The 55,820-nt window shown below is 35.7% G+C and carries 73 protein-coding genes, 2 pseudogenes and 1 other annotated feature (2 of these 76 running past the window's edge); of the genes and pseudogenes, 11 read left to right on the top strand and 64 right to left on the bottom strand.

The genetic code is table 11. The features are described 5' to 3' along the window. The 4 genes from AAJG31_RS22390 to AAJG31_RS22375 form a co-directional block, all read right to left on the bottom strand. Positions 1 to 883: the 5' portion of an HNH endonuclease gene (locus AAJG31_RS22390; RefSeq protein WP_279495524.1), read on the bottom strand. It extends 89 nt beyond the left edge of the window; the window shows 883 of its 972 coding nt (coding positions 1-883); its start codon is at positions 881 to 883; its stop codon lies beyond the left edge, outside the window. An 87-nt stretch (positions 884 to 970) separates the two neighbouring features. Next, a complete protein-coding gene (locus tag AAJG31_RS22385; RefSeq protein ID WP_279495525.1) occupies positions 971 to 2,587 on the bottom strand; it encodes an excalibur calcium-binding domain-containing protein in 1,617 nt (538 codons plus the stop codon). Between the two features lie 195 nt (positions 2,588 to 2,782). Beyond that, complete coding sequence (locus AAJG31_RS22380; RefSeq protein ID WP_279495526.1) at positions 2,783 to 4,219, bottom strand: S-layer homology domain-containing protein; 1,437 nt, start codon at positions 4,217 to 4,219, stop codon at positions 2,783 to 2,785. A gap of 166 nt (positions 4,220 to 4,385) precedes the next feature. Then, positions 4,386 to 4,604, bottom strand: coding sequence for a hypothetical protein (locus AAJG31_RS22375; RefSeq protein ID WP_279495527.1), 219 nt, complete (start codon positions 4,602 to 4,604; stop codon positions 4,386 to 4,388). A gap of 151 nt (positions 4,605 to 4,755) precedes the next feature. On the opposite strand from AAJG31_RS22375, the gene AAJG31_RS22370 reads away from it, so the two are divergent. Further along, positions 4,756 to 5,151 carry a hypothetical protein gene (locus AAJG31_RS22370; protein ID WP_345803562.1) on the top strand — a complete coding sequence of 132 codons (396 nt, stop codon included), beginning with the start codon at positions 4,756 to 4,758 and terminating at the stop codon, positions 5,149 to 5,151. 299 nt (positions 5,152 to 5,450) lie between these two features. Here the strand turns inward: AAJG31_RS22370 and AAJG31_RS22365 are convergent. From AAJG31_RS22365 to AAJG31_RS22175, 39 genes and pseudogenes are all read right to left on the bottom strand, one after another. Continuing rightward, a pseudogene (locus AAJG31_RS22365) lies at positions 5,451 to 5,927 on the bottom strand (N-acetylmuramoyl-L-alanine amidase); the annotation flags it as partial. Further along, positions 5,927 to 6,187, bottom strand: a complete 261-nt coding sequence (locus AAJG31_RS22360) for a phage holin (protein WP_279495529.1) — start codon at positions 6,185 to 6,187, stop codon at positions 5,927 to 5,929. The pseudogene AAJG31_RS22365 and the gene AAJG31_RS22360, both read right to left, overlap by 1 nt. Further along, a complete protein-coding gene (locus AAJG31_RS22355) occupies positions 6,177 to 6,470 on the bottom strand; it encodes a hypothetical protein (RefSeq protein ID WP_279495530.1) in 294 nt (97 codons plus the stop codon). The genes AAJG31_RS22360 and AAJG31_RS22355 overlap by 11 nt, the downstream gene beginning before the upstream one ends. A gap of 78 nt (positions 6,471 to 6,548) precedes the next feature. Continuing rightward, positions 6,549 to 6,761 (bottom strand): hypothetical protein, encoded by a 213-nt coding sequence (locus AAJG31_RS22350; RefSeq protein WP_279495532.1) that lies wholly within the window; start codon positions 6,759 to 6,761, stop codon positions 6,549 to 6,551. Between the two features lie 66 nt (positions 6,762 to 6,827). Continuing rightward, entirely contained in the window at positions 6,828 to 7,082 is a 255-nt protein-coding gene (locus tag AAJG31_RS22345) for a hypothetical protein (protein ID WP_279495533.1), read from the bottom strand. 70 nt (positions 7,083 to 7,152) lie between these two features. Beyond that, entirely contained in the window at positions 7,153 to 7,542 is a 390-nt protein-coding gene (locus tag AAJG31_RS22340; RefSeq protein WP_279495534.1) for a hypothetical protein, read from the bottom strand. A gap of 14 nt (positions 7,543 to 7,556) precedes the next feature. After that, on the bottom strand, positions 7,557 to 9,437 hold the full coding sequence (locus AAJG31_RS22335) for a phage tail protein (RefSeq protein WP_279495535.1): 1,881 nt from the start codon (positions 9,435 to 9,437) through the stop codon (positions 7,557 to 7,559). 204 nt (positions 9,438 to 9,641) lie between these two features. After that, a complete protein-coding gene (locus AAJG31_RS22330; protein WP_279495536.1) occupies positions 9,642 to 9,800 on the bottom strand; it encodes a hypothetical protein in 159 nt (52 codons plus the stop codon). After that, entirely contained in the window at positions 9,800 to 10,114 is a 315-nt protein-coding gene (locus tag AAJG31_RS22325) for a hypothetical protein (protein ID WP_279495537.1), read from the bottom strand. Before AAJG31_RS22325 ends, AAJG31_RS22330 begins: the two co-directional genes overlap by 1 nt. A gap of 20 nt (positions 10,115 to 10,134) precedes the next feature. Next, positions 10,135 to 11,301, bottom strand: a complete 1,167-nt coding sequence (locus AAJG31_RS22320) for a hypothetical protein (RefSeq protein WP_279495538.1) — start codon at positions 11,299 to 11,301, stop codon at positions 10,135 to 10,137. A 539-nt stretch (positions 11,302 to 11,840) separates the two neighbouring features. Then, complete coding sequence (locus AAJG31_RS22315) at positions 11,841 to 12,032, bottom strand: hypothetical protein (RefSeq protein WP_279495539.1); 192 nt, start codon at positions 12,030 to 12,032, stop codon at positions 11,841 to 11,843. After that, entirely contained in the window at positions 12,029 to 12,391 is a 363-nt protein-coding gene (locus AAJG31_RS22310; protein WP_279495540.1) for a hypothetical protein, read from the bottom strand. The genes AAJG31_RS22315 and AAJG31_RS22310 overlap by 4 nt, the downstream gene beginning before the upstream one ends. Continuing rightward, complete coding sequence (locus AAJG31_RS22305) at positions 12,348 to 14,423, bottom strand: tail fiber protein (RefSeq protein WP_279495541.1); 2,076 nt, start codon at positions 14,421 to 14,423, stop codon at positions 12,348 to 12,350. The genes AAJG31_RS22310 and AAJG31_RS22305 overlap by 44 nt, the downstream gene beginning before the upstream one ends. Before the next feature lie 15 nt (positions 14,424 to 14,438). Beyond that, positions 14,439 to 15,335: a phage tail domain-containing protein gene (locus tag AAJG31_RS22300; protein WP_279495542.1), complete on the bottom strand. Its 897-nt coding sequence runs from the start codon at positions 15,333 to 15,335 to the stop codon at positions 14,439 to 14,441. Between the two features lie 7 nt (positions 15,336 to 15,342). Further along, positions 15,343 to 16,950 (bottom strand): hypothetical protein, encoded by a 1,608-nt coding sequence (locus AAJG31_RS22295; RefSeq protein ID WP_345803561.1) that lies wholly within the window; start codon positions 16,948 to 16,950, stop codon positions 15,343 to 15,345. A gap of 66 nt (positions 16,951 to 17,016) precedes the next feature. Further along, positions 17,017 to 19,416, bottom strand: coding sequence for a hypothetical protein (locus AAJG31_RS22290; RefSeq protein ID WP_279495544.1), 2,400 nt, complete (start codon positions 19,414 to 19,416; stop codon positions 17,017 to 17,019). A 15-nt stretch (positions 19,417 to 19,431) separates the two neighbouring features. Then, positions 19,432 to 19,734, bottom strand: coding sequence for a hypothetical protein (locus tag AAJG31_RS22285; RefSeq protein WP_279495545.1), 303 nt, complete (start codon positions 19,732 to 19,734; stop codon positions 19,432 to 19,434). A gap of 50 nt (positions 19,735 to 19,784) precedes the next feature. Further along, positions 19,785 to 20,291, bottom strand: coding sequence for a tail assembly chaperone (locus tag AAJG31_RS22280; RefSeq protein WP_279495546.1), 507 nt, complete (start codon positions 20,289 to 20,291; stop codon positions 19,785 to 19,787). Positions 20,292 to 20,353: 62 nt separating this feature from the next. Continuing rightward, the gene (locus AAJG31_RS22275; RefSeq protein ID WP_279495547.1) at positions 20,354 to 21,106 is read right to left on the bottom strand and encodes a phage major tail protein, TP901-1 family; all 753 of its coding nucleotides are present in this window, start codon (positions 21,104 to 21,106) and stop codon (positions 20,354 to 20,356) included. Between the two features lie 11 nt (positions 21,107 to 21,117). After that, a complete protein-coding gene (locus AAJG31_RS22270; RefSeq protein ID WP_279495548.1) occupies positions 21,118 to 21,537 on the bottom strand; it encodes a DUF3168 domain-containing protein in 420 nt (139 codons plus the stop codon). Between the two features lie 4 nt (positions 21,538 to 21,541). Continuing rightward, a complete protein-coding gene (locus AAJG31_RS22265) occupies positions 21,542 to 21,970 on the bottom strand; it encodes an HK97 gp10 family phage protein (RefSeq protein ID WP_279495549.1) in 429 nt (142 codons plus the stop codon). Continuing rightward, complete coding sequence (locus AAJG31_RS22260) at positions 21,970 to 22,263, bottom strand: phage head closure protein (RefSeq protein ID WP_345803560.1); 294 nt, start codon at positions 22,261 to 22,263, stop codon at positions 21,970 to 21,972. The genes AAJG31_RS22265 and AAJG31_RS22260 overlap by 1 nt, the downstream gene beginning before the upstream one ends. A 13-nt stretch (positions 22,264 to 22,276) precedes the next feature. After that, positions 22,277 to 22,612, bottom strand: a complete 336-nt coding sequence (locus AAJG31_RS22255) for a hypothetical protein (protein WP_279495551.1) — start codon at positions 22,610 to 22,612, stop codon at positions 22,277 to 22,279. A gap of 1 nt (position 22,613) precedes the next feature. Further along, complete coding sequence (locus AAJG31_RS22250; RefSeq protein ID WP_279495553.1) at positions 22,614 to 22,928, bottom strand: hypothetical protein; 315 nt, start codon at positions 22,926 to 22,928, stop codon at positions 22,614 to 22,616. Positions 22,929 to 22,984: 56 nt separating this feature from the next. Beyond that, positions 22,985 to 24,022, bottom strand: a complete 1,038-nt coding sequence (locus tag AAJG31_RS22245; RefSeq protein WP_279495554.1) for a major capsid protein — start codon at positions 24,020 to 24,022, stop codon at positions 22,985 to 22,987. Positions 24,023 to 24,036: 14 nt separating this feature from the next. After that, positions 24,037 to 24,393 (bottom strand): hypothetical protein, encoded by a 357-nt coding sequence (locus tag AAJG31_RS22240; protein WP_279495555.1) that lies wholly within the window; start codon positions 24,391 to 24,393, stop codon positions 24,037 to 24,039. Positions 24,394 to 24,408: 15 nt separating this feature from the next. Continuing rightward, positions 24,409 to 25,026, bottom strand: a complete 618-nt coding sequence (locus tag AAJG31_RS22235; protein ID WP_279495556.1) for a DUF4355 domain-containing protein — start codon at positions 25,024 to 25,026, stop codon at positions 24,409 to 24,411. Between the two features lie 104 nt (positions 25,027 to 25,130). Beyond that, the gene (locus tag AAJG31_RS22230; RefSeq protein ID WP_345803559.1) at positions 25,131 to 25,358 is read right to left on the bottom strand and encodes an ImmA/IrrE family metallo-endopeptidase; all 228 of its coding nucleotides are present in this window, start codon (positions 25,356 to 25,358) and stop codon (positions 25,131 to 25,133) included. Between the two features lie 69 nt (positions 25,359 to 25,427). Next, positions 25,428 to 26,489, bottom strand: coding sequence for a hypothetical protein (locus AAJG31_RS22225; protein WP_279495558.1), 1,062 nt, complete (start codon positions 26,487 to 26,489; stop codon positions 25,428 to 25,430). Between the two features lie 11 nt (positions 26,490 to 26,500). Next, positions 26,501 to 27,967, bottom strand: a complete 1,467-nt coding sequence (locus AAJG31_RS22220) for a phage portal protein (RefSeq protein WP_279495559.1) — start codon at positions 27,965 to 27,967, stop codon at positions 26,501 to 26,503. An 8-nt stretch (positions 27,968 to 27,975) separates the two neighbouring features. Beyond that, positions 27,976 to 29,256, bottom strand: coding sequence for a PBSX family phage terminase large subunit (locus AAJG31_RS22215; protein WP_279495560.1), 1,281 nt, complete (start codon positions 29,254 to 29,256; stop codon positions 27,976 to 27,978). A gap of 82 nt (positions 29,257 to 29,338) precedes the next feature. Further along, positions 29,339 to 29,815 carry a hypothetical protein gene (locus AAJG31_RS22210; protein ID WP_345803558.1) on the bottom strand — a complete coding sequence of 159 codons (477 nt, stop codon included), beginning with the start codon at positions 29,813 to 29,815 and terminating at the stop codon, positions 29,339 to 29,341. Positions 29,816 to 30,081: 266 nt separating this feature from the next. Then, on the bottom strand, positions 30,082 to 30,876 hold the full coding sequence (gene terS, locus AAJG31_RS22205) for a phage terminase small subunit (RefSeq protein ID WP_279495562.1): 795 nt from the start codon (positions 30,874 to 30,876) through the stop codon (positions 30,082 to 30,084). A gap of 57 nt (positions 30,877 to 30,933) precedes the next feature. Next, positions 30,934 to 31,362, bottom strand: coding sequence for a hypothetical protein (locus AAJG31_RS22200; RefSeq protein WP_279495563.1), 429 nt, complete (start codon positions 31,360 to 31,362; stop codon positions 30,934 to 30,936). A gap of 168 nt (positions 31,363 to 31,530) precedes the next feature. Further along, on the bottom strand, positions 31,531 to 32,337 hold the full coding sequence (locus AAJG31_RS22195; RefSeq protein WP_279495564.1) for a GIY-YIG nuclease family protein: 807 nt from the start codon (positions 32,335 to 32,337) through the stop codon (positions 31,531 to 31,533). A gap of 334 nt (positions 32,338 to 32,671) precedes the next feature. Then, entirely contained in the window at positions 32,672 to 32,908 is a 237-nt protein-coding gene (locus tag AAJG31_RS22190) for a DUF3953 domain-containing protein (protein ID WP_112118263.1), read from the bottom strand. 299 nt (positions 32,909 to 33,207) lie between these two features. Then, positions 33,208 to 33,600: a hypothetical protein gene (locus tag AAJG31_RS22185; protein WP_112118262.1), complete on the bottom strand. Its 393-nt coding sequence runs from the start codon at positions 33,598 to 33,600 to the stop codon at positions 33,208 to 33,210. Beyond that, positions 33,593 to 33,808 (bottom strand): helix-turn-helix transcriptional regulator, encoded by a 216-nt coding sequence (locus AAJG31_RS22180; protein ID WP_112118261.1) that lies wholly within the window; start codon positions 33,806 to 33,808, stop codon positions 33,593 to 33,595. Before AAJG31_RS22180 ends, AAJG31_RS22185 begins: the two co-directional genes overlap by 8 nt. A 154-nt stretch (positions 33,809 to 33,962) precedes the next feature. Continuing rightward, positions 33,963 to 34,397: a hypothetical protein gene (locus AAJG31_RS22175; protein ID WP_279495565.1), complete on the bottom strand. Its 435-nt coding sequence runs from the start codon at positions 34,395 to 34,397 to the stop codon at positions 33,963 to 33,965. 320 nt (positions 34,398 to 34,717) lie between these two features. On the opposite strand from AAJG31_RS22175, the gene AAJG31_RS22170 reads away from it, so the two are divergent. Beyond that, positions 34,718 to 35,428 carry a copper amine oxidase N-terminal domain-containing protein gene (locus AAJG31_RS22170; protein ID WP_279495566.1) on the top strand — a complete coding sequence of 237 codons (711 nt, stop codon included), beginning with the start codon at positions 34,718 to 34,720 and terminating at the stop codon, positions 35,426 to 35,428. A gap of 598 nt (positions 35,429 to 36,026) precedes the next feature. On the opposite strand, the gene AAJG31_RS22165 is transcribed toward AAJG31_RS22170, so the two are convergent. The 12 genes from AAJG31_RS22165 to AAJG31_RS22110 form a co-directional block, all read right to left on the bottom strand. Continuing rightward, a complete protein-coding gene (locus AAJG31_RS22165) occupies positions 36,027 to 37,190 on the bottom strand; it encodes an XRE family transcriptional regulator (protein ID WP_279495567.1) in 1,164 nt (387 codons plus the stop codon). 33 nt (positions 37,191 to 37,223) lie between these two features. Continuing rightward, a complete protein-coding gene (locus AAJG31_RS22160) occupies positions 37,224 to 37,973 on the bottom strand; it encodes a DUF5986 family protein (protein WP_279495568.1) in 750 nt (249 codons plus the stop codon). 189 nt (positions 37,974 to 38,162) lie between these two features. After that, a complete protein-coding gene (locus AAJG31_RS22155) occupies positions 38,163 to 38,348 on the bottom strand; it encodes a hypothetical protein (RefSeq protein WP_279495569.1) in 186 nt (61 codons plus the stop codon). Between the two features lie 180 nt (positions 38,349 to 38,528). Then, positions 38,529 to 39,482, bottom strand: a complete 954-nt coding sequence (locus AAJG31_RS22150) for a DnaD domain protein (RefSeq protein ID WP_279495570.1) — start codon at positions 39,480 to 39,482, stop codon at positions 38,529 to 38,531. Between the two features lie 24 nt (positions 39,483 to 39,506). Continuing rightward, complete coding sequence (locus AAJG31_RS22145) at positions 39,507 to 40,307, bottom strand: PD-(D/E)XK nuclease-like domain-containing protein (RefSeq protein ID WP_345803557.1); 801 nt, start codon at positions 40,305 to 40,307, stop codon at positions 39,507 to 39,509. Further along, entirely contained in the window at positions 40,261 to 41,160 is a 900-nt protein-coding gene (locus AAJG31_RS22140) for a hypothetical protein (RefSeq protein WP_279495572.1), read from the bottom strand. The genes AAJG31_RS22145 and AAJG31_RS22140 overlap by 47 nt, the downstream gene beginning before the upstream one ends. A 68-nt stretch (positions 41,161 to 41,228) precedes the next feature. Continuing rightward, entirely contained in the window at positions 41,229 to 41,513 is a 285-nt protein-coding gene (locus AAJG31_RS22135) for a hypothetical protein (protein WP_279495573.1), read from the bottom strand. Beyond that, positions 41,510 to 41,794, bottom strand: a complete 285-nt coding sequence (locus tag AAJG31_RS22130; protein ID WP_279495574.1) for a hypothetical protein — start codon at positions 41,792 to 41,794, stop codon at positions 41,510 to 41,512. Before AAJG31_RS22130 ends, AAJG31_RS22135 begins: the two co-directional genes overlap by 4 nt. Before the next feature lie 48 nt (positions 41,795 to 41,842). Then, entirely contained in the window at positions 41,843 to 42,109 is a 267-nt protein-coding gene (locus tag AAJG31_RS22125; protein ID WP_279495575.1) for a hypothetical protein, read from the bottom strand. Positions 42,110 to 42,123: 14 nt separating this feature from the next. After that, on the bottom strand, positions 42,124 to 42,372 hold the full coding sequence (locus AAJG31_RS22120; RefSeq protein WP_279495577.1) for a DNA-entry nuclease: 249 nt from the start codon (positions 42,370 to 42,372) through the stop codon (positions 42,124 to 42,126). After that, positions 42,353 to 42,556: a hypothetical protein gene (locus AAJG31_RS22115; RefSeq protein ID WP_066036413.1), complete on the bottom strand. Its 204-nt coding sequence runs from the start codon at positions 42,554 to 42,556 to the stop codon at positions 42,353 to 42,355. Before AAJG31_RS22115 ends, AAJG31_RS22120 begins: the two co-directional genes overlap by 20 nt. Further along, positions 42,553 to 42,753 (bottom strand): helix-turn-helix transcriptional regulator, encoded by a 201-nt coding sequence (locus AAJG31_RS22110; protein ID WP_279495579.1) that lies wholly within the window; start codon positions 42,751 to 42,753, stop codon positions 42,553 to 42,555. Before AAJG31_RS22110 ends, AAJG31_RS22115 begins: the two co-directional genes overlap by 4 nt. Before the next feature lie 99 nt (positions 42,754 to 42,852). On the opposite strand from AAJG31_RS22110, the gene AAJG31_RS22105 reads away from it, so the two are divergent. Continuing rightward, positions 42,853 to 42,981, top strand: coding sequence for a hypothetical protein (locus tag AAJG31_RS22105; RefSeq protein WP_256389903.1), 129 nt, complete (start codon positions 42,853 to 42,855; stop codon positions 42,979 to 42,981). Here the strand turns inward: AAJG31_RS22105 and AAJG31_RS22100 are convergent. Then, positions 42,968 to 43,168, bottom strand: coding sequence for a hypothetical protein (locus tag AAJG31_RS22100; protein ID WP_112118250.1), 201 nt, complete (start codon positions 43,166 to 43,168; stop codon positions 42,968 to 42,970). The genes AAJG31_RS22105 and AAJG31_RS22100 overlap by 14 nt on opposite strands. Positions 43,169 to 43,310: 142 nt before the next feature. Between AAJG31_RS22100 and AAJG31_RS22095 the strand changes: the two genes are divergently transcribed. Then, entirely contained in the window at positions 43,311 to 44,072 is a 762-nt protein-coding gene (locus tag AAJG31_RS22095; protein ID WP_345803556.1) for a hypothetical protein, read from the top strand. On the opposite strand, the gene AAJG31_RS22090 is transcribed toward AAJG31_RS22095, so the two are convergent. Then, complete coding sequence (locus tag AAJG31_RS22090) at positions 44,041 to 44,340, bottom strand: hypothetical protein (protein ID WP_279495581.1); 300 nt, start codon at positions 44,338 to 44,340, stop codon at positions 44,041 to 44,043. The two genes, AAJG31_RS22095 and AAJG31_RS22090, sit on opposite strands and share 32 nt — an antisense overlap. 43 nt (positions 44,341 to 44,383) lie before the next feature. Continuing rightward, entirely contained in the window at positions 44,384 to 44,650 is a 267-nt protein-coding gene (locus AAJG31_RS22085) for a hypothetical protein (RefSeq protein WP_279495582.1), read from the bottom strand. A 121-nt stretch (positions 44,651 to 44,771) separates the two neighbouring features. On the opposite strand from AAJG31_RS22085, the gene AAJG31_RS22080 reads away from it, so the two are divergent. The 4 genes from AAJG31_RS22080 (at position 44,772) to AAJG31_RS22065 (ending at position 48,735) form a co-directional block, all read left to right on the top strand. Then, a complete protein-coding gene (locus tag AAJG31_RS22080) occupies positions 44,772 to 45,458 on the top strand; it encodes a LexA family transcriptional regulator (protein WP_181574697.1) in 687 nt (228 codons plus the stop codon). Between the two features lie 104 nt (positions 45,459 to 45,562). Next, positions 45,563 to 46,048 (top strand): hypothetical protein, encoded by a 486-nt coding sequence (locus AAJG31_RS22075; protein ID WP_279495583.1) that lies wholly within the window; start codon positions 45,563 to 45,565, stop codon positions 46,046 to 46,048. Next, the gene (locus AAJG31_RS22070; protein WP_279495584.1) at positions 46,045 to 46,767 is read left to right on the top strand and encodes a hypothetical protein; all 723 of its coding nucleotides are present in this window, start codon (positions 46,045 to 46,047) and stop codon (positions 46,765 to 46,767) included. Before AAJG31_RS22075 ends, AAJG31_RS22070 begins: the two co-directional genes overlap by 4 nt. Positions 46,768 to 46,836: 69 nt before the next feature. Then, positions 46,837 to 48,735, top strand: a complete 1,899-nt coding sequence (locus AAJG31_RS22065; RefSeq protein WP_279495585.1) for a recombinase family protein — start codon at positions 46,837 to 46,839, stop codon at positions 48,733 to 48,735. A gap of 40 nt (positions 48,736 to 48,775) precedes the next feature. Here the strand turns inward: AAJG31_RS22065 and AAJG31_RS22060 are convergent. The 3 genes and pseudogenes from AAJG31_RS22060 to comGA all read right to left on the bottom strand — a co-directional run. Beyond that, positions 48,776 to 48,868: pseudogene (locus AAJG31_RS22060) on the bottom strand (prepilin-type N-terminal cleavage/methylation domain-containing protein); the annotation flags it as partial. Between the two features lie 10 nt (positions 48,869 to 48,878). Then, positions 48,879 to 49,952 (bottom strand): competence type IV pilus assembly protein ComGB, encoded by a 1,074-nt coding sequence (comGB, locus tag AAJG31_RS22055; protein ID WP_257960691.1) that lies wholly within the window; start codon positions 49,950 to 49,952, stop codon positions 48,879 to 48,881. After that, entirely contained in the window at positions 49,927 to 50,946 is a 1,020-nt protein-coding gene (gene comGA, locus AAJG31_RS22050) for a competence type IV pilus ATPase ComGA (RefSeq protein WP_279495586.1), read from the bottom strand. Before comGA ends, comGB begins: the two co-directional genes overlap by 26 nt. A gap of 327 nt (positions 50,947 to 51,273) precedes the next feature. On the opposite strand from comGA, the gene AAJG31_RS22045 reads away from it, so the two are divergent. After that, a complete protein-coding gene (locus AAJG31_RS22045; protein WP_048392257.1) occupies positions 51,274 to 51,984 on the top strand; it encodes a helix-turn-helix domain-containing protein in 711 nt (236 codons plus the stop codon). 117 nt (positions 51,985 to 52,101) lie between these two features. Then, complete coding sequence (locus AAJG31_RS22040) at positions 52,102 to 52,344, top strand: DUF2626 family protein (RefSeq protein WP_004231035.1); 243 nt, start codon at positions 52,102 to 52,104, stop codon at positions 52,342 to 52,344. A 75-nt stretch (positions 52,345 to 52,419) separates the two neighbouring features. On the opposite strand, the gene AAJG31_RS22035 is transcribed toward AAJG31_RS22040, so the two are convergent. Next, entirely contained in the window at positions 52,420 to 53,064 is a 645-nt protein-coding gene (locus tag AAJG31_RS22035; protein WP_048392256.1) for an MBL fold metallo-hydrolase, read from the bottom strand. Between the two features lie 169 nt (positions 53,065 to 53,233). On the opposite strand from AAJG31_RS22035, the gene AAJG31_RS22030 reads away from it, so the two are divergent. Continuing rightward, complete coding sequence (locus AAJG31_RS22030; RefSeq protein ID WP_004231029.1) at positions 53,234 to 53,413, top strand: DUF2759 domain-containing protein; 180 nt, start codon at positions 53,234 to 53,236, stop codon at positions 53,411 to 53,413. Positions 53,414 to 53,467: 54 nt separating this feature from the next. Here AAJG31_RS22030 and tyrS read toward each other — a convergent pair whose 3' ends face one another. Next, complete coding sequence (gene tyrS / locus AAJG31_RS22025; RefSeq protein ID WP_279495587.1) at positions 53,468 to 54,682, bottom strand: tyrosine--tRNA ligase; 1,215 nt, start codon at positions 54,680 to 54,682, stop codon at positions 53,468 to 53,470. Positions 54,683 to 54,823: 141 nt separating this feature from the next. Continuing rightward, positions 54,824 to 55,065: a binding site (T-box leader), on the bottom strand. Positions 55,066 to 55,321: 256 nt separating this feature from the next. Further along, positions 55,322 to 55,820 carry the 3' portion of an LTA synthase family protein gene (locus AAJG31_RS22020; RefSeq protein WP_048392681.1) on the bottom strand. The gene runs 1,397 nt beyond the window's last position, so the window shows 499 of its 1,896 coding nt (coding positions 1,398-1,896); its start codon lies off the right edge, out of view — the gene reads right to left on this strand; it ends in the stop codon at positions 55,322 to 55,324.

Below are 55,820 nucleotides of genomic sequence, written 5' to 3'. Positions count from 1 at the left end.
CTAATTTCTTATTAAAACTATTAGTATTACCTCTGCGATTAATAATAACCTCTCCGTTATTAACAACAATGTAACCTTTTTCAAAAAGATCGTCACAACCAAACTTACAAATTGGCATAACTATATTTTTAACATCTAGTCTTTCATTATCATCACAAAATTGTCTTTTCTTTATATGTGCAGTATGTAAAAATTCAACAGGATATTCTTCATTACATATTTGACACTTACATTTATATTTACCTTCAAACAAGTACTCGCTTAATAAGCGTTGCTCTTTTCGAGCCTTTATATTTCTCTCAGAATCAGTTCCTGTTACTAATAATTTTTCCAGCTTTTCTTCAATATTGGTTTTATTAGTTGGAGAGTAATGTTTATCTGAATACAAATCATATGATTCTATTATTAATCTACTTTTATGTTCATCTAAAACGGTGAATCCTTGGACAACATAATTATCCTTATACCCAATAAGCTCATTTATCACTTCAATGGATATATCATGATTTTTAATGTTGTCTAGAAAGTATATATATTGCCAAGTATCATTTTCTTTGTTTTTCCCCCATAGGTGTAATGCCAGTGATTTATTATTTATGGTTAAAGCTACAGTACCACTTGTAAATAAAACTTTATTTGCTGAAAAGAATGCTATATCTCCCTTATTAATTTTCCCCCACTTGTTCACATTGACATTATTTTTACCAGGAGTTACTCCCCAAATATGTGCATAACCATTAGGATAAATTTCAAATAAATCTTTATAGATTTTCTTATCCAAGAATTCTTCAATAGATTTTAACTCAACAGGATTATGTATCGTATCATTGTAATGCATTCTAGATTCTTTACTACCAGTTGGTTGTAAAATTACTCTTTCCATTAGAAACCTCCTATTTAATGTAGAAAAGCTGTCTCTAATATAAACAACTTTTCTACAACATTTTATTATTACTACTCTTTATTTAACTTATTTTTCACAAGCCAAACCGTCTCCGTCGCGGTCATGCTTCTTTTCATAAGCTGGATGCGAAGAGTCTACGCCATTAGGATAAACTTTTCTTAGCTCTGTACAATTTTTAAAACTCTCTCTTGAAGGTTCACTTGGTGTTGTTATAGGAGTTGTAGTTGGTTTTTCTGTGTAACTATCCTCCACTGGTTCACATGCCCATCCATCATTATCTGCATCATGTTGTAATTCATAAGCTGGGTGACCACTCATTACGCCTCCCGGATAAACAGCTCGCAATTCTGAACAGTTTTTAAAGGATTCTTTGACTGGTTCTGTAGGTTTTGTTTCGGGCTTCTGCTGAGAAGGTTTTGACTCTGGTACGTTAAACTCCTTAGCAGCAACATTATAAGTCTTACCATTAGTTTTAATTACGATTGTACCGTCTTGAGCTGTTGAATACACTTTACTTCCCGCGCTCTTTAGATTATTTAAAACCTCATTATTTGGATGACCATAGCTATTATCCTTACCATAGCTTAATATTGTTACTTCAGGTTTAACTGCATTTAAAAATTTTGATGATGTACTTGTATTAGAACCGTGATGCCCAGCTTTCAAAATCTGTACATTTAAAGAATCAAAAGAATTGGTAAGTAATTCTTCCAAGTCTTTACTTGCATCTGCCATTAGCAAAAATTCAACGTTTTTATATCCTGTTTTTAATACAATTGAAGCATCATTTGTATCTACTGCTTTGGCATCAGAATATAACGATTGTAAGTAAAAATCAGAAGTCCAATCACCTATTAAAATTTCACCTATTTTAGGTTCTATATACTTAATATTTTTTTGTTCTACAAGTTTTAAAAGTTGAGTGTATGTTTCTGTAGTATGAGATTTACCACTATTCACAAACTTACCAACAGAAATTGAGTTTAATACTGCAATTAGTCCCCCAACATGATCAGCATCTGGATGTGTTGCTACTACATAGTCTAGCTTTTTAACACCTTTTGATTTTAGGTAATTGACAACAGTCTTTCCTGCTGATTTTGGTCCTCCATCTACTAAAATATTCTTTCCATCGTGAGATTGAATAAGTATAGAATCGCCCTGCCCTACATCAATAAAATGAACCTTCATTTCACCTTTTTTAGTTGGTGCTGCTGGAGATGTTGTATTAGCATTTTTCCCTGACACTACGGCATCGATTGAGTCAGCGTACTTTTTAAAGTCAGCATCGCTCATATTACCGTTCATTTGTAATAAAATTAAGCCATTTTGATGTGTATGTGAGTAGAATAAGGGTCCCATACTACTTAATCCGTCATAATAACCTTTAGCTTGAGCTAAGCTCTTAGCATCATTAAAAATAAACAACCTTCCACCAGCATCTTCACCTAATGAAGGAATTAAAATTCGATTTCCTTCCTTACGCCCATTCCCAAATTCTTTATTAGGCAAATCTGAAACAGCACCTACTTCTAATCCATCAGTTTTAAATTGTTTAATGATATTTTCTGTTGTGATTGGTGAACTATTATCTGTGCTTTTTTGAGCAGCTTCAGTATTGATTGGTAACACCAAAGCAATTACTAGAATAAAAGTTAAAAATGATAATAATAACTTTTTCATAATTTCCCTCCTTCAAATTTACTATATTTATTATACATAATTGGTTTTTTATTGGCATAATTATATTGGGAATTTTTTTAAAAATAACAATTAAGACCACCCATCATGGAGTGGTCTTAATTGTTTTTTTCTTTATGCTTCTTTCACTTGTTATCTTAGTTAAAATTGTAAATTCTAAGTATTTGAATACACTTTTTATTTTATAATTTCATAATAGTAGCGAATTCCATCATCTGTACGTCCTGATATTGGATCGTTAGTTGTTTCACTTTCAAATTGTTCCGCCCAATAGCGGACAGTTTTACCTTTTGTGAAGAAATCGTTTGTTATTTTTTTGAATACTCCCTTTTCCACTTCCTCATAGTACCATCCGTCTGTTGTTCGAGGTGATGTGATACCAAATTGTTCTACTTTTACTTTATTAACAACTTGCGAACTTACTTGTCCCATTACAGAGCCATTATACATACTAGATAAAGTGGTATTTTGACTTGGTGTTGTTGTGTATTCGGAATATACATGATATAAATTTCTATTTAATATATTAAATGAGTTCGGGTTTTGATCTGTATAAAAAAACATATCCTTGTAGATACCTTTTGCTTGTGAACCTCTTGTGTCCACGAAAATGACACGTTCTATAGTGTTAACAGCACGTTTGTTTAGCAAAGTATATGGTTTCCCTAGTACATCCTCGAAACCACCTACAGCTTCTCCCTCAACTGGTAGCTTAAATGCCACCCCATAGACCATATTTATATATTCTTCTACACTCATATTTAGCTTTTTCGCAGATTTTTCTGTACTTCTGTACCAAGAAGCAGTATCGCTATACCTCCTTTTTTCAAAATTTGTGAGTGTCAATATATTCGTCCCTGTATTAGCAACCTCACGAAGTTCCTGTAAACCTATGAAATCAGATGGCACTCTCTTCAATGTATCCATGTAACGAATAAGGATTGTTGCTACCTCGGCACGAGTTGTATTACCATTCGGCTTAAAGGTGAAGTCCTCATAGCCTGAAAGCAATCCCGTACCTAATGCTACCCCAATATAAGGTAAGTCTTTTTTGTCTACTCCACCCTTATAAAATTCGGGAATCGGTATTAAAGTAAGGTTTGAATTCGCCATTTCCTCGATTGCTTTGCCATAATTAGCATTAGCATGTGCTAAACCATTCGCTAACCAACGGGACATTTCCCCACGAGTCATTGGTTTATTTGGTTCAAATTTATTTTTAGAGAAATCCTCTGCTTTGATAAACCCTAAAGCTAATCCCTCTTGGATTGCTTCATGAGCCCAATGTGTATCTGAAACATCACTAAAACTTACAGTAGCTCGCTCGTTACGATCAAATACTCTAGCTAAAAACGTTGCAAACTCAGCGCGAGTAACTTGAGCAGAAGGTTTGTATGTACCGTCTTCATATCCAGTAACTAATCCTTTTTCCGCGACCTGTTTAATGGACTTATAGGCCCAATGGGATTTAGGTACATCTTTAAACGTTGTTTTTGTAACTGGAACAGCTTGTGCATTTTCAGTAGCAACTGGAATAACCATAGCAGCTGTCATAACACTCGCTGCTATTGCTTTAATCATTAAATTATTTTTCCTTGATTTCCTATGTAACATTTCATACTCTCCTTTTTATAAAAAATCTATGTGCATACCAAAGTTACCATATTAAACCTGAACAAGGAATACATTCTAACTAAAAAATCATAGCCTATTTAATCCTAATTACTCACTTAACTACGGTTTTTATGCAAAAAAAATAGCCCTCTATAGTTAGAAGGCTTTAATACTGCTTAAAATCAACTCCTATTACATTTTCACCCTCACGGATCAACCTGATTACATTGCAGCCTTGATCTCGTAAAAGTTTTAAGACCATTTCATCTGTTAGAGCTTCGTGTTCCTCTCGAATCAAAAACAAATTTGATACACCTACAATCTCTACATCATCTGGCCTGCGCTTGAATAAAAACCGTACTGGCACTATTGTTTTGTAATTCATGATCTTCACCGCCTTTTACAAATATTTCTGCATAAGATGTTGATTAACCTTCTTACTGCCGTTTTAAGATGAAGCAGATAACTAATAATGTTGTCTGTTTTTTTGTTATATACAAATTATGTCGAATTACCTAAAATGGTAATGAAGGGGTGTGTGTAAAATTAAAAAAATAGTGGCAGTAATTGCAATTGTCTTAGTAGCGCTTGTAGGAATATCTTACTTTGTGCTAGATTCAAGATATGAAGAAGGAGTCATAGTAAACGGGTTTCCAGTACCTAAAGATGCTGAAGTATTTGGGGAAGATGAACTTATAGATATTGAATCAAATATATCTAACTCGCTATATTTGGATTGGCCAAAAGTGACGAATGGGCTTCCTTTTGACTATAAGCTTTTAATTATGTTAAAAGGCTGGAAAGAGGTCGACAGTGAAAAATTTGAAGATGGGGACACATTAAGGGTTTATACAAAAGATGATGCAGAAATTAAGCTTACAACTACGGAAAGTTCTATAGGTATACTTTTATCTATGCCTAATAAAAAATAATTAATATTTAAGTTAAACCAAAAAAGCCCAGATACTCAATTTGAGTCTGGGCCGAGTGATTATTTACTTCGCTGCTCAATAATAATCTTCAAACCTTCAAAATCTCCAGTTGTTAACGTACCAGCATCGAATTTATCAAGCCAAGACTTATCAATCTTGCCTTTATCTACAGATTGTTTAATGTAATCACGTACAGTATTTTCAGTTGTTGGGTTTGTAAATCTCATTGTTTCATCATCCTTTTCTGTTGGTTTTTGTATTTCCATTGGCTTCATTGCTTCTTCAATCCGTTTCAAGAAACTATTCCAACGGTCCTCATTTAAAATTCTATGTGGACAATATTTACCATTCCAGTCCTGATGTTTCTTCACTCTCTCAATGCCCCAGCCATATTGTTTCAATAATTTTGCAATGTACTGAACAGCATTTTCCTCAGCTATTCCGTATCGAACACCACCACTTTTGCTGTAGCAAATTTCTACCCCGATAGATATACGGTTACCCTTCTTGTGTGCGTTAGGATCAGTATTACCTCCCCCATCTCCACAATGCCAAGCGTTACGCGTAAACGGAATAGCTTGAATCACCTCTTTATCATCTACAGCAACATGGTAAGACACTTGGTTGTTGTTACTAATCATGTACGAAATCTCGTTAGCTGCTGGCGCATCATTGGCTGTATTGTGTACAGTGATATATTGAGGCACCATTATATATGGAGCCTTGATTGAATACTTGCTTGAAGGTAAAAAGATTTGCTTGAATGTATAAGACATTATTCATCATCCTTTGGTTTTTGGTATTTTAATGCCTGAACACTATCGCTGACATCACTTGTTGTAGGATCAACGACGATCCCTAGCAAAATCAAAATACTTAAAATGGTATTAAAAATAGCAGTGGCTTGTTCGCCAACTGCTTCAGGTAAACTATATCCAAATGCTGCCGTTACTTGTTGAACGAGCAATAACAAAAATGCGAATAATGACACTAAAAACGGTTTGTGTTTTAAACGTACTTTCCAATTAATTTTCATATAATTTTTCCCCCAGTTCATCAATTCGTTTATGGGCCTGCTTACTTGATTCTTCTACACGTGTGACACGTTCTGATAAATCCATACGTGCTTTTTGCTCTACTCTCATGTCCACCCTAATGTTTTCTACACCATTACTAATTGCGTCTAATTTTGTACTAATTACGGCTGATTCTGCGGCACTTTGTTGCACGTCCTTATCTCTGTTTTTCAGGAATGCAAGATAAGTAAATAGCATTCCAAATAAAGCACTTAACACACCTACAATAGCTGTTAACTCCATAAAACACCTGCTTCCTCAAATATAAATGCAAAATCCCAAGCGTTTGGGAATATAAAAAGCACCCTTAACAGAGGATGCCTACTCACTACGAACTGGTTCTTTTCCCACGAATGTGAAGGATTTTACTGTTCGTCCAGTTTCTATCAATATTTCATTTGCTAATTTCCTCGCAATAACATTTGGGTTAGTAAAATTCTGACTGACCTTTGGTGAAATGTACGTAGCTGATTTTTCTACACCTTTTCTTAAGTATGTGTAACCACATTTAAAATGCACTTTTTCATCTTTCATCTACATCACTCCTTTATTTATCTTTCGACAAAAAGAAAGGATGACCTCTAACAAGTTTTTGAGCAACTACAAATGATATTTTATCTTCAATGTTGCTCCTTTATCTTTCGGAGGTTTCTCTAAAATCTCATCGTTTTCTCCCATAGCTTTATACATCGCATCACAGCACATAGGCATCCGATGATTGGGCCCAGGATAACCACCTACTAATTTATGAACTTCTTTAGAAGTAACTACTAGTTTTGATAGATTATTTTCTCTTCCGATCTGTTTTAATAGTTCAACACAATTATAAAATGTTTCTGTCGTTAAATTGATCATATACACACCTCGCTTATTATTTCCAGTGTAAGGAAATAAACTGCTTGAAGCAATAAAAATAACGCTAAGCCTATGCTTGCGTCTCTGCTTCATTTTCAGTATTTGTATTTTCAATCACCTCTGCATGGCTGTAAAAAGAACGACTGATTAAAATTTCATCATTAGCCATTGCAAATTCTTTATTATTAACTTCGTTAGTTAACGTATCTAAGAATTTTTCAGGTTCTGCCGAAGTGTATAAAATAGTTTGCCCAACTTGAACCATCACATTGGATTCACTCGTTTTGTCTAGTGCCTTTAGTTTAGCAACAGCAGCTATCAAACCTTTAGACATACTTTTCTTACCTATTACAGCTGCAATTGATTGTCGCTGATTATATACACCTGCTACACTTTTCAAATCAACTCCTGTCGTTACTACCTGTCTGCCATCATTCAATATCATTACGTATTTTTCCATTTTATTATCTCCTTTTATGATAGTTTTACTGAACCTACTGTTGAGCCATTCACCTGTACATAAAGAGTACCATTAGAATAAGAGATTCCGATGCCAGATGAATTTGCCCTTGCAACCCCTCGAACAGCTGCATAAGAGAAATCAACGGTTCCGTTAAAGTCTGTAGTTCCTCCACTTGTTCCAATTGTTATATCCGTAGAATTCAAATTAATTTCTTGAGCATTTAATTCCATACCGTAACCGGAACTGTTGATTCGATTTGAGTTATTAAATACCAAAGACTTATAACCGCCACCCTGGCCTAGATACAGATTGTTACCTACTGTTGCATCTGTAGCAATATTAAGACTAGATGTACCGGTTATGCTTCCATTAGCAATCACAGCACCATTAAAGTTAATACGTTGGGCGTCAACAGTATACGACCAAGCATCTTGATTGATTTTTGAAACGATCGTATTACCGTTGTACTCCGTGTAAGATACCTTTTGAGTGATTTGGTTACTCATCTGTGTAATGCTTGACTGTGCACTACTCATTTGTGTATTCAGTCCACCAATTTGAGTGCTATGAGAGGTAACGGTGGATTGGATGCCACTTGCTGTAATCTCTAACCGAGAAACATCTTCTTTAACTGAATTAATGCCACCGTTTATTGTCGTCACTTCTGACCTTACTTCTGCCCTAATTTGAGCTGCTGTTTGAGAAATTGACGAGCTGAGACGCGTTTCCATACTTCCCATGTCCGTATTAATATTCGTTACATGTTGCGTCATTTCGGTTCGTAATTCACGTGCTGTAAGACTTACCATAGCTGTGTATTCAGTTGTAATATTTTTTTCTAATTCAGTGACTGTTTCGTTTAACTCCCAACGATACTCGCGTTGGATAATCTCTTTTGTCTGGTCAATACTCTCGTTGACGTTATCTTCAGTATCTTTAATCTGATCCTGCAAAATTTCTTCTGCTGTTTTAAATACATAGTTTCCTACGTTTACGCTTGTAGCAACAAATTCCTCACCGTTCCATTCTTCACGAACTTTTAAAATCCGTGTGACGATTGATAAGCCATCCATAGGCTCATAGATTGTGTGAATGGTCTCTCCTAGCTCATGCGTCTCACCTAATTGAGCAATGTCCAGTTCATAAGAAATATCGATATCTTGAAACTTAGCTTTCGCGCGCTCATAGGCTTCTTCATATGTTTTAATACGCTCATCATTGATGATGTCACCATAAACGGCACGGTCGTATTTACTAGACGTTGGCGATTCAAAGGTTGCTGTTTGCTGCAGGTCCTCTCCATAGTTGACGATGACATGAGTAGCTAGGTTAGTTGAAATGGAATCCTTGGATAGATTTCTAAGGTTATGAGCATATCGATACTGCTGGCCATAATCATCACTCAATGATTTTCTAATCTCAAAAACTCGACTAGGTAATAAACCGAATTCAACCTGTAATCTGTTGCAGAAGTCTCTAAACAGTTTCCAGACGTTACTACGCCCAAAATCCTTTAACTCAATACTTGATTGCACACCTGCAGCATCAAAGTTAAAAGACCATCCTGTGCCAGCTAATAATGTGGAAAACACTTCGTTCGGAGTATAAACGCCTGTCAATCTCTGATTGAATGGTGTTCCAGCAAGATCCATAACAATATGCAAAGCACTTATGTTTTTATAATTTGTTTTATTACTTAACTTTTTAATACGGTACTCATGGTCATTCACAACTACAATCGCTTCTTCTTGCAGATATGGATAGGCTGGATTGTTAGCCCTATTAACAACAACCATATTCAGTTCATGAGCATGACTGATTTCTAAATCGATACGACCTGATTGTATATGGTTGATTGGGTATTCGATACCTTTATGTTTTACTAACGGCATGATTGAACACCAACTAACGTAATTTTTGGCGCTGTAATTTTAGTACAATGAACATAATGTTCAATTTTTGTTTTACCCAGCTGCATTGTGATTTTCATAATCTCACTTCCTTTCAAGCAAAAGAAAAAAGCATCCTCAAAAGAGGACGCTTTGATAATTATTTGATATTTAATTTTTAAAGACTTACTGTACAATATGGAACTATTAAATACCTTCAGTATTAGCTAAAATATAATCTTCAACAGCAACACGATAATCCTCATTCGTAACATCTTCAATGACATAAACTTGATTGGTCTTCGGATTTAAACCGCCATTCATGATACGCTCTGCTGCAATACGCACTACAATTTGGTTAATCATTATAAAATCCCTCCTACTTGTGCATCTGTTTGTAATAAAAGAATATCTTCTTCTAATTGATTTATTTTCAATTGTTCCTTTGACGGTTCAGGTTCGGAAAAATACTCAAATACAGGTTCTTTTGTTTCAGGATTAATTGAAGCAATATACTGTTTCAACGAGTCATAATAATTGACTTCTAAGTCCACGTATCGAATTTCTCCTTTTATTTCTTCATGTTGCACAGGAAGCGTAGATTCCCATATCTCTCCTGTTTGCCATAGAATCTTACCTGTAGAATCAAAGAAAATCCTATTTCCTCTTGAGAAGTTCATATTAATACCACCCTCCTTATCTAACCGACAATTGTATACTTATAATACCTAGACGCTATTGGAACTGGCATAATAACTGTCCACTTACCATTCAGACTCGTAACACTAGCTATCATCAAATAAGAAGCCTGACCAGTCGCAGTTGCCCCTCCAAAGTACCCTGTCACATGTCTAGATAAGTTAACTCCTAAACCTTCATCCTCAGCTATATACAGTGACGAGTATTCTTCTCCATTACCAGTTAGCGTCATTGAAACAACACGTATGATTTTGGGCGCAAATGGAATGTCTTCAATGGATATATAAGGTTGAAATAACGTACCTGTACCTTTAGCAAACTTAAAGCTATACGTATTTGATGGTGATAATTTTGTACCTGTCATCATTAGCTTTGCAGGAATAGCATCAATGTTAGCAACCATTTGAGCAAATGTAGCATTTGCTGAGGTAGCGACACCCTTACCAGTAATAGCGGTTGCTAAATTCTGTTTACTATTACCTACATGTGTAAAAATCGACTGTTGTTTAGGCGACTCATTTGGCGTAGCTTCAGGTACTTGTAATTCAAATTCAATAGAATCTAAAGCTTCAAAGGCATTTCCTTCACCTGTTAGATATTCAATTTCTAAATAAATAGCAGCATTACTTTTTCGCTTCGTTATAGGAATTACGGGCTGTTTAGTTGCAAGCTTAACAACCTGAGAACCTAACACAAACCTATCAGCAACATATGAACCTAGATACAATATTTCTGTAGGGTTAGCTAAAGATGATGTATCTCCTGCTAACCTGAAAACATTTAACGAGTACTCAAATCCACCTGCATTAGTTGTTGAAATACCATTGTGTACAGCTCCCCTGATAAGTAATTGACCGTTTAAAGTCATATCTTTAAACACCAACCATAGTGATTCTGCTGTACTGTCATTTGCCCATCCATTGAATACAGGAAAACGTCTTATTGCATGGTAAGGACTCAGTGATTGAGTACCCCTAGCGTTTGCTTTGCCGATTTCAATTTCTGACCAAGTATTACCATTTTTAGTCTCTAACTTATCATTAAAGTACCTTATACCATGTGCGCCATTTTCAGAAAGTACATCTTGTACCAAATGTTCAGTAAATCCCTCAATCTCTAATTGTAAATTCTCATTTAATTCATTTTTAGAAATACGATTTCTTGCCAATTGTATCTCCTACTTTCAGTTACTTTGATTATTAATCCTTCAAATAAATTTATCCCCTAACTCAATTAAGAAGTAGGGGGAGTATTGTAACGATATTTGAATAAAATTCTTGTTTTACATAGTCATAATGATTGCTACGTAACACTGAACAATATGGAACAATAAAAAAATAAAATTTTTTTTACTATTATTTAAGAAAAAAGTCATCTTTGCTTGTTAAAATTTCAGAAAATGACATATGTTTAAGGGGTTTTTAAGTCCTTATCTAATATCAAAAATTTCACCACCTTTATTTATATATCAAACTCCTTATAAAAACACCGTTTTTCACCCAAATATTTACATTATATAGATTCTATAGTATTATAATCTCAAGTATTAAATTTATAAAAAAGGAGCGATAACTATGATTGGAACAATCATTTTCGTATTCATAATAACGCCGATTATGGGAACTACCCTATTTTTCGGTGGCCAACAAGTTAAAAGCATTTTATCTTAAACATATTATTCTTATCGAATACTATGCTTTATTTAAACTAAATGGCATTAACCGAATTATTGGTTAATGCCATAATTTCTCGCTCTGCAATTTCTAATTCAACATAATGTTGCAACTCAGTTGGCTTAACATCTTCAATCGTCCGAACTTCACCCATGATACTTGTAGCATAAGCTTTTACCAAACGTTTTTGTACAAGTGTCAATCCTTCAAGATGTTCCTCTGTCATTGTATAACCTCCAATTCTGTAAGAATTGTTAACATTTTAATTTCTAGTTCGGCATTAGCAAGTTCTTCTAGTGTAGGTTTTAACGACTCTAGTAATTGTAGTGCTTCACGTTCAGTTTTTTCTTCTTCAGTTTCTCCTTCAATCCATTCTGCTCCATTCCATTTATATTTGAACAAGCCACTTGGAATATCTACAATAATGAAACCTTGTTTATCTTCATCAACAATATTCCCATGTTCGTTAATTTCAGCAATATATATTTCTTTTAAATACATATTTTCATCTAATTCATAAACCTGTTTACGCTTACGCAAATTAAGCACCTGCCCTGTAACTAAATTTGAATGATGCAAACGCACTAGCTGTAAGTCCTCCTGAAACGATTAAATAACCGTTGACTTGTAGTGTCATAGTTTTCAGACCGACAGGGTTTGTGGTTTGAGGTATTACAACCTGAGTAGCTATGGCTGGTCTGTACCCTACAGGCATTGTAAAAGCAATCATACCTGACGCATCTGCTCTTGCCTGACCTTCCACATGCACTCTACCTAGACTGTCTTTGTAATACGAAATAGGGTAAGTGGAATCTTGCGTACCCATAGTTAAAACTGCTTGTATGAAATTTTCTTGTACTTTGTTTGCTTTTAAATCATTCACTTGCTTAACAGCTTTAGGAGATGCAGCTTGTAAAGGTGTTTCTGAATCAATTGAATCAGACAAACGAATATTACCTATCATCCAGTTATTTAAATAACCAGATGTGCCAGCAGCCACAGTTCCCCATACATACTTACCAGACACATCTTTCTTTGCAACTCTTTTGAACGAGCTTTCTCCTAGATTGTTGTTATTCTCGCTATAGGCTGTCTGTACGATAAAACTACCATCGCTAGACTTTTTCACTTCTACCAACCAACTACCAAAATTCGAAGGAACATTAGGTGTGTTTTCTGGAACAGAATAAAGTCCATTTTCAACTAAATCATTCAAGTCACCTATAAATGGTTTAGTCACACTACCAGTCTCAATTTCATTCCAATTAGAATCCTCTTTAAACTCTAATTTATCATTAAAATAACGTATACCATGAGCACCGTTTTCAGAAAATACATCTTGTCCCGAATGTTCAGTAGTAGTATTGATCTCCTGCTGTAAAGATAATTCTAATTTCTGTTTAGCTACACTGCCATCAGTTAATAAGCTACCATCAGTAGTTGGTACTTCGCTATCTTTTGGTATGTTTTTTAAAACTCTAACAAAAAATGCAGAATTAAAATAATCTAGAACAGGTTGTTTTAGTCTCACAATACTTCCTGAGATAGTGTAGTCGGTTTCTGGATATAAGACTATTCCATTCAATACTAAAAGCAAATCATCGTCTACTGATAAGGTAGATAGAGGAATTTCTAAAGTTGTTTGACCTTCACTTGTAGCAGGAATAGTGTATTCGTACTTCGTCATTTTACCAATTTCTCCACGTACTCCTTTAAGTGAAGCTAACCATTCTTCAGATGTACCAATATATCCGTTATTTACAGCAACCTCATATGCTGATAATCCATCTTTTCCAGTGTCACCTTTCTCCCCTTTTTCACCTTTAATATTACCCACGTTTACCCATGTATTCGTATTCTCTGACCAAACGTATAATTCTCCATTAACAGTGTAAGCATCTCCTTCATTTCCTTCAGTAGGCAATTGGGAAACATCTGTTAATTTATCTAAAATACTTAATGCAGCACCTGTATCGCCTTTTTCCCCTTTATCGCCCTTAGCGCCTTTGTCAGCAAACAAAGCCCATGTACTTTTATCTGTGACAGGTGTATTGATATTATCTTTTAAAGCAATATAGGTTCGACCATCAACCTCTGCTAGATTATTTTTATAGTATTGAGTTGTAGATGACCATGTACCTTTTGGATCAAAATTATCAATAAGTGATTGCATTGAGTTAATCGCATTTTGGGCATCTTGAGTAGCTTGAAAAGCAGCATTTTTAGCCTCTACCGCATTATTTGTAGCAGTTTCAGTAGCCTGTATTGCTCCACTTACCTCAGTTAAAGCATCACCAATTGTGTTGAGTGCGGTTTGTAACGCTTGATTATTGGCGTTTATTGCATCCTGTGTAGCTGTGTTATTGGCATCAATGGCTTCTTGTACAGTTGAATCAACTTGAGCGATATAGTTTTGCAGATCAGTTTCAGCGTTTGCAATAGCCTGCTCAAGACGAGCAATTAATTCATCCACTTCATGACCGCCTGCCAAAGCTTTAATTTGCAACTGTACATGATCAAAATAAGCCATGATACGTGACCAGTTATCATTTATTCGATTTCGCCCTTCGCGATCAATAGGTGATAACGTTTCGTTTAAAGGATATTTAAGCGACAAAGTTAACTCCCTCCTTTACTTAAAATAAAAAGGAAAATCAAAACTGATTGAAGTGACGGTGCCACCACTAATCGAGAATCGATTATCCCCTCTTTTTAGCGATATTAATTTTTTATTAGTTTGACCTGTAACTTGTTGGCCGTTTTTCAAATAGCTCACTCCATCGAGTACAAGAGTATCATTGGTTGAAAGAGTTCCACTGTATCGGAATACATCTCCTGTTGTAAGGTTCTCTATTTGTACGTAACTAGCAAATGAACCTTTTAACGCAATTCTAAATGGCATATAACGTGGATTGATTGTAACTTGACCATAATTCTTCACCATAAAATCGTTACTAGAAAATGTGAACTGTGGTGAATCTTCATCCCATTTAAACCCTAGCCCCCATGCAATCTGTTCTAAATCCCACTCCTTATTAAGTAGCTGCATCGATGTAAAAGGCGTTTCACCATAAGGTAAATCACTTGTTTCAAACTCAATAACTCGCTTACCTTTCAGTCCTTTCCACTCAATCGCATCATTATTAATACGTTCTACTTTCCATCGCTTGTACATGTGCGGTGTCCATTCAACGGCATCTAATGCACCAGTAAACGATGATTGCCCTGGCATTTCAAATCCATAGCTGTTCGTCATTAGTTGCTGATAAATATAAAACTCCTCATCACCATCTAAAATATCAGCCAATTGATCTGTTAATAGCTCTGTATCAGTAACATCTTTAGCCTGAACCATTAAGGTCAATTGCAACTTACGGACACCATGAAAACGTTCAGTTCTATTTCTACCTGGTTGACCTTTAATGTTCTCTGAATTGTAGACGATATCAATCGGAGCAATCTTCAAGACTGGTACGCCATAATCAGTTAAATTATGACGTACACCACCCATCGTCTCTAATATAGCCATTATGGCATCACCCTTTCTTGAAAGTTTTTATTTGGATATTAGTAGAACTACGATCATCTAACCAATACTCAACCTCTTCGCCTGTCCAGTTTGAATGCACATTTAGAATTATCGGTTGCTGTTCATAATCAATATCTTGTACGAGATCCTGATTAATGTATTGTGAAGTATCACTTGTAAAGCTATTGCCTGCAAAAGCAGTTTGAATAGCACTTTTTTGCAGTGAGGATGTTAAAGCAGCACCTGTATTCTTGGTTACTGTATTTACACCATCTAAATCAAGAGTTGTCTGCAGTGTATTTTTCAAGCTATCAGCTATTGATTTAGCAGTAGATTGCAGTTTACCTTTCATTGAGTTCAAGCCTTTTATTAAACCTTGAATAGCATTTGCTCCTATATCAGGCAAAGATTTAGACATGAGGTTAAATTCATCTTCTGCGCCATAACGTAGCTTCCTAACTTCTGACTCAAACGTTTTTTGAAGCTTTTTCAGTTCTTCTTCAGAGTTAGCATTTAACTTCGCTACTTCTTCTTCCATAACAAGCCGTGCTGATTCTAATTCTTTCGTAGCTTGCTTTTTAGCAAGTTCCGTTTTTGTCTGCCACAGCATCTGGTACTCATTTAATTCACTAGCTGTCATCCTTGTTAATGCTGCTATCTCAGCTGCAGACTTGGCACCCATTTGTTGCAGTTCACCAATTAGAGCTGCATCAAGCCCTCTGGCTTCAAGCTCAAACAGATCATTCATCCAGCCGCGCATCGTATCAACCTGACCACGTAAATTCCCCAATAGGTCGACATCCGTCATGTCAGTAAGTGATACTTTATCGAAAAGGCCCCAAGTATTTTTTAGCGTTTCTGCCCTTGCATCATATGTTTGCTGCCATTCATCACGTAATCGCTTTTCTTCATTGGCTAGATTATCGTAGACAGTTTGCACTTTGGATAAGTAGTCATCAGATAAAGACTTCATGCGATCATATAACTCTTTCTTCGCATCATAAATCTTTTCCTCATACGCAATTTGCTGTTCACTGCCTAGCGCATATTGTTTCATATACTGCTCATACGCTTGGATTCTATCGGTTAATGAAATTGCATTATACTTAGTAGCTTCATCGATAAACTTGATTTCGCGATCATACTGTTCTTTTAGAACTTGTTGATAAGCACCTTGGGCATTTTCTAACGCTTTCCTTTTAGCAGCTGTGCCATCCTTTAAAAGCTTAGCGACATCTTCCCAGTATGCTTTCTCGTAGCTGGCACTAATGTTGTACCATTTCTTCTGGTCACTGAGAAGTTTTTCAAATTCATCGTAGCGTGTTGCCGCATGCTCTTTGGCGTATTTCTTACTAATGTCATTGATTTGTTTTAATAGACCTTGAGAAGCTTTAATAGTACTACTGAAGTCTGGAACAATCGCATTGGCCATTTCTTGAGTTGCTGATTTTGCAATGTTGATGTTGTCTAAAATCCCCTTTGCAATGCCAGCTGGAATCCAACGCGATATTGCCGCCATGACGCGACTGGGGCTATGAATTCCAAGCGCTGATTTAACCCACTGAGGGATCTTATCAGTCAGTTTTCCAAGTGCTTTTGCTACAGAACCGAACATTGAGGTTATACCAGAAATAAGTCCATTTACGATGTCAACTCCAGCTTGCTTCACACTGCCAATAATTTATTGGAAGTTTTTTACAATTGCTGAACCGATTGATGCGGCTGTTTCTAGTATAATTTTCCAAGCTTTCGACCAATCGCCTTGTAAAATTGCCATTCCAGCTTCTTGAATTCCAATAATTAAAGCAATTCCAGCCTCTATGATGCCAGTAATTACAGACCAGGCAATTTTAAAAATGCCCTTTATAACAGCCCAGCCAATGCTTGTCGCTGTAAGCATGCCATCCATCATAAGTGATATTCCAGTGACAACAAAAACACCAATTTTCGACACGATTTCCATGATGCCTTTTCCGTGTTCATCCCAGAAACTTTGGAACTTAGCGAGCTGTTTTTTACCGAAGTCAACTATAGTTGATAGCGCCTCTGAAATATCTTTAGCGATTTTTCCGTAAACTTCTTTTGTTCGGGCACTTATCTTTGCCCACGCCTCGTTAACAATGTCGCGGAACCACTCTACTTTGTTATAGGCCGTTACTAAAATAGCAATAAATCCTGCTATAGCAGCTACTACTAAACCTACAGGCGTAACTAACCAACTAAGTTTACTTCCAAATTTCCCTAGTACATCCCACGCCAACTTAACAGCATCTTTGACTTTATCAACAATACTAGAAAAGTTCTGTAGGTTTGGAAGTACACGTAACACAGCTGCTGCTAAGTTACCAAAAATCGATACTACAGAGATAACTATAGGTACTAAAGCAGAAATGACCCCTAAAACCACTGGCAGAGCTGCTATCAACATAGCTGCAGTTTCATTTGTTTTTAGTAAGTTATTAAACCATTGTAGAAATGCGTTAGCTGCAGCTAAAACAGCGGCACCAATTGGAGCGAATGCAATACCTAGATTTATAATCAAATCCCACAGATTGCCTAATAATGCTAATACAGCTGGCGTTGATTCTTGAATAAAGTTAAGGAATTGTTGGAACTGTTGATTTTCACCTAATGTTTCAGCCCAGGCTCTAAAGCTCTCCATCATCTCTGCAAGACGTGTCATGAAGCTACCGCCCATATCACTAAATGCGCTAAAGAATGCGATAATCCCCATTGTTAAGTCCGCAAAAATAGATGAGATAACGGGCATGTACTTTTGAACATAGTCTATAAACGTTTTAAAACTTTCTGATTCACTTAATTTATCGGCCCAGGATGCAAAGGATTGCATCATTCCATTGAAGTTTTTGGACCAAGCTTCAGCTGCAGGTGCAAGAGCAGCTATTAAACTACCAAGCCCAGCTATCAGATGACCGATACCTGCAATTACATTTTCAAAAATTGATGCACCGTATTTGTTGAACGTTTCGAAAATCTTTTGAATCGGTTGACTGTTGATAGATTTATCAAAAGCTTGCATCATTTTAGCTGCACTTTGTGCTACAGATTCAATCATCGGTGATAATGATTTAAGTATTTTTTGTGCCCCTTGCATAGCGCTCGTAAAGGTTTGTAATACAGGTTGTTCAGTAGCTTTAACTAAATCATCGTAAGTATCTTTAAAACCGTCCCATGAATCTTTTGCACGTTGTTGCTCAGCGCTTAACTTTGCGGTCTCATCAAACAAATCTTTGATTGTAGGAATGGCTACTGCAGCTAATCCCACAAAACCTAACGCTGCTATTCCTAGCGCACTAGCCATAATTAACAATTGACCTGCTAGCACGCCAATCATGACACCCAACGAGCCGATCAAACCAACAAGAACGGATAAAAATTGTGACAGGGCAGGCACCAAAGATAATAAGGCTCCACCTATCATTTGTTGTCCAGCTTCAGCGAATGCTTGGACAGTATTGGCGTACGATTTCATTGCACGAGTGTAGTCAGCCCAAATCTTTATGACAATATTTCTACGATCTAACGCATTTGCCTGGTGATTAACTATAGCTGCGCCTGCCATGAAATTACTGATATCTGCTCTAATATCAATAGTTACATCACGTATAGCAGTAAGCAAAGCCTCGATGGTTGTTAAATCTGTGACAGCTCCTCCACTGTGCATATTTAAGTCAACGTCAACTTCAACTGATTGTTTGCCCAAAGCTTCTAACTCTGCTTGAACCATTAGGATTTGTGTATAAAACACATCCATATCAAGCGATACTTTTATTTGAATAGATTCACCATCTAAATCTTGTGCTAATGCTCTGACTTGTAAGAGATCACGCATAAAATCATTGATCATCGCTTCAATTTCAACAGTTGCTTCAGTCGCATCCAACTTTTGCAATTGTGCTTGTACTTGCTGCACCTTCTGCATAAACTCATTGATCGATGCATTAATCTCTACTGACACACCTGTAGCAAGTTCATGCATTTGCCTATCAACTTCGGCCATTTTTCGTTTGAAGTCTAATATATCTGCATCAACTTCGGCTTTAAAGCGCTCAACTGGCATATACTCACCACCTCTTTATGATTTCTTCTCTACAAGCTCCCAATCAAATGTTTTTAACTCTTCGCGCATTTGATCATATAGCGTGAAGTCTAGTTCAATTTGTTTCGTGTTATTAGTTCCTGAAAGTATTTCATTACGTGCTTTTTCCGCATCAAAGTATTTTTTGGCTGGCGGTTCTTTAGATTTCTTTTGCTTAGAAACAATGCCAGCCACCCAAGCAGCTTGAATGGCTCGATCAAATTCATCGATTTTTGCTAACTGTGAACCTTGCAAGAAATTGCGATACTCCCTAGGTGTCCATGAGTAAATCAGTTGCATGTCATATATCCCTAGGAATCTAGCACAATTACGTTCAAAATCATCATAGGTTAAGCCTTCGCTTTTTCCTCGAATAGTTCTAGTCCAGTGATCTCCTTGTACCCCTCCGCCAGACGTTTCAACATCAATGCTGTCTTCTGTTCCTCGTCTTCGTCTTTGCGTTTCATCTCTTTTACGAGCAGCATATTCTTCTTGAATTTCGCAAACTCGTTTCGAGAAAAAGCTGATTCATCAATAGCATCAAATACTTCTGAAAATAGAGCTGTTGCATCGTTTTCTTCATCCATACGTTGGTCAATAGCAGTTAAAATTTCATCTTGCGTTGGTGGTTTTTTTGTTGCTAATTTAATTGCTGATTCCCAAAGATACAAAAGCCCCTCAAAATCTTGTTCAATCAATAGAGGTAATAATCTTGAGAAACCGCCTGAAACTTTCTCCTTTTGAGGAACATCTTTATCTTTTGATTTCTCTTCTGGAATCACTTTGTTTAGTACTTTATCCAGCATAATTGAACATTTCAAATCGTAATCTGTGTCTTTAATTGTTAATGTAGGCATTTTTATTCCTTCTTTCTTTTAATTTGAATTTTGAATAAGAAAAAGACGAACTTAAGTCCGTCTTAATTAACTTCTACAGTTACCGTAGTAGTAATCGTAGGATTATCTTTAGATTTCACTGTAATCGTTGTGGTACCAGCTGCTACAGCTGTAACTAATCCATTAGGTGATACAGTAGCAACAGATGCATTAGAAGTTGTGTATGTGACATATTGATTTGAAGCATTAGCAGGAGTAACCTCTACACTTAATTGCTGCTTATCTGTTGGTGTTAAAGTGAGTGTGTCAGGTGTCACCGTAATTCCTGTCACCTTTGTGCTGTTGACAATGTTTTTTGAATCGCCTGTAGTGTCACCTGGCTTCTGGAATCCGTATTTCGCAAAATTAATTAAGCCTGGCGGTAAATCCATGAATGCGCCTTCTGTTGACTCAATTTGAACTGTCATAGATGCTGACAATTCATCTAAACCTTCAGGCGGACTAGAAGTTTCGAACGAATCAACAACTGCATATGCAAACTTCGCGTCATGCGTACCTTCGTCATTTTTTTCTGTTTCAATTTCCCACACCTTTAGCTCTTTTCCATCCTTTATCGCTTGATAGATGGCTTTCTGTCCTGCATCTCCTTTACGGCCATACATGGATAATTCCATTGTTTCTGTTAAGGTACCAATTGCTGAGATTGAACCCATCTTTGTAGATTCAGTGGAATTGTCACGTTCTACACTGTGTGTATAATCTGTTTGGAAACCTGGCACTAAACCATCGGCACCCAGAGCATTATCGACAGGTTGTACCATAATAATTTTTACCATTGTAGATCCTCCTATTTTGTTTTTAATAGTTTGTATTTATAAGTGATTACACCATGTTTTTGTACAGTGTTGATGTCATCAAAGACACGTGGCTCTCTTGGTGTCACTTGCAAAATTTCATAAGACGGCAATTCAATTCTGTACTTAAGCGCCTCATGAACAGCATCTAAGATTTCATAAACTTTTGCATTGCCATACTCACCACTTGTTTCTTGATTGTGATATACATGTATGGCTATTGTTTCTTCAGCAATGTCCTCGACCTTTACGTCACGGTCAATGTTCAATAACGGTTCTCCAAGGTACACATAAGGAAATGGTGTATCCTCTGTCACATGATCGAATACACCGGTGACTAAAATTAAAAGCGATGCATCATTGGATAACCTTTGATACACCGCCGTTTGCAATTCTAAAAATGGTAGTGCCATATTGTCACTTCCCTAGCTTTCTAAATTCTTTAATAAAATAATCTGCTGCTTCATCTACAGCCTGTTCCCAGAAGAACTGAGCTCGTTGTCCATGAGTCAGTACGAAACGGCCCCACCGTGTATTGAAGTACACCCAAGGGATTTTCTTTGCTCTACTTCCTCCTGGTCCTTGTGCGTAGATTCCTGTTCCGTAGTTTACGTAGATTGCATAAAAAGCTCCGATTTCTAGTTTTGCACCATACCCATCAGCATCAAATGTCACCATAATTGAATCAGCCATTTCACCAGTTTCATGTGGCATTCTAGCTTTCAACTCTTTTTCTAGTAACAGAGTTGTGTTTCTGATAATACGCTTTATTTCATCAATAATATCGTCCTGCCACTTTTTAAGAGCTCGCTCTACTCGTCTATTTCCTCGCTTTGTGATACCCATTACTGCACCCTCTTTAATGGTAAACGCATGACTTCATGCATGCCGCCCTGGTCCTCTGCATCACCTGCAGCTGTGTACTCGATACCTTCAAACTCAATTCTTGCTGTTAAAGGTATTGAATCCTCGTATGGATAGTAAATATCTCTATGGAATGACACGCCAAGTTGTTTCATCTCTACTAATCTTGATGATGTTGGTGTATCTACAAAACAGTCAAGCTCACCCGTTTTAACCCATTTCTTCGTAGAACCGCCAGAGCCGTTTGGAACTGGCTTTTCTTCTTTAATAATCACAGTATGAGGGAACTCATCCATAGGGTCGAAAAACATGGAATCTCGCCTTTCTATAACGTTTTAATAAATCCGTAATAGCTACAGGCATATCATTAAAATCAAATGAGTATGAAACAGATCCCATTTTTCTTGACTTTAATCCACTGGTTCCACTGAAAAATGGGACTGCTTTAGCCAAAAACAATTTGACATTTGGTGGCATGTTTTGAGGTGTGAAGCAGGTATTATAATCCTCATTCACTTTATCAAGCAACACCGGTAACATAGCTTTGTAGTAATCAACATTTGGCTTTTTAACTTGACCTAAAGTTGCATAATATTTCACATCATCATCTGTGACATCCCACATACTATTCACCTGCTGTTTCGGCCAAGGACGCATTATAACCTGCTTCCAAAAGAGCATAAGCAGCTTTTTTGTCTTTAGCTCCTGAATGATCAATTCCTAGTGTATCTAAATCTTTTCGGATATCGCTTTCTGTAATTTTGTCATAAGGTGCTAAGAACCAATATCTTTGTTCTTCCGCAACTTCCTCTACAGCCCCAGCAAGACCTTTCTCTTTTAATTCCTCAAGTAAATCATTGTCAACGTTCACAAGTTCACCTGCTTTATGGGGGTTACCATGAACCTTTGCATTTTTTAATAACTCTACTGAATATTTCATTCATACCTCTCCTTTCTGAGAAATAGAAAAAAGCGACTAATGATCAAGTCGCTTGATTATAAAACAGTTGCAATAAACACTTTATCTGCAACAGGGAATGATGGCAGTACAATTTCAGAAACAATCGTTTGAACATTCACTGGATGCTCTTGTTTTACAGTAGTGATAGCCACTCCTGTATTCACGATCTCAACATTAGCTTTTGTAGCACCTGTCATTAGATCTGATTCTTCTGGTGTAGTACCATACACTGTATTGCCTAGCGTACCTGTTGGTGGAATTAATGTGAACACACCATCTGGTACAAACTTTTGTTCAACACCAGCTTCATCTATATACGTTTCATCATAGACTGCAATCTTTAACTTTAATTTACGCTCCAGATAGTTCTTCACATCATCCACAGTAAGAATGATATTTGATGCACCTAGTGGATTTAAATCCTTACGAATAGACTCATGTGCAGCTAAATAGGATAAAGTCACACTGTTTAATATACTTCGAGCTCCATTTGCTAATTTAATTGCTAGCATCCATCGCATGATATCTTGAATTGGTGTCGAATTTGGATCTGACCAGACGTCAGTGCCTGTTAGCACTTCAAATTGTGATGGATCAAACTCATAATCGTAATCGTACTGTGCACCTTCAGCACCGCTGTCGATAGAAATTTTGCCTGTTGTAAGAAGTTGCATACGCATACGTTCAGTTGTAGCATTTGCTCCATCAACAAGTGCTTTCTGGTCGTCATACACATGCTTTAACACTGCTTCAGCCAATTGAGTTTGACCACCAGCTAAAAGAGTGTTTACTTGTTGACGCTCCTTCTCCTTCACATTCATTTGTTCTCGGAAGAAGGGCATTTCTGTTTCGATTTTTTGAACACCAATACGTGGACGAACAGGAGCATTAGCATCAAACGCTGCAGCTTTTAAAACTACTGGTGCACCATGACGGCCCTTTAAATAAGATAATTCTAGTCCTAGTTGTTTATCATTCGGAAACAAAGACGCTCCTAAATAAACCTTTTGCTCGGAATTTTCAATGTAATCCTTGGTATTTTTCGCTGTTACTAAATCAAAGATAGTTGGCATACTTTAAACCTCCATTATTTTAAGAATGTAATTTGTTTTAACGCTGTTACTGCTTCAGCTGCTGGTACTTCAGGTAATCTGTTTAAGTCAACAAAGCCGTGAATGACTGCTGCTCCGTTAGCAGGACCATACGTCACATCTACGTCATAACGTAGAACGCCTTCAGCAGAAGCACTATTTGCTTTCGTTGCTTTTACTGTGCGGTTATTTAAAAAACCGCCACCAACAATCGTACCTGCAGGAACAATTTTCTTTCCTTCTGCATTCGCTATAATGCCTGTGTCGTCTACATACACTGATACTGATACATGATGTTCAGGAAATTTTAAAATCTCAACAGGCGTTGTATATTCCGTCTTTTTAAATTTCATAATTGCTTATCCTCCTTATCCGAAGAACGCTTTTTGTTGTTCTTCAGCATTTTTATTCTGATTTTGTTGTGCTACACGTGCACCAGTTGATAAATCTACACCGCCGCCTGATCCACCACCAGGATTACGATTAGCACCTTTAAGCTTTTCTTCTACTTGGGCTTGTACAATGGCATCAAGATCCGTTTTAAAATTATCCAAAGTGGTATTTGTAACTGTTTCATCGTCACCAAGTAATTTGTCAATCCACTTGGTTGCAAACTTTGCATCATACCCTTTGTCAGTTGCATAAGTAAGAGCTGCTTCTTTCAATGCTGCTCGTTGTTCTGATTTTTCTTTTTGATCAAGACGTTCTTTTAATTCACGAATAGTCTTTTGTTCAGGAGTCTCTTGCGGATTTCGCTTTGAAACTTCCTCATCGATTAATGATTGAAGGTTGTTATCCTTCCATGTTTGAAGTGCTGTATTGTGATGCTTGTCCTTCTCTGAATCTAGTTCACTTTTTACTAGAGCATTGTGTGATGCTGCCACAACTACGTCACCTTTTTCCAAACTCTCAAAGATATGTTTTTCAAAAGCCGACTTATCACCAGCTTCAACCAATGTTTTTAATGTCTCAAAATTTACTTGCATGTTATCCTCCTGTCCTTCGCACACTCTCGCCCGCGAAACACTTAGTCATTTGTTCTTTAATGTCTTCAAATGCTTAAAAAAGACAAAACAAAAAAGCCGTATTTCTACGCCTTGAATTTCAATTCATTTTGTCTTAGCACTTGATATAAAATGATGGCTAATCGATTGACCATTTCCTCATCCTGTTCATCGTAGCCAGCTTCATTTAACATGGCATGAACTAATTCATGGATAAAAACTTGTTCTTTCTTGCTCTCACTCATTGAGGAATCAATATCAATTCTGGATTCAGCATAGATTACTTGTCCCATAAGACTGTGTGTTTTAAGCAAACCTTCTTGGTATTACACTGTATAATCGATACCAGCTACATTTACTTGTAGTGGAATTGGCATTTTATATCATCCTTTCTCACCGTATTGTTCAAGCCAATTTTCAAAAGTAATGTACGGCACTGTTCTCTTAGGAGGCTTTATCTCATCTTGAGCCTGCTTTAATGACTGAAGATATGTTTTATTAGGTAGCAACTTATCAATACGCTCAGCAATCTTTATTTGATATCCTGGATCTTGATAATCATAAATGCGACTAAACATTGGAATTCGTCCACCAAACAGAAGGATTATCTTACAACGACAGCCGTAATTCATCGAAGGGTCTTTCCACAGTTTCGGGCGCTTGGCTCTATCGCCAGCATAATGGAAGTAGCCTTCTTCATTGGCAAATTGGCTATCTAGTATTCGGTGTGCATGCCTTACCTGCATATCTCTCATTGAGATCCACATCTTTTCTACACCTTCAACCTTGCCTTTTAACGCATCGTACATTTTATCCTGTACATAGTTAATTGTGCTGTTAAACATCTCCTGTAGACGTTTAATTCCATTGTTTCTAGCTGATTGAGTACGCTTTTTAGCTTGATTAGAAGTGGCCGTAAAATCCTCTTCTGCTTTCAAGTTATCTTGCATGTCCATAAATATGCTGTAAACATAATCATCTTTGTGCTTTTTAAATCTGAGCAAAGTTTCATACTCTGACTCTTTTAAAAACTCTCTAAGCATCCTTTTACGATTCCTCAATAACCAGTAGATAATAGCAACTGCTGCGCTTGTACCAGCTGCTGCACTTGTGATATTCAGTAACTTACCCTCCTCGTTGCTAAAGTACATATAGACCAGATAGGTGTAAAGTAAATAAGTCATATCAAACGTCTCTTCTTGCATCTTTAAGGCTTCTTCTAACAGCTTCTGATACTCTGCTGTAGATATGCCATCCAATTGCTTTACCAACGCTTGTAATCGACTGTATTTACGGTATTCTGATAGGTTGTTTCCATACTTCTCATAAGCTTCTTGTAAACTTTCAACCATTTTGCTTTGCAAACTAGAGTAATGCTTATCAAACGATTTCTCGTATTCTTCAAGTATCTTTTGCAATCGTTCAAAGATTTCTAGTTGGTCCATGTAGCCACCACCTATTCATCTTCTTTTGTTTCTTCATTTTTATCTGAATTATCAATGTCCTTACGTTTCAAACCTTCTAACTCTCCCTGGAACTCGGCTTTTTCTTGTTTCATGGCCTCCATTTCAGCCTCTACATCATCAATTTGACTGAATAACGACAAGCGTGTACGCTCTGATACCCTGCCTTGTAGTATCGACTGTATCTCTGCTTCTTCCTTCAAGTTTGATGGTAGGTTACGTTTGAAGCCAAACCAAATTTTAAGGTAGTCATCAGGGCTACAGATATTCAGTAATGACCATCCAGCACATAACAACTTAAATTGATACGTCAAAGCACTTCTAAAACGCTGCTCTGCTAAGATTGTTTTGAACTCAAGTGCAAAGATTTTGAAGCGCATTGCAATGCCACTGATATTCCCACCAAATGCCTCATCATTAAAATTCACGCTCTTTGAAAAGCGAGTGATATTTTCATCAAGGCGATCCAGTAGATGTTCAATCATCGAGTCATTTACATCTTTGGTTAGGTACTTCACGTCCGAGTCATTACCCCACAGCTCAAGAGCACCTGATTTATTGAGCTCTTGTATGTCCTCATCATCCATACCAATATTCCGCAAAATAAGAATAGCCAAACGAGTAGCTTCCACCTCGCTGTTTGCATCGCTCATCGTACGGTCATAGGCATCTACTAAGGCTAGTATTTTTGATGCTTCACCTTGCAAAGCATCATTGTTCTCGACACCAAATAACGGAGGATTAAGCAAGTAGTGAGGTATAACATCTACTAACTCAAAACCACTAGATCCACTCTCGAAAAACCAGGTGTTCTCCTTATCATGAAATTCTGCTACTTGCACTTTCATTTTGGTACCGTCAACTTTTATACGTGTTGTTGAGTAATACTGAATGGAGTAAGAAGGTTCATGCATGTTTTCGTGATACAAGAATATACACTCAGCTGGATTAACATTTGATACTCTTAGCACCTGTTTACCGTTGACTTCTGACCAGTAAACTAACCTAGCACCATAGCCAGCGATAGATGTCTGTATGCCTGTTGACGTGTCTTTTGCAGGCATGTTCTCACGTATCCGCATTTCATCAATAGTAGCTGTAAGTACCTTGAAGTTAGGAGATTCCTTTTCTACTACATAATTAATCGGATGCCCAAGGAAGTAGCCAGCTTTTGTGTCTACTACATCTGCATCAAAGGCATTATTGAGTTTGTTGTTAATTAGCTGGTCAATACGTTTCATATTTTCACTAGCAATTGGAAGCTCTATGATTGGACGCTTCATAATAGGTACATCTGTTGTGTCATACCTTTTTTGTAACATCTCTACTTCGCGCCTAATTGGCTTATGCTCGTTGATTATTTGAGCAAGAATAGTCTCGTTGATGCCGTATTCATCTAAATACGGTATGTACGCTTTAAAAGCATCCATCTGTTGACGAATCGTTAATTTCTCATCCATGTTTTCACCTACTTTCTTTTAGCATTAGCTCCTTTTACATTAGCTACTTCATAATCATCAAGTCCGTACCACATCGCACTAAATGTATGAGGGTCAATATTAAATTCATCTTCAATGATTTCATCTGTTTTAGGATCCTTTTTGAAAGTAAGTTCTTTCAATTCTCGAATTGTGTTCACGCATGCCTCTGAGCAAATGATACGCTTGAATCGTTTCATCTTGCGCGTGTTATCAATTCTTCTTAACTTTTTACATGAAAGCATTCTAAAACCTCTTTGTTGATAATATGCAATGGCTTTCGCATCCTCGTTATCCGCTTTAATCAAAACTTTCTTTAACCCTTCTGCTGCTAACTCATCCGCCACAATATCATCAGTTAATCCACGCTTATAGTACTCCCAGTAGATGTATAACCATTTGTTTTCATGGTCCACTACCATTCTCAAAATGGCATTGTAAGAATCAACAAATCCAAAATCCATGCCATTCTTATACAGAGGCTTTCTTATGCGTGCTATTTCATTCATCACTTGGTCATGCGGCTTTGTTTCGAATTGAGGAAGTACTAACACTCCATTAACTCCAAAACGCCCTTTACGAGCAATTCTGTGAAGGTCTGGGTCATACGAAGCCATTTCATCAAGCTGCTCAATGTAGCTACCTGGTAAAAACAAATTATCATCAGCTGTTGAGTGGTGATAATACGTGTTGTTCACTATGACTGTACGTAGCTTATATAACTCCTCGTCGTCTAAGACATAATAGTCTTCCAGCTCGTTCTTAAAGAAATGCTTGTATACCCAATTCCCTTTTGATACTGGATTGGTCGAGAGAATAATAAACAGGTCCAGTGTTGGGTGTCGTAAGCGCCCTAGCAACTCTTTAAAACCTGCATATTTAATCTCACTACATTCCTCCAACCAAATAAGAGAAATGTTGTTGATTGATTTTAGTTTTTCAGGTTTATCCATTCCTCGAAAGATTATCTTTGAACCATTCGGAAACTTCACTGTCATTGGTGATGAACTTGTCTTTATCTTGCCCGATAGCCCTAAGTCCTCAATAATTTCTGTAAACAAAGAAAACGTACTGTCTCTATGCGTATCGTAAACTTCACGAACGACAAGAGCTGTACGTTTTTCTTCAAGTAATTTTAAAAGTATTTTCAACGCTACGTGATAGGATTTCGAAGAACCGTACCCACCGACAAGAAGTTGAGCTTTACAACGCCAGTCGAAAAGGAAATCTTCGAAATGTGGATTCACTTCCTTCTCGACTGAAAGTGTCATTTCTTGCTCAACTCCTGGTCGTAGGATCTGAATAGCATATTGTAAAATATGTATATATTTGGATACAATCCTATAAATATAATTATTTCTTTTCATATATTTCAATTAAAATAGCTAAAACTGCATCTCCAGAAACCTCCTGGCTTTGTCCATTAACTTTAATAGCACCTTCAATTGAAGTAAATACACCTGCATTTGCTAAAGAAATACCTTCTTCAGAATAAGGAAACCCTAAAATAATTTCCTCTAAATCATCATAGCCATTAACTTCGGCTTGAACTGTTACATAATCACCAGATTCATTCTTCCAAATTGGATTTTGAGTTGTATTATCAATCAATTCTTTAAAAGTAAAATCTTCTTCAAAAACTTTAGTATTTTGTACTTCACGAATATTTCCATCTAAAATCGATGTTACTTTATTAACTTTATTATTTAAGTTTGCTGCTACTTCCTCACCCTTTTCTAAAACTTCTTCACCTTTTTCTAATACTGATTTTCCTTCTTTTATAGTTTCATCTAAAGAACAGCCTGTTAAAAATAATATAGTAAATATCAATAATACATTTCTCTTTAACACCCAACTAATCATTATGTAGAATATAATCAGGCTTAATTTGTATATATGACCCAAACATTCCAATCACCTCCTGTGAAAGTAGTATACCAAATAATTTTCGGAAGTTGAATATTTGTAGAAACATTGTTATATCAACATTCTTACAACTACACTTTTTATTGATTATGCAAGATTTTATATATCGTTGATTTATCGGGCTTTAAGCCAACTACTTTAATTTATTCCCCATTTTTTCTTGCATAAAATCATAGACGTTTTTTGCCGACAATTTTAATTTCAATAGGTCCGTTTTGTTCATCGCTACCAAGCTTATCGATCTCCACTTTCGTTTTATCAATTGCCAACTGCATCTGTTCAAGTTTTAATCTACGTTCGTCAGCTTCATCGGCCAGTTTTATAAAATGGTTAATAGAAGTACGCAACTCACTAATAGCTCTTGATTGAGCAGTAAGTAGTTGCGCCTGTCGTTCCCATGCGAATTGGAATTCATATTCTTCTTCTGTTACAGCCTTTTCTACGCCTCCGCCATCCTCTTTAGAACGCGGATAGTATTCGTACTTTGCCTTTTTGAGCTCCTTTATTATTTCGTCTTTTGATTCAACGTGCATAATGCGTTGAGCCCTTATGATTGCAGCATACTGTATCTGTATTTGGTCCCATATTAAATCGGCTGGAGAACGCTCATTCATTGCTTCCATTATTTCGAGTGTTTCTTCTGGTAGAAACTTCGAAAAGAAGCCATGTTTCTCTGCTATTGAGTTGCGTTTCGGAAACTTAGGCGTTGGATTAGGATTACCTTTGTTTCCTTTAGCATTAGCATTGCCTTTCGGTGCTCCTACCTGTCTCTCGTTGGTTGCAACCTTTGTAGTTTTGGTTGCATCCTTTTCAGTTGCATCCCTAGTCCACGGATTACCGTTTTTAGAATCCCGGCTCTTTTGGCTCTTAATAGTACCTAATGGAACATCATGTTTTTCAGCTAGTTTAGCAAGTGTAATCTTTGTGGTTTCCCACTCGTTTTTTATTTCATCCCAATTAGCCATATCTCATAAACACCACCTCCAATAAAAAAGCTACCACTAAGAGAGTGATAGCCAAATTTATGTATTTTGTTCGGATTTTTTTATATCTAATAAAACTCTAACTATAGTTTGTATTCTAATATTTCTTCTATTTAACCGAAAGTGATTAATATAAACCATAGTTATAAATAAGACAAAAATTATCATAACTGTTGAAATAGATGTAAATGATGCTGTATTAATGATTGCTACATACCCAATCCACAAAGCAATAAGTATACTAATTCCTGAACCAAGAAGTGAATTATTTAAATTGCTATCGTTAATATCTTTTTCTATTGTCTCCTCCATTAATTTTAAATCTTCAAATGTTAATTCGGCCCATGTTGTTCTTAAATTATATTCCATAGTATGACTGTCAAATATATCTATACGGTTTTTATATACAAACTTAAAATATTTAAAGATTTCTTTTGATTTTAATAATAATTTATAGTTTTTTCTCATATTTTCGCCTCCATTACAATTATAGGACAAGGAGACTATATAAAACTGTAACAACTTTTTGCTCTCAAAACCACACCAAACTCTGTCCTCTCAATTCATAGCGTTTTGGCTGTTGAATGTAGTTTTCAAAGCAAAAGAAAAACACCCTGAGGGTGCTTTATTAATACTCTAATTTTTATTTAGCTGAATTCCATTGTAGGGACCTTTATTGATTGTTCCAAACGTTTTTTTCCACATAGACTCCTTCTGGATTATTTCTGAATTCGTCCCTTCCATAAACTCAATGACGGAAAAAGTAATTGAATTATAGCCGTTTTCTAAAATATATAAATTCAAATGATGTGCATCACCTAAAAACCCTAAATGAGTCATCCATCTACCTATAATCCCACCTGTACCATAAGCACTACCAAAATATCGACTTTTGCCATCTTCTGAGCGTTGAATATAAATTCCGTTTTGACTTAAAACTTTTTTCAAATTATTCTGCTCTGAATTATCTTCCCAAATTGCAATAATCTCTCTCCAGGAAAATGTTTGTCCTAGCACCTCTTCTTGAGATACATCAACATCAGGTAATTCCAGTCCTTCAAACCTGGATGTATGTGCAAGTCTACTAGTTGCTTTACTTTCTTGTATTATTTCTTCTGAAGCCAATATTTCAGCAATATTAGTTGCTATTTGTAAGTAATCAGCTGCTTGAAAATCAATAAAATACGTTCCTTTTTTAACAACTTCAGGTAATGACATTAACGTATTTTTTAAGTATTCATTCATATCAGGTGCATGATAAATTCTAAAAAATCTTTTTGGTTCATTATCCCATAATTCAAAAGCTCTAATTTTATAGAAATTTGGCTTTACACTATACTTTACCCACGGTGTTGATTCATTTGTTTTGTCATATCTTTCTTTCAACTTAAACATACTAGCAAGTCCACTTGTAGTTAGAATTGGTTCTAATACATCAAACATAATTCTCTTCCCTTCATTTATGAATAACTAATTATACCAAATTACTAATAGTTTTCTTAATAATTTCCATTTAGTTTTGCATAAGAATGTTCCATCCAATAAAAAGGAAGAAGCTCTGCTCGATGCTCACTTTTCAAAGCAAAAGAAAAAAGCATCATAAAGCTTTTTACAGCCTTTACAATGCTTTTATAGTTCCTGTTTAGACAGGAGTAAATACTTAGTGAAGTAACGAATTGTGTTTAGTGCATTTCCGTGCACTTTGTTGATGTAGTAAGTTTGACTGAAATTATGGAAAGTGGACGAAGTTCACATATAAACCACTCCTTAATGTTGGTCATAGTAAAGCTGTGAATTGATACATTGATAAATAAACCGCAAATAAAAATAGCCCGATTAATAACCAACCATAAACTTTTCTCTCGCTCTGAAATGCTTCAATTCCTTTAGTTAACATGAATAAACCTGAGAAGAATACCATTAAAAAAGTCAGATCGTAATCCCGTGTTATAAGTAGGTAAGCTGAAAGAGAGACAGTTATGATAGCAAAAACAATTTGTAAAATGTTCATCATAATATTCCACTCCTCTTTAAATATCATATAACAAATAAGAAGTTGTGGAAATGATTGTAAATATTTCACCTTTTATATTAATTAAGATATCTAATCTCTTAAAAAATATGGGCCGGCCGTATGTCATACTCCGAACAAACCGCACCGTCCTGCCTCCCAGTTTACATCATATTTTTCCTCTTACAAAACATGCTACATGTTTTACATTTGTTCCTTTTGTTACATCTGTTACATTCGTTACATTTGTTCCTTTGTACTTACTTTTGGTTTATTAGATTCAAAGTATTTAATCTTATCGTTTATTTATATTTTCTTGAATATACAAATTCAATTACTGGAGATGTAACGAATGTAAGACCAACAACTATGAGTAAAGGGTAATTTTTCATGTCATTTAAATTGGATACACCCTCTGAAATAAACAAAATTAGACATGCCATAATCATTAAAACATAATACCCAATCTTTGCACTCTGAGTTTCAATATGTCTATCTAATTCATCTTTATCTTTAACACCATTATGGTTACCCCAATTAATCCAGTTGAAAAGATAAGACAAGGCAATGAAACTAAAAATTATAGAACCCCCATCTATTGTTCCGAATCGCATCCATCTGTATAATGTGTAGCTTACAAATCCACAAAAAACTACAAAAACAATAAGTCCTATTATCTTTTTTGATTTATCCATTCTTTTTCTCCCCATTCTCCTGTGGTATAAATAATTCCTCCATAGTGGCACCTAAAACTCTTGCAATATCAAAAGCGAGCTTTAAACTTGGATCGTATTTGTTATTCTCTATAGCATTAATTGTTTGTCTAGTTACGTTACACAGATCTGCCAACTTCCCTTGTGAAATGCTACATTTTTCTCTTAGTTCTTTAATATTATTTTTCATAATATAACCACCTTCATATTATTAAGGTGTAAAATATCTTTTACATCCTAATAATACCCAATTAAACGATTGCATGTCAAATATCTTTTACATCAAATTTTAGTACACTTGAATTCAATCCTTTTCATAACTAAAAAAAGAAGCAGCCTTTAGGCTACTTCATCATCTGAATTAAAATATTGTTTCTGACCCTAAATATCGTCGTGCTGGATAAATTCATGTGCTTACCAATCGCTCGCAAGCTATCTCCATCAAGCAGTCTATGCAAGACCTCAATTTCTCTATCCCCATGCACTAACGGAATACGTTTTTGCACCTCTATAATCTTTTGCTCGTATTCCTTAATTCGATAATTTAACGAATATACACGACGTTGTACTTCTGTAAACACTGGATCACTTGTACCTCCGCTTGCCTTTGGTAGAGTTGCTTCAATACCATACATAGCTGTTTTCGCCCCAATGTAACTATTGTTATCAACCTTCGCTACTGGCTGCCTTGCTTCCTCAATCGTTTCAACCATCCACCGATAATTCTCAATCCACTGAAGTAAATCCTCTTTTGTAACTTTAATTTTCCCTGATAACATAGGTTTGCCCTCCTAAGTTGTGATATACTACGTTTACTAGATTGTCTTAAAAGGGCATAAACCAATTCGAGCTGTAGCGTGTGACGATGCTGCGGCTTTTTTATGTTTTCAAGGCTTTATTGATTATGATTGTTGATAAAGTAAATATTTTAAAAAGTTCCATATTTTTAAAAACGTTATTAAAAATTACAAAAAATGTCCGATACTTTCAAAAGATGGGCAAAATTATTCATCCGACACATAACTTAACAGTGAATAAAGGATTATAACAATTAAGTAATATGCCTCATCTAATTAAAACTTACGGAGGAATCGAGTATATGAAAAAAAAATTGATTGGATTATCAGTTGCAGGTGCGCTTCTTTTAGGAAGTGCAGGGGTTTACGCTAGCACCAATAGTAAGACACTAGAAGTTTTCTATAATGTCAAAAATATAAAAATTGACCAGGTTTCAAAGATGCCTGAAGATAAACCTTTTACATACAATGGAACTACTTATGTTCCTTTACGCTATATCAGTGAGCAACTAGGATATCCAGTTGAATGGGATAGTTCCAACCAAACAATAAATATCGGAAAAACTAATGACAAAACTGCTTTTTATCCTGGAAAAGATTTAGAATATTTGAGTTTCCAAGAAAATAAATATGATAATTCATATAAATATTCTTATAATAAAGATACTATTTCGGATAATATAGGTAATAAATATAGTAATTACATCACGATTAAAAACAGCTTTGGTGGTGCAGGAGAGTCTTTACTTGAATTTCCTTTGAACGGTCAATACAGCACTTTTAAAGCTATTTTGGGATTGACAGAATCCGGAAAAGATTTACCTAAACCATTAACATTAGAAGTTTTTCTTGATGAAAAATTAATCGAAACTTATACTGTTTCTGCTGGTGATATGCCACAGGAAATAGAATTCAAACTCAAAAGTGTAAATAAAATAGGCTTTAAATTAAATAGCCAACTTGGTCCATTCGATACAGAGGTTGGTCTTTTTGATGCAAGGTTTTACAAGTAAGAGAGAGTTTAAGGGAGGAGTAAATCCTTCTCCCTCTTTATCATCTAGGTTGTCCTCCATTCACATATTTCTTCCACCTACGCAAATTACTAATCTGCTCCAACTCTTTCCCGATACTGCGTAGTTCTCTTAAATTTTGCATCCTCTGCATTTCTTTGTAGAATCATAGGCAGCACGTTTTAAACACTTGGATATAGTCGTGCGATAAATTCCTTTTTTATGGTTACCTTTAGGTTTAATTATTATAATATTCACCTAAAGAAGGTGATTAGCCTGGCTACTTATAAGCAATTATCAGTCCAGTATTAAAGAAAAGTATGGTTATATAGCTAAATCATGTTGGATTGGGCATATGAAGGAAGTGTGTGGTCTGACGCCGAAAATGTCCGTAAGGAGACATTCTCCCAATTCAAGAGTTCATCAGTGCTAAAATGATATAATAGAAACTTTTAAATACTTCAACATGCTCTAGTTAAATCTGTTTTAAAATAATGTACCATTATCAAATAAAGAAAAGGAGGCACCAACAGAACAGGTTTTTACCCGTTTGTTAGTGCCTCCGGTATTTTCCGTAAAGGCTTAGAAATTTTGAACAACTCTATATACTTCTAATATTTTTAATTTGAACAATATTATTAGTTAAAGGTGGCTCTTTTTCTATCAAGTAACCTTCTTCAAGTCCTAGTAACTTTTCTACCTCGTTTGGTAGAACTGTTAGTCCAAATTCTTTAGAAAGAATTTTAAGCAGCTCAGAACCTGAAAAATAATCATTTTCAACTAAAAGTTCTATAGCTTGTCTATTTGCCATTGGCTCTGCAATCTCCTTAATATCATCATAAGGTTCTTTCTGTCTCCAACCTTTTTTACTTATTAATCTTTGCATATACTGATAAGTTCCATCATTAATCGCTTCTAATTTATATGCTCTCATTAGCATTGCTGATATAGAAACGCCCCATTTTTTCTTTAACATCTTATAATATTCTAAATCATTAGGGTGCATCAATACATCTCTTAAAAAAGGTTCTCTTGGCAATAAGAAAGCTGCCGCAAAATCATTTGCTTCTTTCTCTATTTGTTTTTGCTCTTCTTTATCTAAATCATTAAAAACTATTGACGACTCATGTAGCAAAGCATGACCCAACTCATGAGCGACATCAAATTGACGTCTATAAAATGATTGCTTATCGCTACTTAATACAATTGAATAGTAATCTTTATTACCTATAGAACAGTTTGCACCAAAGGCGTCAATGCTCTTATTTTCAAGATAAATTGAAGATAAAATAAATCCTTTTTCTTCTAATAGCAAAACAATATCTTTTATAGGTTTATCCCCTATCTCCCAATAGGTTCTTAATTGTTGAGTAAAATGCTCCATGTCATTTTCATATTCAAAATTCTTTAATATATCTAATTCAGGAAAATCTATATATTCCTCTAACATTCTTCTTAAAATTGTAATATATTTTATTCGATCTAATTGCATCTCCCTATCTTTTTTCCCAGTACTTAATAACGATCTAAAATACGTATTACCAACCTTTACTTCGACGGATTTTTCATAAAAATATTGTACTGGAAAATCAAGATAACTGGCAATTTTATGCACTGTCTCAAAAGCCGGGTCTACATGTGCATTTTCATATTTCGATACCATTTGCTTACTTACTTCTAAGTATTCGGCTAATTCCGTAATAGTGTATCCTCTATAAATTCTTCCTTCTTTTAATCTAGCTCCATTAAATTTACGGTTCAACACCATAGAATCCTCCTTTAGACACCAAGGTGCTTATTAACTTTTTAGAAACTCTGCTTCTTTTTCTGCTTGTTTCCAATCTGCAATCTGTTTTTCGTTGCGTTTTTTCAAACCATCTTTAATTCCGACAAGTGGTTTAGTAGTTGGTTTATCACCGTTTTTAGCTACTTTCAATAAAATATCTTCATACTCACCCTTAGAGATATATTTTGACAAATCCACCTCTTTTAGAAATTCGAACTGACGATTAAAATGTTGTACCTTTACTTCTACAATTTGCTTATTTCTTTCTGTTCCAACAATAAAGTATACCTGTTTTACTTGTGAGTAATATTCCATCAGAATCTTTTGGACTTCTCTTTCTCGACGAAGTTCAAAACTTTCATCATAGTAATCAAATAAATCCAGCTGTACGTTAGTTCCAACATTTTCAACATTTAAATATACAAGGGCATGAAAATAATGGATTTTTTCGGTATTGCTTTTCTCTTTGATAACTTTATCTAAATTTTTTTCTTTAGTAAATACGAACAATGTACCTGTTGTTGCAAATAAAATAGCTTTATACTTCCAAATACCTCGTTCTCGATTTAGAATTGCAACATCACTTTTATTTTTAACGGAATCCTCAATTCTTCCGAATCGCAGATCCCAAGAACCCGATTGTCTAAAGTTCCCAGTACCCATATTATAGTTAAACTCTATTTCATCTAATGTATTCTCTGTATTTTGAGAAAATGCCATTACTAATTTTTTCATCTGAAGTTCATCTTTTATAAATTCCATTGATTTTAAGCCCCCTTTTCTATAAGTATATATAATTTTACTACATATTTAATAGAAAAGTAAACCAAAAAGTAGAAAGAATGTTCGGTTAGAAATTTTAATGAACTAAAGACCATTTGCCATCTTAATCGTTTATACATATCGTTTAGGATTTTAAACTCAGCTAAGTCCTACATTTATAAACATAATTTATATACGTTTCTTCTTTACTCCGACACGTCTTCGGGTACTTTCACTCACTTCAAATACCTTACCATGCTGCCACTGAATTGAGTCTTGTCCATATTCTTTAGGCTCAAGGAACTCTAGAATCACTCCTTGTTGTACAATATATACTCCATCACCTAATGCAGCCAAATTCACTTTATTACCCATTTAAACCCCTCCTTGCTATAATTTCCGTACTGTAAATTGTTAGAACGTTTAAATGTAAAATACTATTCAACCATCCCCTACACTATCCACCCCATATTCCCCAATAAATTGTTCACCACACATCCTTCTAATAACACCAATGCCTACCGGAATAAAATTCCAATTCACATGGCATTTATTCTATCCTCCCAACATTTCAAGTATTTTTTGTCTTTCAGCATCAAAGTCTAGAGTAGAATTCTTAGGTTCTGTAACGGAGAGGGGTTCTTTTTCATTACGATTATTGAACCATTCAGGAATAACTTCAGTGCGTCTATTTGGCTTATAGTTTTGTTGTGGTCTAGCTCGCTGTTGAGCTTTTACCTGCTCATTTTTCCAACGCAAATCTTCAGCCTCAATTTCTTCAAGTGTTAAGAGCTTTTTGTTACTCCAATCCTTTAAGATAGTTTCAACATAAGCCCAGTTAGTTTTTCCGTTAAAGATTGCTTTCTCCATAGCTTTTATAACTAAGGGCTCTGAGAGATCTTTAATCCATGAGTCGATTTTGTAAACGATTAGAGAACCTAATGCTCCAAAGTGATTTTGTTCGTAAAAGGCAAATGCATTTTGTGGAGTTGTTGTAGCCGAAGACTTTGAAGCTGCGTATGCAGGCTCCTTATCATCATCATTATTATTATTTAATGTATTAGTATTTAGTGAATCAGTACTTAGTGTATTAGTACTTAGTAGTTGCGGATTTTCCGTGAACGGTTTATCCGTCGACGGTTTTTCCGTTAGTGGTTTTCCCGTATGCGGTTCATCCGATGATGGATTATCCGTAAGTGGTAAATCCATGTACGGAACTTCATACACAATGGTAACGTAATCAAACTTCCCACCTTCAACACGTCGTCGTTCTTTTTTTACATATCCAAATTTCTGTAGCTCTCTTAATCCAGCAGTAAACGAGTCCTTGCCATCTTTTGCCCATTGCTGCATTTCCTCGTTATAAAATGTCCAATCATCAGGCTTAGATAGCATGAATACATGTATTGCTTTAGCTTTCCAACTCAATCTTGTATCCTGGATGGAAGTATTGTTAATGATTGTATAATCTTTATTTTTTTCTACTCTTACGATGCTTCTACTTTCCATCGTTGTCCCTCCTATATGCTTTCATCATTCTAATAAATAGCCAACTTTAATTGTTTTAGTAAGTTGTTTAGTCATACGACAATATTCGCATTTTTCACATCGTACTGGCTCTTTTCTAGAGCTTTTAGCTTCAATAATGCTAGGTAACATGATTTTTACATACTCAAATTCAAAATCGAAATCAGGTATTTCAAACTCCAATATTTCCTTATCCGGAGGTGTTTCCTTAGTTACCACAACGAGATAGGGATCATAATACTGTCCTGTGTTTTGATAGATTATTTCGCGATAAATTGCCATTTGTAGTACATAATCATAAGCCTCAACGAACGAAACATACTTATTGTACTTTTCACTCCAATACCGTTTATAAAGGCTCTGAGTGGTCTTTAAATCACTGAATGATTTACGGTCATGGTGTATAGAATCAACTTTGATTTTCCAAGGTACTCCAAAAAGCTCACCTGTAAAAATAACTTCTTTTTCACCTTCAAGAGCAAACATTGCAAATCGGTCATTTTTTAAAGTTTCTATCATTCTTTCTGCTTGCTCAAAGTCAGCGTATTTTCCTCCACGACTTTTAAAAATGCTGTCATGATGTTTCTCACAAAACTGGGTAAAAACTTGTTCACTTTCGAAAGCTGCGTGTGTGTAGGAACCAACAATTAGGGCTGTTGATGAAGGACGAATAAACTCGCCCTTCAACTCAGCAACAAAGCTTGCTTCACATTTCATAGCACTTTTAAACTGAGATACTGACATATAGTATTGATTAGCCTCATTTGAGTGGTAATTCTGTCTGTTCAATTGGAATGTCTGTGTCATCTTGCTTCACCTCAGATTTTGGTTGTTCTTGTGATTTTTCAAACTCAGCAACTAAAGAGCTTGGCTTCTGTTTAGCTGTATCTTTGTCAAACCAATCTTCTACCTTTGTCATACCATCACATAGAGAATTGTAGATTTTGCCCAAATCTATATAATCTCTTTCTGTAAATTCATTAATTTTATACCCAAACTTTTCCTCAACCATTTCTTGCGTGACTTTGAAATATTCTTTTAGCATTTTTAAAGCATTTGCTAGTCGATCTTTTAGTGGCTCAGTGTTATTCCCTTGTAATGTCAACTCACATTCTTTTAAAGCTCTTTCAACGATATCACCTGGAATAATGCCAAGAATACATGCTCTTAGTCTACGGGAACCATCATTTGCAACCTTTTCATAAATATCACGTGGATCAGAGAATGTTTTTAACCCATTTTTTGTTTTTATTGAGTGTTTAACTGTAAAAGTTTTTTCTTGTCTTGTATTCGTTTCTAGATCCCAACAAAATGCCATAGCTGTTGATTCACCATTTCGTTGTTCTAATTCTTTAACACCAAAAGAAATATTCCCCCAATTTTGCGCTAAAACCTCTGCAAGACGAATTGAAGGTCCAGTAACATTTGTACCTGCTCTTGGATACGAATACATTGCTGACTCTGCAAGTGAGAAGCGTTTGCAAGCATCTAGGATTCTTCTCTCAGCTTCGTAATAATTTCTTGGATAAGACTTTGCCATAAATATTTGTCCTTTCACTTCCTCCATTTCACGAGAGGAACTAACTTGTGTTAGTACCCCTCCCCCTTGCGAAGGTTGATAGGAAGTAGGGTTGTGAAATTGATCAGTTAAGTTACTCATTGAAATTCCTCCTATAGTGCGCTATAATGACGCTAATAATGTTTGTTTAGACCACTCTGCCAAGTGGTTTATTTTTTTGTATGAGCAAAGCCATAATGCTTTTCCACATACTCAATAACCTTTGAGTCACTCATGTCGTAAGTTGTATCGTCCTTATATCCAGCAGCCAAATAATCACTGATATTGTCAATGTGAATCAATGCATCACCTATCTCAAAATACACATCACCACAAGCTATAAAACTACCAAAATCATCGTGCATTTCAAAAGATACAGCTGGCTCATAAGGTGCATATGGATACTCAATACGCCCTAGTACCATTGGATTTTCTATTTCCATAAGTGTTCTCATGCAATCGCCTCGTCCTCTCTTTCCCAACAGATAAATGCAATACCTTCCTTAATAATTCGGAATTGTTTCCAATGTGCATCGTCATAACCTAACGTGCTCTCAATTTCACAGACACCTAGTTTTTGAATAGCTTCTTTTGAATGCAATTGAACAAGAACATTAATATGATGTGTGGTACTAGCACAGTATTCTAAATTAAGAACATTCTCAGGAGCTATACCGTATTGCTCCAAAATCTTTGGCAACTTAGCAATCTTAGATAATGCATTAACTAATTTCATACATATCAACCCTTTCGTCTATTTGATGGATAAGCCTGTCGCCATACGCTAACTTTGATTCTCAAGTTTTTTCACCGTACTTAGAAAAATTCCACGTTGGGTAAAATCCTTTATGATCCCTCCAAAACTACTATTATCTTGTAGTTGGACCTCTAAGCGTCTAATAGTATATTGTGCCTGTTTTATCCGCCATGCACATTCTGCAGCCAGGTGGTATGTTCCTTGTTGCTCATGAAATTTTATAGCAGCTCGTAAATCCTCTATACATGCTTTCTTTACAGCAATTTCTAGTTTCAGCTTCGTTACAATATCCATAGAATAAATGCCTCCTACCAATGCTTATTAAGATTTTTATAATAATCAAACAGCCCTTTTTTTCTTAGAGAAGTTACTTTAGTTTGAACAGTATGTTCTGTTCGCCCAATAGCAAATGCTATGGTCCTCGTGTGGTCGATCTCATAAAATTTACAGATATATTCAAGTTCACTTTCTGAAAAAGGCTTTCCATGCGAAAAATGAAACTCTGGGTGATACCGCATACGCCCAAAATTGTCATAGCTAATTGCTGTGTTCTCCATTGTGCTCCCCTCTTTCTAAACCTTGATGAACTAAAGTCCAAAGATCGCGAAGGGGCTTATCACCATTGCCCCACATCCGCAATATTTCGAGCGCTAAAGCCTCATTCTTGTTTGATAACTCAGTCAGCTTTTCAGGTAAAAATGCGCGAATTTTAACTAGCTCCATATTTATAGTGTTTTTCATTGTTCCGACTCCTTTCTTAAATCATCCAAACTCACTTCTAGAGCATCTGCAATTTTACACATTACTCGAAATGTGGGATTAGGATTATCACTGTTTTCTATCATTTGAAGAGTTGATTCATTAACCCCTGATAGTTTTGCAAGTCGATATCTTGATAGATTGCGGTACTCTCTTAGCTCTTTCAAACGAATACCCAATATATAGTTCACCTCCCATTTGATTACAACAATATAATGTGATATATTAATAAAATAGAACAAACGTTCTTTTCAAAATAGAAAGGAAGTGAATTACTTATGGCTAATAAGAAACAAACATCTAAAAGTATTGCTAGTAAGGCTAGTAAAATTTTAAAAGACGGTCGATACAGCAAAACTGCTAAATCTGTTGCTGGCTCAGCATTAGCTCAAACTAAGAAGAAATAACCTTGAAAGTTTGAGTTACCTGTAAGGAAATAATCATTTCTCTTTGTAGAAAAACAGTGTAGTTGCTTGCATTTACTCCAATAAATTGACCAGGAGCTACACTGTCTACCTCTTGCGGTATGTTATTAAAAAGCTCCACATCCTCATACTCATCGCCATTTACAAGAATCAAACGCTTGACTTTCACTTATACAAGTCCCCCCTTCTCCTGATTAACGTTTCCACCGTTATTTATTAGCTACAAGTCCAATGCTAATTCATTGGCTACCAGCTCAGCGCTTAGGTTAATAATTTGGTATAATTCACTTGTAGAAAGTGAGGTGATTAAAATGGATTTTGAAAGTTATTTAAAGCAAATAGAGCAATTTCAAAAACGAATGGACAAACTATATAGACCTCTTATGTCCCAAAATCAAATATGGGCTCAAAGTTTTCAAGCACAAATCGAACCTATAAATAAAAACATGGAGTTATTTAGCAATACTATTTCATATCAAATGACACAAACAGCACATGCACTTAAGCCAATTGTAGAAATGTTAAATAGGCAAAAAGCATTTATAGAACAATTGGATAATATCAATCCTAATTTCCAAAAATGGCATCTTAGTATTGAACACTTAGTTAACTCTCAATCAGAAAATTTAGATGAACCACTACCTGAATCTGTTTACCCTTCATTAAATGACATTACATTAGAATTTGAGAATGCCAGTTATTTAAATGAAGAAGTTCTAGATGTACCAATCGAGGTCACTGAGAGAGAACTTTCAATGATGCAAGATAAAAAGATGACCTGGGCAGATTTAACAATTCTCATTATTACTATTTGGTCGGCTATTTACTTTATTTACTCCGACTATGCAAGTGCTCTTCAACGTGAAGAACAAATTTCAGAGTTAAAACTTCAAAATGAACTAACAAAGAAACAAATTGAAATTGACGAGAAAAAATTAATAAATACTGAACAACTATTAGAACTAGAACAAGAGAGACACGAGCAACAACAACGTTTTGAAGAGAAATTCAATACTTTTATTGAATCACTTGAACCTTATCTTACTGACCGATCTCCTTCCGATAATGATTAATTGTCACTTTCAACCTTTCCAGTTCTTCAACTTGTTGTTCAAGCAACTCTTCTTGATGTTTAAGCAGTATTTCTTGCCTGGTATTCAACTCTGATATTTCGTGATTTACTCGTTTTGTATATTGATTTGAATTGACAACATGAACAATCATAATTAGATTTACACTTAATACAACAGCCGTTAATGGCTGGAATAAAGACTTAACTTTTTTACTATTACCCTCGCTTGTTGCGCCAACAACCTGTGAGGATTTTTTATTATCTTCCACCATCTCATCCCCTTTTAAATCATGTTTATTTGTAATTTATGGGCTAGATTGTACAAGATAATTCATTATCCAGTACACATTTCGTGTACTCTATTTCAAAAAAAAGGACTACAGGACTTTCTTCTAAAATTTCAGCTATTATCTGCATCTCATCTTTTTTAAATTCACGAATGCCATTAATTTTGTTTCCTAATGCTGAAGGAGTTAAAATTACCCCTTTTTCCCTCATAAGATGAGCTAACTCTTTTATTGTTAATCCGTTAGCGGCAAGTGCACCCCTTAACTTTGGAAATGTAACATCTTTTTTCATTTCCTCACCTCCTTGTCAAAAATTATAGTACACACTTTGTATACAGTCAACAAAATACACAATATTAATTTACAAAACGTGTACTATACTGTATATTATGTGGTGTAAGGAGGTGATTCAATTGGTTGACATATCAACAATATTAAAAGAAATAGTAGCAAAAAGTGGGATGGAACAAGAAAAATTTGGAGAAACCATAGGATTGAAAAAAGCTGCCTTTAACAACTATGTGCAAGGTCGCAGAGAGTTACCTAAATCCGTCATAACAAAAATGATGGAAGTTCATAATATTAATCCAGCTGTGTTTTTTGACAAGGATGCTCCTTTGTACATTAGAGACATTAATGATTCACGTAAAATTAACTCATCAAATAACCTAATCTCTGTACAATCGACATCGGAATATACTTATTTCCCTGTGCACGCTTCTGCCGGTCCCCCAATACGAATTGACAGTTTAACCGATGCGGAAACTATCACAATCCCAGACGCAGTTTTAGGTAGACATGCTGGAGATGAAGAACTATTTTTTATGCGTGTAAACGGAGATTCGATGAATAAAGTAATACCTCACCAATCTCTTATTGGTGTGAAACCTATTCAAATTAATGAACTAAAAAATGAAGATATAATTGTGTATAGTGATGGATATAACTACTCAGTCAAAAGGTTTTATCGGGATGGGGATCGGTTAATTTTTAGACCTGAGTCACATGATGCTAGCTTCACAGATTACACAGTTAGCGAACCATACGAGGACTTGAGATTACATGGCAAAGTTGTTATTTATATTGTTAACTTAGATTAATACTTAACGTTAAGCATTAAACCATGAAAAGAGCAGACTCATTTGTCTAGCTCTTTTCACACATGGAAATAGAAGGTAATATTAATGGAAAGGAGGGAAATCAAATGGATATTCAAAAAATTTTGGCGGTTGAGAGTTTGGAAGAGTTAAAAGAGCTGGGTAAAATGAGAGAAATAAGAAGCACCCTGCAAGAAAAGTTAGGTGACAGATTGAAAATACGTGCACGTGGTTGGGAGCATTTATTCACAGCCATTCAGCAATTAAGTGGCTTCATCTCTGTGGAATTAGCTAAACAATCGGAAAATGTAACAAATATGTCTTTAGTAGTACATGAACAGAAGTTCGATTCAAGTGTTCCTTATTTCAAAACGGAAGCAGACCAAATTATTTATGCTTTACTTGAATTACAGGGTAAACAGCGACAAGAAAAACTACACATAACTAAGTTCTGTTATAACAACGCCCAGTATGCAAAAAAATGGCGAAATGACTTAGCTAAAATTATTCATCCTGATAAAACTGCTCATCCGAAAGCAGAAGAAGCCATACAGGCTTTACAAGAACTCTACGAAGGGATGGTAGAGCGATGAAAAAAAAACATGAATTGATGAAATCCCGATTATTTGAAAATAACATTCCTCACATACGACCTGAAAGACCTCAAGAGTTAGATGGACGAACATTAACACGTATTGTCAACTCTTTTGATGCTGAAGCTTATTTAGATCCTCAAGGACAACTTTGGATTGCAAAGGACAAACTTCATGACATTTTAAGAACTTCAAAAACTAATGCTAATGCTATGTTTGATGAATTTGAAGATGTAATAAATATAGGAGATTATAAATTTGTCAGAGCATATGAAGTAATGGGCAAGATAAGTAAAGAAATTGAAGAAGCAAATAGCCTTAGAAAGGGTGAATATTTAAGTTTTAGTGAGCAATGTTTGATAGCTATCAGGGATTCTGATCGTGCCAAAGTAAAGAGAGCTAGGCATAGTGAAAAATGGTACGAAGAGAAGAAAAAACTGAAAAGTAAACGGATTAATAAATACAGCATTACTACAGATGAATTAACAGGTAAAAAGCTTATCCAAAAAACAGCAGAGTTTTCACATATACGAAGTAGCTCTCTCTTTAATGCTCTTTCTTTGGATATTGAAAACGGATTAATCGTCAACAAAACTACACACGAAATCATTACGAAAGAAAACATAAGTCATGAAGATGAATTAAAATTCTTATGTGAGCAAAAGAACTGGTATACAGATTGGTATGATACATATAAGAAAAAGTTCGGGAATATTTAAACCAACAAAGAAAAGACCAAGCGAATAGCAAGGTCTTTTCTAATATAGTGAGAAAGGAGCTTACTAGACATGATTAAAGAGTTCGAAGAAAGAAATTTACTTCGTGTTGCTATCTATGTTCGTGTATCTACTCGCAATCAAGAAGACAAATATAGTCTAGCTGCACAGGAACATGATTTAGTAGAATATGCAAACAAACAAAACTGGCATATCGTTGAAATTTTTAAAGATGTAGAAAGTGGCGCAAAGTTTGATAAAAAAGGGTTAACAGCTTTAATGGATTGTATAGATGATGGCCTAGTAGATATTGTACTAGTAGCTGATCAAGACAGATTATCACGCTTAGATACATTGAATTGGGAAGAATTAAAGTTGGTACTGCGTGAAAATAATGTAAAAATTGCAGAACCAGGCCTAGTTATTGACTTAGATAATGAAGACGATGAATTTCGTTCTGATTTATACAACATCATTGCGAGACGAGAGCGTCGTTTATTCCGCAGAAGATCTCAACGAGGACTACGCCAATATGTACGCGAGGGTGGAATGTACGGACGCGTGCCATTTGAATATGTTTATGACAAGGAAACAAAAGAAGTATCCCTTAACGAGGAATTTTCTTGGGTTATATCATTCATCGATGAATTATTTTTACAAGGATATGGCCCCTCTAGTATTGCTAGACGTTTGAATAAAATATCACGAACACCAAACGGTGCTAAATGGCATGCCAACACAGTGTACCAAAGATTATTAAATCCAGCTTACTGTGGTGAGTACAGCGTATCATTTATGAATGGTGAAACGATTACCATTAAGAAGAAATATCCCTTATTGCGAACGGTAGAAACTTTTGAGCGTATACAACGCATCATCGAAACAAATGCTAAACCATTCTCTACAACCCGGAAACATCATCATCCATTAGCTAAGCTGCATATCTCATGCTCCGAATGTGGTCGTAAAATATCTTTACAGCAAGGAGATAAATCACAGTACGGTGGATATAGATGGTATTTAGCACATAATCATGGCTTAGCTGAACCTTGCCCCTACGATCCGAAATATAACGCTGTTCGCATTACTAGACCCCTTGTATTGGCAGTTAAAAATATTTTGCTGAGCGAAGAAACTGCGAAAAGATATCTTGATATCGAATTTAAGGACGAATCACAAATTACCCAACTTGAGCAACAAATGTCAAGTTTACAAAAGATGATTAGCGATAATAACGGGAAAATTGATAAGTTGCTAGATTTGTATTTAGATAGCAAGCTGACAAAAGAAAAATATGAAGAAAAAACAAAGTCAATCGATATAGAAAATGCGAATTTAAAAGCGAGCTTTGATGAATTAAAGGTGAAAATAGAATTGCTGAAGGATGAGAAATATAGTTATGATGCGTTGCTTGATAATTTAGCAGTAGTAGAAGAACATTTATCGACGATCTATCGCATTGACACAGAATACAGTGAGAAAGACAAAGAAGATTTAATATCAGCACTGTTTGAACATGCTCTACTCTCTCCAGCAGATGGCACCATCACTTTTAAATTCACTACAATTAACGATTTTCCAATTGATTTAACGGTGAGGATAGATGAAACAAATGTAGAATACGAAGAACATTTATTACAACAACAAAGAGAGCGTTACGAAGCTACACAAGCTATTTTGGATGCACAGCCTTCTCCAATATCATTTATGGAGTTAAAACGATTGTCCGGGCTGAATGCACAAACTTTGCGACTAGATGAAGAACGCTTCGGACCCTATTCAAATTTAAAACTAGGTAAAGGCAGCCCTGAACGAAAAGCAGAAATTATTGAAGGTATTAAACGGTTAATTACTGTCAATCCAAACATGACTAGTATAGAGATTGCCAAAAAGCTAGGCAGTTCCCAGGGGACTATTTTAAAATATATCCGAGAAAATAACTTGCGTGAAGATAGACAGCGCAAGGGTTGAGGGGTTGATATGTACATAAACATTTATTGACATGTTAATTATTTTTAATTTGTATAATTAGGATGGATATAATTAACAAAACTATAAGCATCTCAATTAAAGTAAAACCAGCTTGTTGGTTAAGACGTTTCATCATCTTCCTCCTAAACTAATTCAATCATGTGATAGATGGGTAATAATAAACTGATATAAGCCGCTATTATACAAGCAGCTATAAGGATAAAGAAACTTGGCTGCACAAAAGCTAATATTTTTTGCAAAAGCTGTTCCTGCTTTTCCATTAATAAATCGCTATACAATACTAACTCTTTTCCTAAATATCCGCTGTGCTCGCCATGCTCAACGAACATCGGAAAATCCTTTTGAAAAACGGCCATGATCGTTACCGCCTGTGTGAGTGATTCTCCAAAGATGACTCTATCTTTTATACGCTGTGAAAGAACTTGAAGAAATGGTTGTAGTTGCTGTTCCTCTAATAGCTGTAGGCTTGCTTGTAATGAAAATCCACTTTGTAGTAAGCTTCCTAAATAAGCAGCAAATTGCCTTGTCAAAGTCAACCTAAAATAGCGTTGTATAAAGGGGATTTTTAATAAGACTGTAAGTTGATGAGCAACAGCTTGTCGTTTAAGATAGAATCGAAAAAGGAATACGCTACCTATTACTATGAACATGGTCGAGATAACTACATCTGGAACATGCAATAACAGATTGGACAATGCAATGCTTGTCTCTTCTGTTTCAGAGGTACGACTGCCGACCATTCTTTCAATGTTCGGCAAAAAAAATGTACGAAACACAAAAAATAATAACAATAAAAAGATAATCAGTGTGACAGGATAGATCAGCAGCTTGATTAACTTTTTTTTAGTCTTTTCACTTACTGTTATCTGTTTAGCTACACCTTTAAACGCTTCTATCATGTGGCCATTGTTTTCCGCCACCTTAATTGCCATTAAATAATGATTCCCTAGCTGTAATGTTTCAAATATCCCTGCAACGCCTACTCCTTGTCTGAGCTTTTCATCAATTTGCTGCTGTATATCCTCATGTGCTTCAATATGATGAGGTAGTAGCATGGAAATAGCTTGGGGAAATAAATATCCTTCCTGCATTAATACACATAAACGATTGAAAAGCTGAGCTTGCTCCTTTACCCGCCATTTCGTAGCCCGATTATAAAAAAGAACAATTTTATCGATGTATGTTTGTAACTGCATATAGGCTCTCCACTAATTCTTTTTGTCCCATTAATGTTAAATCATAAGGAAGTTTGTAATTGCCCTTATTTTTGATGGCGGTGATGGCTCTTGATAGATGGTCATCATGTAATATCTCAAAGATAGCTCGACGTTCTTCATGTATAGCTGAGGTTTGAACAAGCATTTGGGCAACTATACCGATAACCGTTTGACGAAGCTCCTCTATCGACACACCTAAATCCATTAAACGATAGAGACAATTAATGGAGTCTTTTGCATGAATAGTGGAGACAACTAAATGCCCTGTTAGAGAAGCTTGGATGGCAATATTTGCTGTTTCTCTATCGCGAATTTCACCAATCATAATGACATCAGGTGAATGGCGCAAAATGGCTTTTAATCCTGCAGCATATGTAACGCCTGCTCGCTCGTTGACTTGAATTTGAAGTAAATTGGCTTGGCTGTTTTCTACAGGATCTTCTAAAGAAATCACATGTCGATTCAATTCTGTGGAACAGTAGTGAATGAGGGAATAAAGTGAAGTAGACTTGCCAGAGCCGGTTGCTCCCGTAAAAAACAGAAGACCTTGTCGGTTTTGTACCAGCTCCATGAGTTGGTAAGCTGCGCTTTTGGAAAAGCTTAGGGAAGTTAGTGGAAATGCATGATTTTGGAGAAGTAAACGAATAATTAAGCTTTCTTTTAAAAATACAGAAGGCAGTGTGGATACACGAAACGAATAAGAATTTTGCTCCATTGCCTTTTGAAAGGCACCGCTTTGAGGTTTACGACGCTCACTAATATCTAATTCTGCAAGAAATTTATAGTAAGAGATCATTCTTTCTGCAAGTTCATGAGGTAGCTCACCAGCGTGGAGAAGTTTATCATATTTTCGAAAATAGATCCGATAATTTATGTTTCCTGGAACTAGCAATAAATCGGATGCTCCAAAATGATAGGCCTTTAGTAAAAGTTGCTCACATTTTTGTTCAACAACTGTTTCAAAATTCTGCATATATGCACCTCTCTTTTAGTTCATTCGAATATGACCGCTCTATTCGTTATTTCCTAGTATAAGGAGGAACTCGCCACGAGAAAAGCCCTTTTCAGAAAATAAAAATTTATAAGTTAATTTTCTGCCAATAATGTTTTTTGCTATAAAAATGTGGATAAAGTGCAATTTTCCACTAAAAAAGAATATAAATACATGAAAAAATTAATATTTATGCCGAAATGAACTGTATCTTTTTCAATAATACAATATAATAGTATCAACATGATTATTTTCCTAACACTTGGTAGACGAACATAATTTTTATAATTAATTAAAGAGGTGAAGCTCATGATCCATCCATTAAAAATTACTAGTACACTAGCGGATGAAACAAGATACTCTATTTATGAGTACATATTGCAAGAGAAAAAAACAGTTACTGTACAACATATTGCTGATAAATTCGGTATCCATCCAAACGTTGCTCGACTTCATTTAACGAAGCTTTCAGAAATAAATATTATTACAGCTGACTATGTAAAAACAGGTAAAGGTGGCAGACCTGGACGTGTTTATAAAGCTTCAGAAAAAGGCGTATCTCTTACTTTTCCAAGACGTGATGAAGATCGTTTATTAAAATGGACGATACAATTAATTGAAGACTTTGGTCCATCTGCATTAACAAAGTGCCAGGAAATTAGCTACCAAGACGGCTACCAGCAAATGAAAAATTATATGAGTGCTGAATTGACATTAAGTAATTCTCTTTCCTTCGATGAAAAACTTCAGCTATTAACGGACAATGCCGCTTTAATTGGCTATATTCCACAGATTCAACAAACTGAGCAAGGAAAAAAAGTTATCTTCTCCATCTTCAATTGTCCATTCCAGGAGCAACTGACAGCCTATTCTGAAATTGTTTGTTCATTACATGAATCCTATTTAAAAGGGCAATTAGATGCATTGTTTACGAACAATGAATTTGTGCAAATGGAAAGTATGATACATAATTGCGATTTATGTAAATATGAAATAAACGTGACAGAAATCGATAGCTAGATTAAAAATCCATTTGTTTGTCACAAACATGGAGAAGTTCCAGTTTACAGACACCTTTCATATCATTTATAATGAGTAAGAGATTATTGTGTCGTGGGCAAAAGGAGGGGAAATTTCATGGATAATATGTATAAAGTTATGGCATTCTGGACAGGTATTTTTGCCGTTATGTTCTACCTTGGAGGTATGAACGAGGTATCGCTATTATTCTTAGGTAATACAGGTTTATTCTTATTATTAGGCTTCTTAAACCTTTCAGAACGTATGTACATGTACATTTTCGGAGCATATTTAACTGTATTCTTCGCTGGCTTCACGTACTATACAACATTCATTCACGTACCTGGTGGCGGTCATTAATACAAACAAAATCGCGTATCTCACTTTCGGTGAGATACGCTTTTTTATGTGCTAAAACAGTTTATTATCCATGTTTTAAAATCCATTTAAAAAAGGATTTGTCTCCATTTCTGCGCCTACCGTTGTATAATTACCGTGTCCAGGATAGATAATAGTATCCTCAGGTAATGTCAACAGTTTATTATGGATAGATTCCAATAAAATTTTGGTTGATCCACCTAATAGATCTGTACGTCCTACACCTTGTTCAAATAACGTATCTCCCACGATGGCAAAACCGTCATTTTCAAAGATATAAGAAATACTCCCCGGTGAATGCCCAGGTGTAAAAACAGCTTGAAACACAAAATTACTCATTTCAATTTGCTGTTCTTTTTTGATAATTGTATCTTGCGCTGGTGCAGCTACCCTATAATCTGGTAATGCAGGATATTTACTAGAGCCATTCTTCGTTGGATCTGCTAGCCAACTAACTTCCTTTTCATGAATCCATACAGGAACGTCAAATACCTCACGCACTGCATCTACTGCCCCTATATGATCAAAATGGGCATGTGTTAAAAAGATAGCAAGAGGTTTTAAGCCGTTGCTACGGATTGTTTTAATTAGACGCTCCGCCTCTTCACCTGGATCAAATACGATACATTCTTTTTCTTTATTCGATACGATATAGCAATTCGTTTGGACGGGACCAAGAGAATAACTTCGTACGTTCATCATAGTTATCACCTCAACTTCTTATTATACAGGCTTTGCCACAATTTGACGATAAATGTTCATAGTTTACAGTATTTTAGTCCTCGACAAAAACAAGTAGAACGTTTACAATTAAGGAGGAATATTGTTTGCGACATTCATTTTCTGATGTCGAAAGGAGTGTCTATTTTTAATGAACTTATTAATGGTTATTTTTGGTCTAGTAGCGATTTTAGCTGTATTTGGTACATTCCAAGCAATTAAAGAAAAGAACCTATTAAGCGTTGTTTTCAACTTATTAAGTGCTGCTGTATTCGGATGGTTCGTCATCATGACGATTGTTCACAGCGGTTACCCACCAAAATTACACTAAAATTCAGACAGAAAAAGAGCAGTCTCTTCGGAGATTGCTCTTTTTTGTCTATTATTACTTATTGAATTGAAGAAACCGCTTCTTGCCGATTTGTAGAACATCATTATTCATTAATACTTGTGATATGTCATCCATCGCCATTTTTTCTCCATTCAAGGATACTCCTTTTTGCTTGATTACCCTCAAAAACTCACTCTTACTTTGAATAAAACCCATTGCCACTAGTTGTGGAATGATATCCACGATTCTTTCCTTATCAATTTCTAAGAGCAGTATAGGAATGTTTTTCGGTATTTCCTTTTTTTGAAATGCTGCTTCAAAATAAGCTTTTGCTTCCTCCACTGCTGTAGATCCATGGTATAAAGCCGTTATAATTTCTGCTAATAGGAATTTCAAATCGCGGGGATTCTCTCCCTTTTGTAGTCTATCTTGAATAGCCTGCACTTGTAGTGGATGCTCATCTGTTGCTAATTCGAAATATTTGATAATTAAAGTATCTGGTACTTCCATCACCTTTTTAAACATAATCTCAGGTGCTTCATTGATGCCAATATAATTACCTAAACTCTTACTCATTTTTTCAATACCATCTAACCCCTCTAGTAAGGGCATAAAAATAGCAATTTGTTTTTCTAATCCTCGATGCTTTTGTAAGGTGCGTCCCATTAAAATATTGAACGTCTGATCCGTTCCACCTAACTCTATATCTGCCTCAAGTTCTACTGAATCATATGCTTGCATAAGTGGGTAGAAAAACTCATGTATACCAATTGGGATGTGCTGCTGGTAACGTTTCTGAAAATCCTCGCGCTCTAGAAGTCGAGCAACAGATGTTGTGGCTGCTAGCTTGATGACTTCTTCAAAGGACAGCTTCGCTAACCATTCACTATTAAAACGAACAGTTGTCTTGTTCGGATCTATTACTTTAAAAATTTGCTCACAATAAGTTTGGGCGTTTTTCTTCACTATATCGTCATTTAAGGCTGTTCGCCCCTTAGCTTTACCTGTAGGATCGCCAATTCGTCCTGTAAAATCACCGATAACAATAACTGCATGATGGCCTAAATCTTGCATTTGCTTGATTTTCCGTAGAACAACCGCATGACCTAAATGAATATCTGGTGCGGACGGATCGAGCCCTAGCTTAATCGTTAAAGGTCGCTGTTCTTTATACGATCGCTCTAATTTTTCAAATAAATCCTGTTCATCAACGATCTTGTTAGCACCCTTCTTGATAATCGCTATTTGATCCTTTGGTGTTAAAAACATACGAAACATCTCCTTGTAATATTAAATATTAATATTGCAAGTTCTATAAGAGTAAATGGGGTACCGATTTTGTTTACAAGGCTTTAATAGCTTTACACGTTTTTGCTTAGAAGGCATAAAAAAAACGCCTTTAGGAAATTCCTAAAGGACGTAGATAAACGTGTTACCACCTTTTTTCGAGAGCTATTCACATAGCTCTCCTCAACAAGTACAGCCATAGCGATACTTTTGCAATGATTACGGATGCAACCCCGTCGTAGCCTACTATAGTTTCGGTACGCAGCTCCAAGATGTATTCACTTTAATATCCCCTTGCGCCTCTCAACAACCGGCTACTCTCTGTCAGTTCCATTAAAGTTACTCGTTCTTTTCGATGCCTTTCACTCTTATACTCCGAAATGCTAAAAACAAATCTTCGTTATGCAGATATTTACACTTATTATAATCGTATCTTGCTATTTGTCAATAAAAAGAAATGTTCAATAAAGTGTATTCACTTTGCATAGTGTTGTAAAACATTGCGAAAAGTGTTTTCTTTAGCATAGGATTCACAAAAAAATTTTATGAATAGCGCTTGAGACTAATTCTTTTTTATCAGCAATAAAAAAAGAGAGATCCCTATACGAGATCTCTCTTTGATTATTTAACTGAATCCTGCTTTAAATTACCTGTTTTTTCGTCATAGAAGCGAAGTAAGTCTCCATTAATGATGGCATCAGAATTTTCTAGCTCCATTGTAGCACGATCAGCATAAGACTGACATGGCTCACCATCTATTTCTTCGCCAGTTGCTTTGTCATAGCAAGCTTCACCAGCATAGACGTATTTATCTGTAATAAAACGTCCATCACGGAAGACTACAAAGTCCTCATGCTCTGGAGAAAATAAATCTGCACCCATTTGCATATCTTTTGACGTTTCAACGCCAAGAAGGTGTAAGATTGTTGGGCGTAAATCCATTTGTCCGGAAATCTCAGTCATTTCTTTTCCATCGCCCGCTCCTGGGATATGGATGAATAAAGGTACTTCTTGAAGCATTGCATTATCCATTGGTGTAATTTGATCTTTTCCTAAATATTGTGCCATTGCTTTATTATGGTTCTCAGAAATACCATAGTGATCCCCATACATCACAATA

The sequence above is a fragment of the Lysinibacillus sp. BS3 genome, from assembly GCF_039614735.1.
Taxonomy (GTDB): Bacteria; Bacillota; Bacilli; order Bacillales_A; family Planococcaceae; genus Lysinibacillus; species Lysinibacillus capsici.
Note: the sequence above shows the minus strand (reverse complement) of the source record. Positions and strands in the feature narration are given on the sequence as shown.

Bases quoted from the DNA above. Each gene is read 5' to 3' on its own strand.
- AAJG31_RS22375 (WP_279495527.1), bottom strand. From the start codon at position 4,604: ATGAATTACAAAACAATAGTGCCAGTACGGTTTTTATTCAAGCGCAGG.
- AAJG31_RS22180 (WP_112118261.1), bottom strand. From the start codon at position 33,808: ATGAAAAATAATATTAAAGAACTAAGAGAAAAATGTAGCATTTCACAA.
- AAJG31_RS22240 (WP_279495555.1), bottom strand. From the start codon at position 24,393: ATGAAATTTAAAAAGACGGAATATACAACGCCTGTTGAGATTTTAAAA.
- AAJG31_RS22045 (WP_048392257.1), top strand. From the start codon at position 51,274: ATGATCCATCCATTAAAAATTACTAGTACACTAGCGGATGAAACAAGA.
- AAJG31_RS22145 (WP_345803557.1), bottom strand. From the start codon at position 40,307: ATGACACAGACATTCCAATTGAACAGACAGAATTACCACTCAAATGAG.
- AAJG31_RS22130 (WP_279495574.1), bottom strand. From the start codon at position 41,794: ATGAAATTAGTTAATGCATTATCTAAGATTGCTAAGTTGCCAAAGATT.
- AAJG31_RS22265 (WP_279495549.1), bottom strand. From the start codon at position 21,970: ATGGGTATCACAAAGCGAGGAAATAGACGAGTAGAGCGAGCTCTTAAA.
- AAJG31_RS22120 (WP_279495577.1), bottom strand. From the start codon at position 42,372: ATGGAGAACACAGCAATTAGCTATGACAATTTTGGGCGTATGCGGTAT.
- AAJG31_RS22295 (WP_345803561.1), bottom strand. From the start codon at position 16,950: ATGTTCGGTTCTGTAGCAAAAGCACTTGGAAAACTGACTGATAAGATC.
- AAJG31_RS22225 (WP_279495558.1), bottom strand. From the start codon at position 26,489: ATGGACCAACTAGAAATCTTTGAACGATTGCAAAAGATACTTGAAGAA.
- AAJG31_RS22155 (WP_279495569.1), bottom strand. From the start codon at position 38,348: ATGGGTAATAAAGTGAATTTGGCTGCATTAGGTGATGGAGTATATATT.
- AAJG31_RS22075 (WP_279495583.1), top strand. From the start codon at position 45,563: ATGGATATTCAAAAAATTTTGGCGGTTGAGAGTTTGGAAGAGTTAAAA.
- AAJG31_RS22315 (WP_279495539.1), bottom strand. From the start codon at position 12,032: ATGACAGAGGAACATCTTGAAGGATTGACACTTGTACAAAAACGTTTG.
- AAJG31_RS22125 (WP_279495575.1), bottom strand. From the start codon at position 42,109: ATGGATATTGTAACGAAGCTGAAACTAGAAATTGCTGTAAAGAAAGCA.
- AAJG31_RS22190 (WP_112118263.1), bottom strand. From the start codon at position 32,908: ATGATGAACATTTTACAAATTGTTTTTGCTATCATAACTGTCTCTCTT.
- AAJG31_RS22250 (WP_279495553.1), bottom strand. From the start codon at position 22,928: ATGAAATATTCAGTAGAGTTATTAAAAAATGCAAAGGTTCATGGTAAC.
- AAJG31_RS22170 (WP_279495566.1), top strand. From the start codon at position 34,718: ATGAAAAAAAAATTGATTGGATTATCAGTTGCAGGTGCGCTTCTTTTA.
- AAJG31_RS22325 (WP_279495537.1), bottom strand. From the start codon at position 10,114: ATGAACTTCTCAAGAGGAAATAGGATTTTCTTTGATTCTACAGGTAAG.
- AAJG31_RS22380 (WP_279495526.1), bottom strand. From the start codon at position 4,219: ATGTTACATAGGAAATCAAGGAAAAATAATTTAATGATTAAAGCAATA.
- AAJG31_RS22115 (WP_066036413.1), bottom strand. From the start codon at position 42,556: ATGAAAAACACTATAAATATGGAGCTAGTTAAAATTCGCGCATTTTTA.
- AAJG31_RS22085 (WP_279495582.1), bottom strand. From the start codon at position 44,650: ATGAAAAAAGATGTTACATTTCCAAAGTTAAGGGGTGCACTTGCCGCT.
- AAJG31_RS22255 (WP_279495551.1), bottom strand. From the start codon at position 22,612: ATGTGGGATGTCACAGATGATGATGTGAAATATTATGCAACTTTAGGT.
- AAJG31_RS22300 (WP_279495542.1), bottom strand. From the start codon at position 15,335: ATGGCTATATTAGAGACGATGGGTGGTGTACGTCATAATTTAACTGAT.
- AAJG31_RS22245 (WP_279495554.1), bottom strand. From the start codon at position 24,022: ATGCCAACTATCTTTGATTTAGTAACAGCGAAAAATACCAAGGATTAC.
- AAJG31_RS22215 (WP_279495560.1), bottom strand. From the start codon at position 29,256: ATGACACTTTCAGTCGAGAAGGAAGTGAATCCACATTTCGAAGATTTC.
- AAJG31_RS22270 (WP_279495548.1), bottom strand. From the start codon at position 21,537: ATGGCACTACCATTTTTAGAATTGCAAACGGCGGTGTATCAAAGGTTA.
- AAJG31_RS22235 (WP_279495556.1), bottom strand. From the start codon at position 25,026: ATGCAAGTAAATTTTGAGACATTAAAAACATTGGTTGAAGCTGGTGAT.
- AAJG31_RS22175 (WP_279495565.1), bottom strand. From the start codon at position 34,397: ATGTTATCAGGGAAAATTAAAGTTACAAAAGAGGATTTACTTCAGTGG.
- AAJG31_RS22200 (WP_279495563.1), bottom strand. From the start codon at position 31,362: ATGAGAAAAAACTATAAATTATTATTAAAATCAAAAGAAATCTTTAAA.
- AAJG31_RS22070 (WP_279495584.1), top strand. From the start codon at position 46,045: ATGAAAAAAAAACATGAATTGATGAAATCCCGATTATTTGAAAATAAC.
- AAJG31_RS22360 (WP_279495529.1), bottom strand. From the start codon at position 6,187: ATGAAAATTAATTGGAAAGTACGTTTAAAACACAAACCGTTTTTAGTG.
- AAJG31_RS22140 (WP_279495572.1), bottom strand. From the start codon at position 41,160: ATGAGTAACTTAACTGATCAATTTCACAACCCTACTTCCTATCAACCT.
- tyrS (WP_279495587.1), bottom strand. From the start codon at position 54,682: ATGTTTTTAACACCAAAGGATCAAATAGCGATTATCAAGAAGGGTGCT.
- AAJG31_RS22150 (WP_279495570.1), bottom strand. From the start codon at position 39,482: ATGGAAAGTAGAAGCATCGTAAGAGTAGAAAAAAATAAAGATTATACA.
- AAJG31_RS22065 (WP_279495585.1), top strand. From the start codon at position 46,837: ATGATTAAAGAGTTCGAAGAAAGAAATTTACTTCGTGTTGCTATCTAT.
- comGA (WP_279495586.1), bottom strand. From the start codon at position 50,946: ATGCAGAATTTTGAAACAGTTGTTGAACAAAAATGTGAGCAACTTTTA.
- AAJG31_RS22280 (WP_279495546.1), bottom strand. From the start codon at position 20,291: ATGCCTACATTAACAATTAAAGACACAGATTACGATTTGAAATGTTCA.
- AAJG31_RS22030 (WP_004231029.1), top strand. From the start codon at position 53,234: ATGAACTTATTAATGGTTATTTTTGGTCTAGTAGCGATTTTAGCTGTA.
- AAJG31_RS22340 (WP_279495534.1), bottom strand. From the start codon at position 7,542: ATGGAAAAATACGTAATGATATTGAATGATGGCAGACAGGTAGTAACG.
- AAJG31_RS22195 (WP_279495564.1), bottom strand. From the start codon at position 32,337: ATGTTTGATGTATTAGAACCAATTCTAACTACAAGTGGACTTGCTAGT.
- AAJG31_RS22220 (WP_279495559.1), bottom strand. From the start codon at position 27,967: ATGGATGAGAAATTAACGATTCGTCAACAGATGGATGCTTTTAAAGCG.
- AAJG31_RS22345 (WP_279495533.1), bottom strand. From the start codon at position 7,082: ATGATCAATTTAACGACAGAAACATTTTATAATTGTGTTGAACTATTA.
- AAJG31_RS22035 (WP_048392256.1), bottom strand. From the start codon at position 53,064: ATGATGAACGTACGAAGTTATTCTCTTGGTCCCGTCCAAACGAATTGC.
- terS (WP_279495562.1), bottom strand. From the start codon at position 30,876: ATGGCTAATTGGGATGAAATAAAAAACGAGTGGGAAACCACAAAGATT.
- AAJG31_RS22185 (WP_112118262.1), bottom strand. From the start codon at position 33,600: ATGGATAAATCAAAAAAGATAATAGGACTTATTGTTTTTGTAGTTTTT.
- AAJG31_RS22105 (WP_256389903.1), top strand. From the start codon at position 42,853: ATGGCTAATAAGAAACAAACATCTAAAAGTATTGCTAGTAAGGCTAGT.
- AAJG31_RS22095 (WP_345803556.1), top strand. From the start codon at position 43,311: ATGGATTTTGAAAGTTATTTAAAGCAAATAGAGCAATTTCAAAAACGA.
- AAJG31_RS22290 (WP_279495544.1), bottom strand. From the start codon at position 19,416: ATGCCAGTTGAGCGCTTTAAAGCCGAAGTTGATGCAGATATATTAGAC.
- AAJG31_RS22135 (WP_279495573.1), bottom strand. From the start codon at position 41,513: ATGAGAACACTTATGGAAATAGAAAATCCAATGGTACTAGGGCGTATT.
- AAJG31_RS22275 (WP_279495547.1), bottom strand. From the start codon at position 21,106: ATGGTAAAAATTATTATGGTACAACCTGTCGATAATGCTCTGGGTGCC.
- AAJG31_RS22335 (WP_279495535.1), bottom strand. From the start codon at position 9,437: ATGCCGTTAGTAAAACATAAAGGTATCGAATACCCAATCAACCATATA.
- AAJG31_RS22040 (WP_004231035.1), top strand. From the start codon at position 52,102: ATGGATAATATGTATAAAGTTATGGCATTCTGGACAGGTATTTTTGCC.
- comGB (WP_257960691.1), bottom strand. From the start codon at position 49,952: ATGCAGTTACAAACATACATCGATAAAATTGTTCTTTTTTATAATCGG.
- AAJG31_RS22385 (WP_279495525.1), bottom strand. From the start codon at position 2,587: ATGAAAAAGTTATTATTATCATTTTTAACTTTTATTCTAGTAATTGCT.
- AAJG31_RS22350 (WP_279495532.1), bottom strand. From the start codon at position 6,761: ATGAAAGATGAAAAAGTGCATTTTAAATGTGGTTACACATACTTAAGA.
- AAJG31_RS22330 (WP_279495536.1), bottom strand. From the start codon at position 9,800: ATGATTAACCAAATTGTAGTGCGTATTGCAGCAGAGCGTATCATGAAT.
- AAJG31_RS22355 (WP_279495530.1), bottom strand. From the start codon at position 6,470: ATGGAGTTAACAGCTATTGTAGGTGTGTTAAGTGCTTTATTTGGAATG.
- AAJG31_RS22285 (WP_279495545.1), bottom strand. From the start codon at position 19,734: ATGCAACTGATTTACTCATGGACACCTAGGGAGTATCGCAATTTCTTG.
- AAJG31_RS22160 (WP_279495568.1), bottom strand. From the start codon at position 37,973: ATGGAATTTATAAAAGATGAACTTCAGATGAAAAAATTAGTAATGGCA.